The following is a 56053-nucleotide window of genomic DNA, read 5'->3' as shown; positions in this document are numbered from 1 at the left end:
GGATGATGAAGGACGTGAAGGTGGACGCATTGGAGGGCGGCGGCGCGCCGGCGCTGGGTGAACCGCTGCCGATCGAGCTGGCCAACGCGACGTACGCGGTCCGGGGCCGCCTGGTCGACGGCCTGCAGAGCGTCGAGCAGGCCGCCGCATGGTTCCGCGACCACCGGGGCCGCTTCGCCGAGCCGATCGCGGACACGGACCTGCTGGCGGCCGGCCCGAGCGAGCTCGCCGCCGTCCGGGCGCTGCGGGACGCCATCCGGGAGCTCGCGGCCGTGGCGGTGAGGGGCGGACCGCCGCCGCGGGCCGCGGTGGCGGAGGTCAACCGGCAGGTCCGCTCCGCCGCCCGCTGGCGTGAGCTGAGCTGGGAGGCAGGGCCGCAGTCACTGGCCCGCAGTGCGGCCGCACCCGTGACCACCGCACTCGCCGAGATCGCCGAGGCGGCCGTCGACCTCTTCGGCGGGGACGCGGTCGGCCTGCTGCGGGCCTGCCAGGCGCCGGGCTGCGTGCTGTACTTCGTCAAGGACCACCCGCGCCGCGAGTGGTGTTCCGCCGCCTGCGGCACCCGCGCCCGGGCCGCCCGCCACTACGAGCGGACCAAGCAGGCCCGCTGAGCCCCGGGCGGGATCCCGGCCCTCTCCTGTCCGCGCCCCCTCCCGTCCACGCCCCCTCCCGTCCACGCCCCCGCCGGGCGCCGCCCGCGCTACGCCTCGACGTACGCGACCAGGACGACCGTGCCGAGCACCGTCGCCACGTAGAGGATCCGGACGCCGTCCTTCGCGTACTCGCGCACCGGGCTGTCGGGGCGGCGCTGGATGCCGGCGTGCGGTTCGAAGGAGAGCCGGACCAGATGCGGGTCGAGCCGGGCCAGCGTCGCCTGGTCCATCGCGGCCACCTGCTGCTCGGCCGTCCCGTGCAGGATGATCTCGGCGCGCCGCCGGGCGTCCGAGTGCTTGGGCGACACGATGCTCTCCCGCTCTGTGCCCGGCTGGGCTCCGCTTCGGCCCGGGGCCGCCGGTCGGCGGCAGCACATGCCGGCGTCGGTGCTCCGGCCCCGGGGTGGGTCGCCTCCGAGGCTAGCGCAGTCGCCGTCCCGGCCTTGCCCGGACCGCCGGTTGACCCGTCCCCGGTGTCATTGCGCCCGGAGGTCACCCGTCGGCCTTCCTCAGGTCCGCTGCCGCCAGGGCGAGCCGGCGCGCGCCCTCGGCGAGTTCGGGGACGTCGGCGGCGGCCGCGAAGCCCAGCCGCAGGTAGCTGCCCGGCGCCTCGGCCGGGAAGTGGCGCAGCCCGGAGTTCACCGCCACGCCGCGCGCCCGGGCCGCCGCCGCGACGGCGGAGTCCGCCTGCCCGGGCGGGAGTTGGAGCCACAGGTGCAGGCCGCCGCCCGGCACCCCGGTGAGCGTCCAGTCGGGCAGTTCGCGGGCCAGGGCGTCGGCCAGCACCGCGCAGCGCTCCCGCAGCGCCGTGGACAGCGCGCGCAGATGCCGGTCCCAGGCGGGTGTGCTGAGCAGTTCCACGGCCGCCTCCTGAAGGGGCCGGGCGATGAAGAAGTCGTCCACCAGCCGCATCCCGAGCAGCCGGCGCATCACCGGCCCGCGGGCGACCACCGCCGCGATGCGCAGGCTCGGGGAGGCGGGCTTGGTCAGCGACGTCAGGTGGACCACCGTCCCGTCCTGGTCATCGGCGACCAGCGGGCGGGGCAGTGGCCGGCCGTGGCCGAGGTGGCGGGCGAAGTCGTCCTCGATCAGGAAGGCCCCGGCGGCGCGCGCCACGTCCAGCACCTGCCGGCGGCGGGCGGGGGCCAGTACCGTGCCGGTCGGGTTGTGGAAGGTGGGCTGGCAGTACAGCAGCCGGGCGCCGGTCATGGCGAACGCGTCGGCCAGCAGGTCGGGCCGGATGCCCTCGCCGTCCATCGGCACCGGCACCGGGCGCAGGCCCGCCGCGCGGGCGGCGGCCAACGCGCCGGGGTAGGTGGGGGATTCCACCAGGACGGGGCTGCCCGGCGCGGCCAGTCCACGGAACACCATGGAGAGCGCGCCCTGGCCGCCCCCGGCGATCAGCACGTCCTCCGGGCCGACGTCGCCGCCGGCCAGCCGGGCGAAGATGGCGCGCAACGGGGCGAGGCCCGCCGTCGGGGCCCGGTGCCACGCGTCCGGGCGGCGGGCCGCGCGGGCCAGGGCCGCACCCAGCGCCCGGGTCGGCTGGAGGGACTCGTGCAGGTAGCCGCCGGCCATCGCGACCACACCGGCCGGGGCCGGATCCGCGGGACCCTCCACCGGGAGGGTGTCGAAGTCCCGCCCGGCCAGGGCCACCGCCTGCCAGGACAGGTCCGCCGTGCCCGCGCCCGGCCTGGCCCGGCGGGGTGCCACGAACGTGCCGCTGCCGGGGCGGGTCACCACCGCGCCCTCGGCGGCCAGCAGCGCGAACGCCCGCGCCACCGTGACCGGACTGACAGAGTGACGTGCGGTCAGATCCCGGCTGCTGGGCAGCCTTTCGCCGGGCGAGAGCCGGGCGATCTCGGTGCGGAGGATGGCTGCCAGCGCCTCAGTACTGCTACTCTCGGACATGAGGACACAGAGTAGCGCTTCTGACGCAAGCCGGGAACCGCTTCCCGCCGGCATCGATCTCGCGGCACTGCGGGCCGACACACCCGGCTGCGACTCCGTCATCCACTTCAACAACGCCGGCTGCGGTCTGCTCGCCCGCCCCGTACTCCGGACGATGCTGGACCACCTCCAGCTGGAGGCCGCCATCGGCGGTTACGAGGCATCCGCGGCGCGCGAGATTCAGGTCGGCGACTTCTATGCGGCCGTTGCCGAGCTCATCAACACCGCGCCGGGGAACATCGCCTTCGCGGGCAGCGCCACCCACGCCTACACCAAGGCGCTGTCGGCCATCGACTTCCTGCGCGGCGACGTCATCCTGACCACCCGTAACGACTTCATCTCCAACCAGATCGCCTTCCTCGCGCTGCGCAAGCGGCTCGGGGTCGAGATCGTGCACGCCCCCGACCACCCCGACGGCAGCGGCGTCGACGTGGCCGCGATGGCCGCGCTGATGCGATCACGGCGCCCGCGCCTGGTGGCCGCCACGCACATACCCACCAACTCCGGGCTCGTCCAGCCGGTCGCCGAGATCGGACGCCACTGCCGTGAACTCGACCTGCTGTACCTCGTCGACGCCTGCCAGTCGGTGGGCCAGTACGAGCTGGACGTCGAGGAGATCGGCTGCGACCTGCTGACCGCGACCTGCCGCAAGTTCCTGCGCGGGCCCCGTGGTTCGGGCTTCCTCTACGTGTCCGACCGGATCCTGCGGGAGGGCTACGAGCCGCTGTTCATCGACATGTACGGCGCCCGCTGGGTCGAGCCCGACCGCTACCGGCCGGTCGACAGCGCGGCCCGCTTCGAGGAGTGGGAGTTCCCCTACGCGACCGTCCTCGGCTGCGCCGCCGCGGCGCGCTACGCGCTGGCGGTGGGGCAGGCGGCGATCGCCCGCCGCACCCCCGCCCTGGCCGCTCGGCTGCGCGAGGGGCTGGCCGCCGTACCGGGCGTGCGCGTCCTGGACCGCGGCCCGGCACCGGCCGCACTCGTCACCTTCGAGATCGCCGGCTGGCAGGCGCAGCCGTTCAAGCGGGCGGTGGACGCCCGCGGCATCAACTCCGCCCTGAGCCTGCGCGAGTTCGCGCAGTACGACTTCGCGGACAAGGACGTCGACTGGTGCCTGCGCCTGTCGCCGCACTACTACAACACCGAGGAGGAGGTGGACGCGGTCGCCGACACCGTCGCCGAGCTCGCCCGCCGCGCGCCCGGGGGCAACCGGTGACCCAGGCATCACTGCGCAGCACGGCGGCGGCCACCACCACGTCACCCGGAAGCCTCTGGCGCAACCGCGACTTCCTCACCTTCTGGCTCGGCGAGACGGTGTCGCTGCTCGGCACCCAGGTGACCAACCTCGCGCTGCCGCTGACCGCCATCCGCGCCTTCGACGCGAGCGACGAGCAGGTCGGGCTCCTGAGGTTCGTCCAGCTCGCGCCCTATCTCGGGCTCGCCCTGGTCTTCGGGGTCTGGGTCGACCGGGTCCGGCGGCGGCGGGTCATGCTGGCCGCCAACCTGGCCCGGCTGGTCCTGCTGGCGCTGGTGCCCGTCCTGTACTGGTCGCACGCGCTCGGCATGACCACCCTGCTGGTCGTCGCGGGCACCGTCGGGATCGCCTCGGTGCTCTTCGACGTGAGCTGGATGTCCTACGTGCCCACCGTGGTGCGCAACCCCGGGCACTACGTCGAGGCCAGCGCCAAGATGGGCGTCAGCTCCTCCTCGGCGGACGTCGCCGGGCCCGGCCTCGCCGGCATGCTGGTGTCGGCGCTCGGGGCGCCGGTGGCGCTGATCGTCGACGCCTGCTCCTACGCCGTCTCCGTCGCCTCCCTGCTGCTGATCCGCACCCCGGAGCCGCGCCCGCGGCCGGCCGAGCGGCGGCACGTGCTGACGGAACTGCGCGAGGGCCTGCGCTGGGTCCTGGGGGACCGCATCCTGCGGGCGCTGGCCCTGGTCGGGTTCTGCTGCAACTTCTCGCTGGTCACGGTGTGGACGATGTTCCTGCTCCACGGCACGCGCGACCTCGGGCTCGCCCCGGCGACCATCGGCGGCGTCTTCGCGACGGCCTCGGTCGGCGGGCTGGTCGGCGCGCTGATCTCCGGGCGGGTGATCAGACGGTTCCCGCTGGGGCGGGTCTACCTGGTCGCCCAGTCGGCGTTGCTACTCGGTCCGACCCTGATCGCCGCGGCGGCAGGGCCGAGGCCGGTGCTGATCGCCATGTTCGTCCTGTCGTTCTTCGTCAGCTACCTGGGCCTGGGCGTCGCGGGCGTGATCATCGTCAGTCTGCGCCAGACCAGCACCCCGCAGTCGATGATGGGGCGGATGACCGCGGTGTTCCGGACGCTGCTCTTCGGCGGTGGCGCCCTCGGCGGTCTGGCCGCCGGCCTGCTCGCCGGGTGGCTCGGTCCGCGCGGTGCGCTGACCGTGGCCGCGATCGGCTCCGCGATCGCCGTGGCCGGGCTGATCGTCTCACCGGTCAGCCGGCTGCGCGCCCTGCCGGCGGCTGTGAGCGAGCAGGCGCCGGCAGGTTAGCGGCGCCGGCCCGGTTCCCCGGCGCTCGGGTCGGGGGTGCTGGGCGGAGCAGCCCAGGGAGGCGCGAGCGGCCCGCAGCGGGCACCGATTACCGCGGTGGCTCCCATCTCGGACAGGATGGGGCGTATGACCGAGATTCGTACGCCCCGACTCATTCTCCGCCGCTGGCAGGAGGAAGACCTCGCCGCCATGGCGGAGATCAACTCGGACCCGGAGGTCATGCGCTGGATCGACGACGGTTCGGTACTCGACCTGGACGGGACGGCGGAGGCGATCGAGCGCTGGGAGGAGGAGTGGGACGAGGAGGGCTTCGGGCTCTTCGCCGTGGAGATCCAGGCCTCCGGTGAGCTCGCCGGGTTCGCCGGTCTCTCGGTGCCCGAGTTCCTGCCCGAGGTGCTGCCGGACGTGGAGATCGCCTGGCGGCTCGGCCGGCCGTTCTGGGGGCAGGGCTACGCCTCCGAAGCCGCCCACGCCGCACTGGAGTTCGCCCTCGAGGACCGCGGCCTGGACCGGGTGGTCAGCATCGCCCGCCTCGGCAACGAGGCCTCCGAGAACGTGATGCGCAAGCTCGGTATGGAGCTGGAGCGCGAGACGACCCACCCGGAGTACGGCTTCCCGCTGCGGGTGTACGGCATCGATCTCACCCAGTACGCCTGAGCCGAGTACGCGTCAACTCGGCACGTCCGAGGGGGCGTTGTTGCGCACCGAAGCTCCCGGTCGGCCCGGTCAGGGGGCCGGCCGGGAGCTCCGGGGGTCGAGCCTCAGGGCCTTCGGGGCCGCCAGGACCTCAAGGACCCCAAAGGCCCCAAGAGTCTGAGGTGCCGCGAGGTCTCAGAGTCGGAAGAGCTTGGCGAAGGGCCGGGTGATCCGCTCCTGGCGTGCGCCGAAGTCGACCAGCACGGCGATCTCGCCGTCACCCTCGACGCTGATCGCGCGGCCGAGACCGTACTCGTCGTGTGACACGCGGTCTCCGACGGCGAACTGCTTGAGCGGTGCTGGAGCCGCGGTTCGGAACGGGCTGGTGGGCAGGGGGCGCCGTGGTGCAGGTGAGTTCGTCATCGTTGCCAGTATGCGCCCAATCCGGCGCGGCCGGGGCCGCGCGCGGGGCATCGCGCTCCGGGGCGGCGCCCCACCGGGAGTGGCCGGCGTGGGTCCGGCGGGAGTCCCGGCAGCGGCGGGTGCGGGAAGGTCGGCGGACGGAAATCCCCCGTTCCCGCTCCGACCCTGCTACAGTCGACTCAGTTGCAGTTGTGGTTCCCATGAACTTTGTGTGCGCCTGCTGATTGACCGCAGGCGCATTTTCTGTTTCCCGGTAGTTTCCCGGGCGGGTCCTCATCGCGGCGACGCGGAGTCCGTACAGTGCGGATTTCGGACAGCCCCTTGAAGGAGATTTCTTAATGGCTAATGGCACCGTGAAGTGGTTCAACGCGGAAAAGGGCTTCGGCTTCATCGAGCAGGAGGGTGGCGGCCCGGACGTCTTCGCCCACTACTCGAACATCAACGCCAACGGCTTCCGTGAGCTGCTTGAGGGCCAGAAGGTCGAGTTCGACGTCACGCAGGGCCAGAAGGGCCCGCAGGCCGAGAACATTCGCCCGCTGTAGTTCATCTGCCACGGCACCCGCCCAGCAGCAGGGGCCCGCACCGCGTACACGCTCGGTGCGGGCCCCTGGCGTTTGCCGGCACGCACAATTCCGGCCCCTGACGGTCATGGTCCCGCCACCGGTGACCGCCGCCCGCGATCCGCTCGGCGCCGCGTCCGAATCGATGCCCCCCGCCGTGAGCATTCGCGTCCTGGGTATTCACCCCCCCCTGCTCCGGTGAGCGCCGACCACGGGCGGCGTGTCCGTACGGCTGTGCCGTCCACGCCCCCGCACCCCCCATTTCTGGCTCGTTCCTGCGTGCTCTGTGCCGGCCCTCGTGCCGCGGAGTCCTTCTGGCGACGCGCCGTCCGAGGAAGGTTCTTCGCATGACTCGATCCAGTCGTTCTTCGTACCGAGGCACTGCTTCCCGCTCCGGCGGATCCGCCGGAGCGCGTGCGGGTGGCAGCGCCGCCGGGGCTCGCGCAGGTGGCGGCCGGCGCCCCTCCGGTGGGCGGGAGCGTCAGATCGGCGCCGCACGGAGCGAGTTCGCGCTGCCCGTCAGTACCACGCCGGCGCTCGCGGCCGTCGAGTCGTTCGACGAGCTGGACATGCCCAAGGCGCTGCTCTCGATGCTGACCCGGCAGGGCGTCACCTCGCCGTTCCCGATCCAGGCCGCGACCCTGCCCAACTCGCTGGCCGGGCGCGACGTGCTCGGCCGGGGGCGGACCGGCTCCGGCAAGACCATCGCCTTCGGCCTGGCCGTGCTGGCCCGTACCGCCGGTCGCCGCGCCGAGCCGGGACGCCCGCTCGCGCTGGTGCTGGTCCCGACGCGTGAACTCGCCCAGCAGGTCACCGATGCGCTCACGCCGTACGCCCACTCGGTGCGGCTGAAGCTGGCGACCGTGGTCGGCGGCACGTCGATCGGTCGGCAGGCCCAGGCGCTCGGCCGCGGTGCCGAGGTCGTGGTCGCCACCCCGGGGCGGCTCAAGGACCTGATCCAGCGCGGCGACTGCCGGCTCGACGAGGTCGGTATCACCGTCCTGGACGAGGCCGACCAGATGGCCGACATGGGCTTCCTGCCGCAGGTCACCGAACTGCTGGAGCAGGTCGCCCCGGACAGCCAGACGATGCTGTTCTCCGCGACCCTGGACCGCAACGTCGACCGGCTGGTCCGGCGCTTCCTGAACGACCCGGTCACCCACTCGGTGGACCCGTCGGCGGGCGCCGTCAGCACCATGGAGCACCACGTGCTCCATGTCCAGAACTCCGACAAGCGCGCCGCGATCGCGCACATCGCCTCCCGCGACGGCGGCGTGATCATGTTCATCGACACCAAGCACGGCGCCGACCGGGTGGTGGAGGAGCTGCTGGCCAGCGGGGTGAAGGCGGCCGCGCTGCACGGCGGCAAGTCCCAGCCGCAGCGCACCCGCACCCTGGAGCAGTTCCGCACCGGTGAGGTCACCGCGCTCATCGCCACCAACGTCGCCGCCCGCGGTATCCACATCGACGGCCTCGACCTGGTCGTCAACCTCGACCCGCCGAGCGACCACAAGGACTACCTGCACCGCGGCGGGCGCACCGCCCGGGCCGGTGAGTCCGGCACCGTCGTCACCCTCGTCCTGCCCAACCAGCGCCGGGAGATGGCCCGGATGATGGTGACCGCCGGCATCACCCCCAACTCGGCGCGGGTGCACTCCGCCGACGAGGAGCTCGCGCGCATCACCGGCGCCCGGGTGCCCACGGGCGTGCCCGTCGTGGTGCCCAACCCGGTGGTGGAGCGCCCCCGTCGCAGTGCCGGCGCGTCCGGCCGCGGCCGCCGTCCGGCCCACACCGGCCGCAAGCCCCAGGCCGGTGGCGGCTCCCGGAGCGGATCCCCGCGCCGCATCGCGCTCGCCGCGTAGCGCGGGCGGCGGGCCCTGCCCGTCCCGTCCGCGCCGGAATCGCGCGCGCCGAACGCCCGGCCGACCATGTGTCGGCCGGGCGTTCGTCATGTGCACGGCACTCGATCCAAACCTCCGTACGGGAGGGGTTGTTTGGCATTCGCCAAAGTGTGCGACGGCCCACCCGGGCACTTCGTCACCCTCCGTCGTGGTTCGGTTGCTGATGTCACCGCAGCCGAGGGCGTGTCAGGCGGACCGGAGCCGGTGGTGGCCGATGTCGCGGGCCCGTTGTCGTGCCCGCCCAACGCCGAGGAGCGATATGAGCGCCATCCTGTTCGTCCACGCCAGGGGAGGGCCGCCCCTGGACTACGCGCTGCCGCGGATCGCCGCGCACGCCGAGGTCCACGTGCTGGCGCTCGCACCGCTGCCGCTGGTCACCGCGGAGACCTGGCGGCCGTACTGCGCCTCGGTCACCGAGGCGGTGCCGTCGGACGGCGAGGCCCTGGTCGAGCTGATCCGCTCCCACGCCGAACGCCTCGCGGCCCGGGCGGTGCTGACCTTCTCCGAGTACGCGGTGGTCGCCGTCGCCCGCGCCTGTGAGCGGCTGGGGCTGGCCGGCGCGGGCGCCCGGGTGGAGGCGGCCCGCGACAAGCGCCTGATGCGGCGCACCTGGCGCGACGCCGGAGTGCCCGTACCGGGCTTCGCGGAGATCCACCGTGCTGCCGACATCGACAAGGCCTTCGAGCGGCTGACCCCGCCGCTGCTGCTGAAGGCGGCCTGGAGCGCCGGCTCCACCGCCCACCTCACCGTCCACGACCGGGACGAGGCGCTGCGCGCCTGGCAGCTCGGCCGGGATGTCATGGCGGCCTCGGCCGAGGACGGGTACGCCGAACTGCACTCCGCCGACGAGGGGGTGAGTGACTTCCTGCTGGAGGAGATCGTCACCGCGAGCGCCCGGGACTGGTTCCCCGGCCCGGGCTGGGGCGACTACGTCAGCGTGGAGGGCATCGTCGCCGACGGCGTCTACCACCCGATCTGCATCACGGGCCGGCTGCCCACCATTCCCCCCTTCACCGAGCGCGCGAGCATAGCCCCGGCCGAACTGCCCGAGGCCTTGCAGCGCCGGATCGAGGAGGTGTCCCGCGCGGCGGTCGACGCCCTGGGCCTGGGGACCTGCGCCACCCACACCGAGATCAAGCTCGCGCCGGGCGGCCGGGACATGTGGCTGATCGAGACCGCGGCCCGCTTCGGGGGAGTGATGACGACCCGCCAGGTCGAGGCGGTGTTCGGCCTCGACATGATCGGCATGCTCACCCGCCAGCTGCTCGGCCGGCCCGTGGCGTACCCGCACCGGATGCTCACCGCGCCCGGTAGCGACGGCCCCGGCGCCCAGGCACCCGGCACCGACGGCGCCGTCGCCGCCCGGCCGGGCGCGGCCGGATCCCTGGTGATCCTCGCGGCGGACCCGCTCGGCGAGCCGTGGACGCGGCTGCCGGTGTGGGACTTCGACGCCGTCGAGTGGAGTGAGCTGCTCGGCCCCGGCTCCACCATCGAGCTGGTGCACGAGCGCAGCCTGCCGGTCGGCACGCCGATGCCCGCCTACCGCCAGGCCGAGGGCGCCAACACCATGGCGGCCCTGTGCTTCCTCACCGCCGAGTCCGCCCCCGCCCTGCTCGCGGACTGCGCGCGCATCATCGAGGCCCTCCCCAAGGCCCTCACCGCCCACCTCTCGACGGGTCAGGCCCAGTGAACGCCCACGACATCGACGACCAGCAGTCCACGCCGAGTTCGGCCCCGCACGGCGCGGTGGTCGGCGCGCGCCTGACCCTGCCCCTGTTCGAGCAGCTCTGCGGCATGCTCGGCGGCCACCCGTACGTGAAGATCGTGGTGGACCGGCAGCGGGAGGTCTGGCACGTCCTCGACAGCGCCGTCCACTCCTTCCACGTCAACTACATCGCCACCGAGATCAACGGCCTGACCCTGGAGGAGCTCGACGCCGACCTCGACGGCTTCAACCACAGCGTCTACCAGGACCCGGCACGACGCTTCCTGCTCGGCGTCCTCTCGCTGCACTCCGGTCGCCGGGCGCCCGGGCAGGGGTCCGGCCAGGACTCGGGCCGGGGCTCCGGTCAGGGCCAGCCGTTCATGGTGCTGGAGACGACCGAGGCCGACACCATGGGCGCCGACCTGCTGACGGAGTTCCACGCCTTCGTGCGCCGCCACCTGGACGAGGCGCTGGCGCTGCTGGTCAAGCCGGCCAACCACACCCAGGAGAACGCCCTCGCGGCGGTGCCCGACACCGTACTGCCCCGCACCAGGGGGGACGAGCTCTTCGCCGCGAGGCCCTTCGTCCCGCTCACCCTCGGCTCGGCGCTGGGCCGCCTGCGCGCGTTCGCCGGCATCGAGGAGTACCGGGACGCGCGGGCCGGCCTCGCCTGGTACGACATCGTGGCCATGCCGGTCGTCCCCGACGACATCCCCAGGCTGGCCGGCCTGCTCAACGCCGAGCCCACCACCCCGCTGTCGCACACCAACATGCTGGCCGCCGGCTGGGGGATACCCAACGCCATCGTGCGCGGCGTCCTGGAGCGGATCGGCGAGGAGAAGCTCGACGGCTGCTGGATCCGCTACGACGTGACCACCGACGGCGTCACGATCGAGCCGGTCGAGGAGCCCGCGGACCTCACCCAGCCCGTCTGGCACACCCAGCGCATCCGGCTCGACGCGCCCCGGGTGGAGGACGTGCCGATCGTGCCGCTCTCGCAGCTGCGCGCCGGGGACCGCCGCGGTTACGGCACCAAGGCCGCCAACCTCGGCGAGCTCCACCACGTGCTGCGACACGGATCCGCCCGGCTCACCGGCTACTACTCCGTCCCCCGCGCCCCGCGCCCCGACCTGCTGGGCCACCTGGCCGGGCAGCTGGAGGCGCCGGAGCACGGCGACCTCACCCAGGCGGCGGCCGACTTCCTGTCCCGTCACGTCAGCGCGCCCGAGGGCATCGCGGTGCCGTTCGCCGTCCAGCAGCGCTTCCTGGACTCCTCCCGCGCCGTGCAGCAGAGCATCGGCAAGCTCAAGATGGCGCTCGAACTCGGCGCGATGGACGCCGTCGACTCGGTCTGCGTCCAGCTCCAGCACCTCGTGGTCGCCACCCCGGTACCCGAGGACCTGATCCGCGCCCTGGACACCCATGTGGTCAGGCACCTCGCCGGAGCGGACCGCCTCGCCGTCCGCTCGTCCTCCAACGCCGAGGACCTGCCCGGCTTCTCCGCCGCGGGCATCTACGAGTCGCACACCAAGGTCACCGACCTGCCGGGCCTGCTCGACGCGATCCGGCAGGTGTGGGCCTCGCTGCTCTCCCCGCGCAGCGTCCGACTGCGTCACCAGGCCGGGATCTCGCTGGACGACACCTTCATGGGCGTGATCATCCAGCGGTACGAGCCCTCTCCGCTCGGCGGGGTCATGGTCACCTGCAACCCGACCAACCGGGCCGACTTCCGCAACGTGTACCTCAACTGCACCCTGGGCTCGACCTCCGCGGTCGTCGACGGCACCACCCTGCCGATGCAGTACCTCTACAACACCGTGGAGGGCGGCGGGCGCACCATCTCGCTCGGCGCCGCCGAGCAGGACCTGGACCAGGAGACCCGGGCCCAGCTGGGACGCCTCGCGCTGGCCGGGCGCCTGCTGCAGTCGCACTTCGCCACCGACTACACCTTCGCCGCGCCGCTGGACGTCGAGTGGCTGCTCGCCCCGGGCGGCCGGGTGCACCTGCTGCAACTGCGGCCGTACAACGGCTGAGCGCACCACCGGTCGGCGGCGCTACCGGCCCGCCGGCCCGCCGGCCCGGCCGCCCGCGCGCCCGCTGCGCTGCGCCCACAACCACCCTCCCCGAGGAAGGAACCATGTCCCCGTCCCTGCTCGCCCGCGTGCGCCGGACCGCCTCGGCTCCGCCGGCGGTCCGCCGCGTCGTCCGCCTGAACAACGGCTTCCAGCTGCTGTTCAACCTGCTCTGGTGGCTGCCGGTCTTCTACGAGTACCAGAAGCAGGCCGGACTGACGGATGGCCAGATCTTCGGCATCCAGAGCATCTACTACGTCGCGTTCTGCCTGCTGGAGATCCCCACCGGCTTCATCGCCGACCGGATCGGGCAGCGCACCTGCCTGCAACTGGGCGCCGGCGTGATGACGCTCGCCAACCTCCTCCCGGTGGCCTGGCCGTCCGCGACCGGCTTCCTGCTGCACTTCCTGGCCATCGCCACGGCCCGCTCCCTGGTGTCCGGAGCCTCCAGTGCGTACCTCTACGAGTACCTGAACGCCAAGGGCGCCGGCGAGCACTACGTGCAGGCGGAGGGGACGGCCAGGGCGCTCGGCCTCTGGGCGAAGATCGCCTGCTGGCCGCTGGTGGGCGTCCTGATGGGCGTCCAGCACCAGGCGCCCTACCTGCTGACCGCCGCCTGCACCCTCGCCGCCCTCGGCTGCGCCACCGCGCTGCCGGCGCTGCCCGCACCGCCCGCCGCGCCGGCCCGGCCGCCGGCGACCGGCCGCGCCGACCGGCCGGGCGGGCGCGCCGGCTACCTGGACTCCGCGCGGAACGCCCTGTCGGTGCTCCGCACCTCCCGGGCGCTCGGGCCGCTGATGGTCCAGGGCGTCGCGATCTTCACCCTGGCCCGGATCTGCCAGGTCAACCTCTTTCAGCCGCTGCTGCTCGCCAAGGCCGTCCCGCTCGCCGACCACGGCGCCGTCCTGTCCGCGATGACGGTGGCCGAGGCGATCGGCTCGGCCCGGCCGGGGTGGATCCGGGCCCGGATGTCCGACACCGTCGCCGTGACGGTGCTGAGTGTCGTGATGGCGTTCTCGCTGGCGGCCACCAGCATGTCGGGCGCCGTCGTGACGATCGGCTGGCTGTGCGTCTTCGCCGCCGCGACCGGCCTCGCGTACCCCGTGCAGCGGAACCTGATCAACGCGGCCATCCCGCCCACGCCCTACCGGGCGACCCTGCTCTCGCTGGAGTCGATCATCGACCGCGGGGTGTGCGCCCTGGTGGCGCTGGCCGTGGGCGCCTACCTCGCGGCGGACCGGCTCGACGCCCTGCTCGTCCACTCGGCGGTCGGTACGTGCGTGCTGCTGGCCGTGGTCGCGGTCCTGCTGCGGCTGGTCCGTGGCGGTGGCGACGGCGACGGCGGCGGCCGTCCGGTCACCGGGCGGGAGGCCCCCGACGCAAACGCCGACGCAAACGCCGACGCCGACGCAAACGCCGACGCCGACGCAAACGCCGACGCCGACGCCGACGCCGACGCCCGCGACCGGGCGGCGGCCGCCGGTCAGCCGTGAAGGATGCCGGGCGTCGCCCGGGGCGGCCAGGTGGTCGCGTCCAGGATGCCCAGGGCGTAGGCGCGCGCCACCATCTCCGGGCGTGAGGCCGCGTCCAGGAGCTCGCGCAGCCGGCGCAGGTGGTAGTCCAGCGCCTGGCGGGAGAGCCCCAGGCGGGTGGCCATGCCGCTGTTCGGCTGGCCGCCCGCCATCAGGGTCAGGACCCGCAGCTGAAGGGGGCTCACCTGGGTCTTCTCGGCGGTCTCGGCGCCCAGCGGCGTCAGCACCGCGATGATCCGCTCGGTGATCCCCCCGGACCTGACGGCGGCCAGGTCGGCCCGCAGCAGCCGCCCGCCCCCGCCCGCCATCCGTAACCGCAGCACCTCGCTGCACCGCGCGGTCCTCCCGCCGACGAGATCCATCCACGACCGGATCAGGGCGGAGCGGCCGAGGCCCCCGTCCAGGTGGTCGAGCGCCGCGGTGCCCTCCAGGGCGCCGCGGCTGCTGCCCAGCAGCTGCGCGGCGCCGCCGCTGGCCTCCTCCACCCGGCCGTCCGGATCGACGGTGACCACCGCCAGCCCGGTTCGTTCCCGCAGCGCGTGCATCTCCTCGTCGACGGCCGCCTTCTCCTCCAGCGCCCGGGTGCGGCCGGTGACGTCGGCGTAGATGCCGCCGACGCAGGGGCCGCCCCGGCTCTCCAGGGCGAACCGGTGGCCGACGACCTGCCCGGGCGTGCCGTCCGGATGGACGAAGGCCAGCGTGTGGCGGACCGGCCGGCGCGTCCTCAGCACGTCCCTGTCCAGCGCGCGGAACAGGGCGGCGTCCCCCGGCGGATCGATCTCCTCGACGCTTCGCCCGGCGATGGCGTCCGGCTCCGTCCGGTACAGGTGCGCGTAGGCCGCGTTCACCCACAGGTAGCGCCCCTCGCTGTCCCGGACGAAGGCCGGCGCCGGCGCGTACGCGGCGAGCTTCGCGAACCAGTGGGCGACCTCCGGGTCGGTGCCGAGGCCGGACCGGCCGAACGTCACATCGCTGCCGGAGTGCTGTACCTCGAAGTCCTGGAGCCCATGCTGCCGGGCACTGTCCATCCGTGTGCTCCTCCATCTCGCCTGGGGCCGTTCCTCGCCGGAGGCCCTTCAATGATCATGGATGAGGTGTCGGCGACTTCGGTGATCGGGGTGGGGCGTCGTGCTCGACCTGCGGCTTCGGCAGCCTTCGTACACGGTGATCTGACGGACCGTCCGCCATCTCCGGTATACACCTCCGGGCCCGCTCCGGGCATCCGCAATTGAGCGGGGACCGGAGGGATCGAGCCACCGAGGTCGTGGGGCCGCCCGAATCGGGGGCGGGGAGCCGGGCCGGCGGGAATCGCGGCGGCGGCCGCGAGGTTGCTCGGAACGGGCCGCTCTCCTCCCGAGGGCGGTCGTCCAGCGACCCGAGGTGAATGTCTTGACAGCCAGCAGCTTTGCCGCACGCGCCAATGACGTGCTCGTCCGCCCCGTGTCCGTGGGGAGCCTCACCCTCCCGAACCGGATCGCGATGGCCCCGATGACGCGCCAGTTCTCGCCCGGCGGCGTACCCGGCGCCGACGTGGCCGAGTACTACGCCCGGCGGGCGGCGGGCGGAGTGGGCCTGATCATCACCGAGGGGACGTACATCGACCACGCCTCGGCGGGGACGAGCGACCGCGTGCCCCGCTTCCACGGCGAGGACGCCCTCGCGGGCTGGGCCGGGGTCGCCCGGGCGGTGCACCGCGCGGGCGGGAAGATCGTGCCGCAGCTGTGGCACGTGGGGATGGCGCGAACCGCCGGGGCCCCACCCGTCCCCGAGGCCCCCCGGGTCGGCCCCTCGGGCATCCCGCTGGACGAATCGGAGCCGGGGCATGCGATGACGGTCGCGGACGTCGACGCGGTGATCGCCGCCTTCGCCGCCGGCGCCGCCGCGGCCGAGGCCCGGGGCTTCGACGGCATCGAGCTGCACGGCGCCCACGGCTACCTCATCGACCAGTTCCTGTGGGGCCGTACCAACCGGCGTGAGGACGCCTATGGCGGTGATCTCGCCTCCCGCGTCAGGTTCGCCGCGGAGATCGTGGCCGCCTGCCGCGCTGCCGTCGCACCGGACTTCCCGATCCTGTTCCGGACGTCCCAGTGGAAGATGGGCGCGTACGAGGCCAAGCTCGCGCAGTCCCCGCAGGAGCTCGAAGCCCTGCTCACCCCGCTGGCCGAGGCGGGCGTCGACGCCTTCCACTGCTCCACCCGCCGCTACTGGCTGCCGGAGTTCGAGGGCTCGGACCTCAACCTCGCCGGCTGGGCGAAGAAGCTCTCCGGCAAGCCCACCATCAGTGTCGGCTCGGTGGGCCTCGACAACGAGTTCATCGGCGCGTTCCGTGGCGAGCAGGGCGCCGTCGCGGACATCGACGCCCTGCTGGACCGGCTGGAGAGCGGCGAGTTCGACCTCGTGGCGGTCGGCCGCGCGCTGCTGGGCGACCCGGAGTGGGCCGCGAAGATCCTCGGCGGGCGCACCGACGAGCTCAAGCCCTTCGACGCCGGGATGCTCGGCACCCTGTACTGAGCCACCGGCCCACCGGCCAGGTGGGGAGGCAGGTGTGCGCGGGCTGAGCGTGCCGGGAGCGGGGGAGCGGCAGGGCGCGGCCGTCGACGACGGCGGCCGCGCCCCGCGGCCGTCAGATTCCGCCGGCCGCCGCCCCGCTGCCCAGGCCGAGGAGGGGCGAGCTGCTGCCCTCCAGCAGGACCCGGGCGACCAGCTCGGGGTTGTCGCCCATCGGGACGTGGCCGCAGCCCACCAGCGGGACGAAGCGGGCCGCCGGAAGGATCCGGCGGGCGCGGCGGCCCTGGACGTTCGGGAGCAGCCGATCGCGGGTGCCCCAGGCGAGGGTGACCGGGACCTCCGCCGGGAGCCCGGCCGGGAACCGGGGCGCGCGCTCGGCGCGGCCGGCGTGCAGGGTCTGTCGGAAGCCCGGCGCCTGGAGCAGGGCGCGGGTGTCGAGCAGCAGTTCGCGCGGGTCCAGCTGCTCGGGGCGCCCGTAGATCATGCCGAACATGGCCTTGCGGCCGGCCGGGTGCTCCGCCAGCCGGGCCCGGACGGCCTCGGGCGTACGGGCGGCGAACCGGTGCAGGTTGAGCACGCCGGAGGCGTAGAGGAAGCCGGACCTGCGGTAGAAGCCGGCCGGCGACAGCGCGGTGGCCGAGGATGCCAGCCCGTGGTGAGCGGCGTGCAGGGTGAACAGGCCGCCGAGCGAGTTCCCGGCCACGTGCGGGCGCTCGACGCCGATGGACGCCAGGAACTCGCCGAGCACCGTCATCGCGCTGCTGATGGTGTAGGGCATGCCCGTGGGCAGCGGGGGTGAGGCGCCGAAGCCGGGGAGGTCGACGGCGATCACCTCGCGCTCACGGGTGAGCAGGTCCAGCACGGGCTCCCAGCCCTGCCAGCGGTGTCCGATGCCGTGCAGGAGCAGCAGCGGTGGGCCGTCGCCCCGGCGCTCGTGTACAAGGTCCATGGCGATGAGAGTAGAGCTAAGTTACCCGCTGGTCACTCACTTGTGAGAACTTTCGTCAATAGTCCGGATGTCATCCTGCTGCGGACCCTGTTGTGAACCCCGCCGCCGGCCGGGCACGGACCGTGCCGCGTCGCCCGCCAGTACCGGCGATTGCGGCGCGCTGCGCAGTGCCGCGACCAGCTCGGGCACGAAGGGCGCCGTCACCCCGAGGTCGGTGGCCCGCGCGTACGCCGGATGCGCGGCGTACGAGGGCAGTTGGCGCAGCGCCCGAAGCCCGTAGTAGCCGGACGGGCCCGGCTCGCGGGCGGCCGGCGGCTCCGGGGCGCGTCCGGCCGCCACGGTGTCCAGCGACCGCTGGAACAGCCGGTGGCAGGTCTGGATGCCGCGCAGCAGTACCTGGTGGTAGCGCGCGTCGCCGGTGACCGGGAAGCGCAGCTCCGCGAGCACCCGCCCGGTGTCCACGCCCGCATCGACCTCGTGCAGCGTGGCGCCGTACTCCCGGTCGCCCCGCAGCAGGGCGAAGGCCACGGCGGCCGAGGGCAGGCCGCGGTGCTGCGGCAGCAGGCCGTTGTGGATGTTGTAGATCCGCAGCCCGTGGCCCAGCAGTGGCGCGCGGAAGATCATCCGGTTGTTGACCGACCAGACCACTCCGTCCGAGCAGCGGGTGAGCAGCTGGTCGGCCGCCGCGTTGACGTCCGTGGTGAACAGGTGGGGCGCGCTCGCGGTGCCGGCCCGGTCGTCCCCGGGGCGGTCCGCGGGATCGTCCGAGACGACCAGGTCGACCCGGTGGCCCGCGCCCACGGCGTGGGTGACGGCCCGTCGCAGCAGGGCTCCGCTTCCGACGAAGATCATGCCGTTGCCTCCGTGTTCTGCACCGGCCGGCCCGGCCCGGCCTGCTGCTCCTCGGTCTCGCGCCGGACGCGCCGGACGGCGGCAACTACCTGACTTGGCGTCAACTCGGCTAGCGTGCCGCTGAGTTCTGCGGTGAAGGCATCCGCCTGCGGTGGATCGAGCAGCTCGTCCGCGACCGCGGAGAGCATCTCCAGCAGCGCCAGCGAGTCGCCGCCCAGCTGCTGGAAGTCGGAGTCGGCGTCGATCAGCCGGCGGTCGACGCCGAGCGCGCGGCACCAGAGCGCCGCCACCTCCTCGAAGACCACACCGTTCCCGCCCTCACCGTTCCCGCGCTCGCCGCGGCCGGCGTCGTCGGCGTCCGCCGCTGCCCCGGCGCCCGAGGGGGCGGGGTGGGGCGCGAAGGGATCGGGCAGTGCGGCGGTGTCCGTCTTACCGGTGACCGTCCTGGGGAGCTCGGTGATCGGCAGGACGACGGCCGGCACCAGGTGGGCGGGCAGCAGCTCGGCCAGCTGCTCGCGCAGTGCCGCCCCGAGGCCGGGTGCGGCGTCGGGGCCCGCGGCGCCCTCGGCGGTCAGCACGTACGCGCAGAGCGCCGGGCCGCCGCCGGGGCGGGTGCGTACCGTCACGGCCGCCGCCGTGACCGCCGGGTGGCTCTCCAGCGCGGCCTGCACCTCGGCGGGCTCGATCCGGTGTCCGGCGATCTTCAGCTGGTCGTCGGTGCGGCCGACGAACTCCACGGCGCCGCCCGGCAGCCGGCGGCCGAGGTCGCCGGTCCGGTAGCGCCGTACGCCGTCGGCGCCGACGGGGAAGGACGCCGCGTCCAGATCCGGGCGGCCCAGGTAGCCGCGGGCCAGCTGGAGCCCGGAGAGCAGGATCTCGCCCACCGCCCCTACCTGCTCCGGCGGGATCGGCTCGCCGCCGCCGGCGACCAGCTCGACCCGGACCGACGGGGCCGGCTGCCCGATCGGGACGACCGGCCCGTCCTCGGTACCGTCGAGTACGTGCGCCAGGCAGCCGACGGTCGCCTCGGTGGGGCCGTACCCGTTGACGATCCGGCCGTCCGGGCCGAGGCGGCGCCGCGCGCGCCCGGCGGCGGCGCGGGTGAGCTGCTCGCCGCCGGCGAGCAGCGTCCGCACACCCGAGAGGTCGAGGTCGTAGGTCTCGATCAGGTTCAGGTGGGTGGGGGTCACCGCGAGGGTGTCCGCGCGGTGGCGTTCCAGCAGCTCGCGCAGTGCCGGCCGGGTCGGGCCGCCGGGGACGAGCACGGTTGTCCCGCCGTGCAGCAGCGGCAGGAACAGCGGGAAGCAGGAGATGTCGAAGGCGAACGAGGACAGGAAGGCGAACCGGGTGCGCTCGTCCACCCGGCAGAGCCCGGCCGCCCACCGGGCGAAGGCGAGCAGGCCGCGGTGCTCGATCTGGACGCCCTTGGGCCGGCCGGTGGAGCCCGAGGTGTAGATGACGTACGCGAGTTGCTCCGGGGTCGGCTCGGCCTCGGCGAGCACCCGGGGGAGGGTTCCGCGCCCGGTGTCGGGTCCGGTGTCCGGTTCGGCGTCCTGGACGTCCTCGACGGCCAGGGCGGGGCAGGGGCCGATGGCTGCCGTACGGTCCAGCAGGTGACGCTCGGTCACGCACAGGACCGACCCGGACTCCCGGAGGATCTGGGCGATCCTGGTGTCCGGCTGGTGCGGGTCCATCGGCAGGTACGCCGCTCCGGCCTTGAGCACACCCCACAGGCCGGCGACGCCGCTCGGTGAGCGCTCCACCAGCAGCCCGACCACGTCCTCGCGGTGGACACCCCGGCGCAGCAGCTCCGTCGCCACGGCGTCCGAACGGCGGTCCAGCTCGGCGTAGCTGACCGGGCCGGCCGGTCCGTCGAGCGCGGTCGCGTCCGGCGTGCGCCGCGCCTGCTGCCTGAGCAGCCGGACCACGGTCGTCCCGTCGGCCTCGGCCCCGGTGGGCGCAGTTGCACCCGCCGGCGCGGGCCCGGCCCGGCCCGGGCGGGCGGCGCCGGGCGCGGCCACGGCGGCGACCAGCCGGTCCATAAGCTCGTCCGCTCGCGCGGCCAGCCCCGGCCCGCCCTGGAAGCCGACGGTCAGCTCCGTACGGTCGGGCAGTTCGACCGCCACGCACGACACCGGCACCAGCGGCGCGTGCACCGGGAGCGCGTACACCGACCGGGCGGTGAAGCCGCCGCCGGAGCACTCCGCCGGGTTGATCCGACCCAGGTGCGAGACGACGGCCGAGGCCATGTGCCGGTCGCGCCGCGCCGCCACGGCCTGGCCGGCCCGCAGCAGCGCGGCCGTGGCGGCCAGCGGCAGCCGGGCCAGCGTGGACTCGAAGCCGGCGGCGAGCTCGCCGCGCTGCGTCAGCGCCCGCAGCAGCCGTGAGTGGGCGGCCTGCCAGGACTCGCCGGCGGCGAGGTCGAGGAAGACGGGCAGCGTCAGGTTGCCGGTCGCCGGGGGGCCGTCGTGGTGGCGCCGGACGTCGACGGGCACCATGACGCGGGCGCGCGGCGCCCCGGTGGCGCCGGCCACCGCCGAGGCCAGCCGGGCGGTGAGCGAGGGGTACCGGCCCGGCAGCGTACGGCGCCGCCACAGCGCCTGAGCCCCCGCTGCGTCGGCCGCCCGGGTGCCGGGCGCGGCCGCCAGCGGCGAGGGCTGGTCCAGCAGCAGCGCCGGCCGCCGGCCGGTGGCGCCGACCGCGGCCAGCAGCTCGGCGTCGGTGAGCGCGGAGCGGGCGGGCCGGGGCGGGTCACCGCGCAGGGCGCGGAACACCTCGGCCAGCCAGAGCTGCGCGCCGTGCCCGTCCATCACGCCGTGGAAGGCGCGGAACACCACGGTGGTGGGCCGCGACGGTGTGCCGGGGATCAGCAGCACCTCGCAGCCCGGCCCGTGTGCCAGGTCCAGCGGCGTCTCCAACGGTGCCGTGCCGTCGCGGAGTTCGGCGTCCGGACCGCTGCCGTCGCCGGCCACCCGGACCTGCGGCGGGCGCCCCGAGTCGAGCCAGGTCCGGCCCCGGCGGACCAGCCGGGAGCCGGGGCAGGCCTGCGCGGCGGCCGTCACGGCCGCCTGGAGCCCGGCCGGATCCAGCTCGCCCTCGCCCTCGACGACGAGTTGGAGCACCATGGCGCGGCCGAGCCGGTGCGCGCCGAGGTAGAGCCATTCCGTGGCCGATACCGGCCGCCGGAACGGCGCCCCGGACGCCGGGGAGGCGCTGATCCGGGCGGCGGTGCTCCCGGCGGTGCTCCCGATGGTGCTCCCGGTGGTGATATCGGAGGCGACCTCGGCGGCACTCTCGGCGGCCGGGGTCCTGTCGTGCGGTGTCATCACAGTCTTCCTGACGAGTCGTCAGTCACGGGGTGGTGGGTGGTGCGGCTGGTCCGTCAGCGCCCCGGTCGGGCGAACTCCGCCGCCCCGGCGGGCGATCGGGCCCAGTCGAGCAGGCCGCGCAGCCCGGACTCCTGGTCCGTCACGGGCCGGTAACCGAAGTCCCGTTCGGCCGCCGCCGTGCTGTACGTCGTGGAGCGGGTGAGCAGGGCCACCGAGTAGCGGCTGAGCGGCGGCTCCCGGCGGGCGGCCAGGCCCGGCACCCGCCAGAGCAGTTCCACCGCCTCGACCAGCGCGTCCCGTACCGGCGGCGGCACCCGGCGGGTCGGCGGGACGCCCCCGAACAGTCCGGCCAGCCGGGTGAGGAACGCCCACAGGTCGGTCTGCTCCCGGTCGGCGACGAAGTACGGCCTGCCGCCGACCCGCTCCGCCGGCGCCTCGGCGGCCAGCAGCGCGGCGGCGACCGCGTTGTCGCAGTGGCAGAGCGAGACCAGCACCGGCCGCCCGCCGGACAGGTCCGGCAGCCGGCCCGCCCGCATTCTGCCGACCAGCCGGGGCAGGAAGCCCGAGTGGTCGCGCGGGCCCCAGATGCCCCGGGGGCGCAGCGCGACGGTGGTGAACCCGGGCCCGTTCTGCGCGAGCACCAGCTGTTCGGCGGCGGCCTTGGTCTCGGAGTACAGGTTCAGCCAGCGGGCCGGGTACGGGGCGTCCTCGGTGATGTCCAGCCGGTCGCCGTCGTCCGGGCCCATCAGCGCGCTGGGGCTGCTGATGAACACGAACCGCCGGCTGCCGGCGGCACGCGCGGCTGACAGCAGCCGCCGCGTACCGTCGACGTTCTCCGCGGTGAACTCGGCGCGGGTGCCGAAGTCGACCACCCGGGCGGCGCTGTGGTGCACCACGTCCACGCCCTCGACGGCGCGCCGCAGCGACTCGCCGTCCCCGAGGTCGCCGAAGGCCAGCTCCAGGCCGGGGACCGTCCGCAGCCGGCTGAGGTCGCTGGTGGGCCGCACCAGCGCGCGGACCTCGTGCCCGGCGCGGAGCGCGCCGTCGACCAGATGACCGCCGAGGAAGCCCGAGGCTCCCGTCACCAGGACCTTCACCGGCCCGCCTCCTTCGGCTCCGCGGCGGGCAGCAGCCGCCACCAGGTGGCGCCGTACAGCATGGTCAGCGCGGCGGTGGCCGCCGGGCCGTGCCCGGCCGCCCGGCCCCGGGGCAGCGCCTGCGGGAGCTGCGCGGCGTGCACGACGACGCTGAGGAAGGCGTCGATCCACCACAGGGCGACCAGGACGGGCTGGTCGACGGGGTGGATCAGGCCGGCCGCCAGGTAGGCCCAGCCGGCCAGGGGAATGCCGCGCAGCGCCCACACCCGCCCCCGCCGCAGGCCCGCCCGGCTCTCCGCGCCCGTGCGCAACCGCCGCTGCGCCCACACGGCGAGGCGCTCACGGCCGATCTTGGCGTTGTGCCGGATGTCCACCGGGAACGCGGGATGCCGCAGGAAGTCCCGTACGCCGGCGGTCTGCGGCCGGGCGGCGCCCAGGGCGCGCAGCTCGGGCAGGAGCCGCGCCCACTGGGCGTCGGTGACGCCGGGTTCGGTCTCCACGCAGAGCACCGGACGCTGCGCACCGGGCTCGCCGACGCCCACCAGCGCGGTGCGCCGCACCAGCGGATGGGCGTTGAACACGCCCTCGCAGCGGACGGTGTGCAGGTCGCCCTCGGCGGTGCGCACCCGCTGGGTCCTGCGCCCGCAGAACCAGAGCCGGCCCTGGTCGTCGAGCCGCCCGAGATCCCCGGTGCGGTGCCAGCCGAGGCCGGTGGCCTCGTCCCGGATCTTGTGCGCGGCGTCGGCGGCGGGCGCGGCGTGGTAGCGGGGGCTGACGGCCTCCCCGCTGACGACGATCTCGCCGACGTCGCCGGCCGCCACCGGGAGGTCCGCGTGCCAGTGCGGCAGCGGGCCGTCGGAGACCGGCACGATCCGTACCTGGATGCCCGGCACCGGGCGCCCGACACAGGTGCCGGCGCCGAGCGGGGCGAGGGAGGCCGTCTCCTGCAGGATCTCCTCGGACTCGATCGAGGTGATCGGCAGTACCTCGGTGGCGCCGTAGGTCACGTGGATCGCGGCCTTCTCGTCCAGCACCCGGCGCAGCGTGGCGACCACCTCCGGCGGCACGGGTGCGCCGCCGGACACCACGCAGCGCAGGTCGGGCAGCGGCGTCGGGTGCTCGGTCAGGTGCTCGCCGAGCCGGCGCAGCAGGGCGGGGGAGGCGAACATCGTGGAGGTCCGGTAGCTGCGCATCGCCTCCACCAGCGGCGCCGGGTCGGCCTGGCCGACCTTGGCGGGGGCGAGCGGCGCGAGCACCAGGGTGGAGCCGAAGAGCAGGTCGAGCATGCCGTAGAGCGGCAGCGTGACGAGGGAGACCTCGTCGCGGTCGCGGCTGTGGGCGGCCTGCACCGCGCGGGCCATCGCGGCCGCCATCCGGTGGGTGTACTCGACGCCCTTGGCGGGGCCGGTGCTCCCGGTGGTGAACCCGATCATCATCAGGTCGTCGCCGCGGACGGCCGTCGTCGCCACCGCCGTCGGCGCATGTGCCGGCGGCGCGGAAGGGCTGCGGCGTTCCCGGGTGCGCAGGGCGGTGAGGGTGTGCCCGCCCCAGCCCAGGCGCCGTCCGAGGGTGACGTTGATCCGGACCTCGGCGAACGCGCGCCGGCCCAGCACCCGGACGGCGTGGGCGAGCGGCGGTCCGACGAACGCCTCGGCGCCCACCGCCCGGTAGCAGTGCAGCATGCGCCGCACGCCCATGCCCGGGTCGACCACGACCGGTACGGCGCCGATCCGCAGCAGCGCGAAGAGCAGGACGAAGAGGTCCGGCCCGGGCGGTGCCATCAGCACCGTCCTGGTCCCGTGCCCGATCCCGATCGCCGTCAGGGAGTCGGCCAGCGCCGCCACGTCCCGCTGCAACTGACCGTACGTCAGCTCGCGGTAGCGCACGCCGCCGTCCGCGCCGCGGCCGTCCGGGTGGATGATCGCGGTCTTCTCGGGGAAGGCACGGGCGTTGTGCTCCAGGTGCTCGGCGAGGCCGAGTTCGCCGCTGAGCGGCTCCGTCGCGATGGTCATCCGGTCACCGCGCCTGGGGGCGGTAGCTGACGCAGGCGGCGCTCGGCCCGGCGCCCACCGCGACGAACAGCAGCTGGTCGACGCCTTCGGGCAGCCCGACCTCAAGGGCCCGCAGGTACCCCAGGATCAGGGCGGCCGTGTGCGGCAGGCCGCCGCCGGTGCCCGGCGCGTCCGGGGCGAGGACGGCGGCCTCGGGCAGGCCGAGCCGCCCGGCCAGGCGCTGCGCGAAGTCCGCCGTCGGCCGGGAGCTGACCAGCAGTGTCCGGTGCAGGTCGAGCTCCTCGGCGAGGGCGTACTCGGCGGCCGTCGTGGCGGCCAGGGCGAGCAGCTGCTCGGCGAAGCCCTCGTCGCGGCGGACGGTGATCCGTCCGCGCCCGTCCGCCCCCATGCCGGCGGTCGGCAGGTAGCCGGCGATCGCCGAGTCCTCGCCCGATCCGGCCGTGCGCACCGGCCCGAAGCCGCCCTCGGACGTGGTCGCGGCCGAGCGCTCCAGCAGCATGGCGGCGCCGAGGTCGGCGTACGGGTAGTCCGGGTCCAGGGCGGCCCGGCCGCCCGGGTGGACGTCCGCGGCGGTGATCAGGACGCGCTCGGCGCTGCCGGTGGCCAGCATCGCCTGGGCGACCTGGACGGCGTTCAGCACGCCGCACGCGCCGTTCATCAGGTCCAGGGAGAACGCCGCGCCGGGCACGGGGTGGGCCAGGTAGTCGAGGTTGATGCCGGCCTCCTTCTGCACCAGCGCGCCGATGGCGGGCTCGAAGGTGTTGTGCTCGCGGTACACGCCGACGTTGATCAGGACGCCCACCGCGTCCGGCGAGAGCCGGGCCTCGGCCAGGCACTCCCGGGAGGCCTGCCCGGCGAGCAGTACGGCTGCCGCGGCCTCGTCCGCCGGTGCGGCGACGGTGGAAGCGGCCTTGATGACGGTCGTCATCGCTCAGACCCCCAGGTTGGTGATGGTCGCGGACAGGGCGCCGGTGATGACACCGGAGGCGGCGGGCACCAGCAGGTACCGCGCGCCGCGGCGGGCCGTCCCGGCCTTCAGGTGCCGTTGCAGCACCAGGAAGTGGGCGGTCGACGCGGTGTTGCCGAACTCCTCGACCACGGAGAGGGACTGGGGCATCTCGGTGCCGAACTCGGCCGCGCCGGTGCGGTTCACGTAGTCGATGAAGCGGGTGCCGACCTGGTGCTGGACGATGTAGTCGAATTGCTCGTCCGTGAAGTTCCGCCCCAGCTTGGCGAGTTGGTCCCCGTGGAAGGCCGGCCACATGCGCAGCCGGTCCTCCTTGTGCATCTGCCGGTTGTCCGTGTAGAGCGCGATGCCCTCCGTCCGGTCGCTGGGCATGCCCAGGCACAGGTGGGAGTACTCGGCGCAGGTCATCAGGTCCAGGTAGTGGATCCGGTCCGCGTCGTCGACCGCGCGGTCCAGGATCACCGCCACCGCGGAGTCGCCGACGGAGAGCGAGGCGAACTGCGGGTCGTAGGAGTCGGCTATCTCGCGGGCGGCGGTCTCGGCGACCCGGGTCGCCTGCTCGCCGCTGACCACCAGGCCGTTGCGTACGATCCCCGCGCGGATCATCCGGTCCAGCAGGTGGACGCCGGTCATCATCCCGGCGCAGGCGTTGGAGACGTCGAAGTGGATCGCCCGGTGGGCGCCGAGCTCCTTGGCCAGCAATGCGGCGAAGGAGGGCTCGAAGTAGAAGTCGTCGCCGTCCCTGAACCTGGTGATGGAGGCCGAGATGACGACGTCCAGGTCGCCCGCGTCATAGCGGGAGTGGCCGAGCGCGTCCTGGGCGGCCCGCAGAGCCAGGCCGTAGGAGTCCTCGCCGGCCTCGGGTCGCGGGTCGTACACCCGGCGTTGCGTCACACCGGTGATGCGGGTCAGGTCCACGTCCGGCAGCCCTACCACGGAGGCGACCAGGTCGGGTGTGGACCGGACGGTGGATGGCAGGTACGCGCCAAGGGCCTCGAAGCGACTGCCCCGTGCGTCGGTGGTCATCTGTCCTCTTTCATGTGCTTGTCGGCCGGCGGATATCCGCTCGCGCCGGACCTGTCGACGGCCTGGTGCAGGGCGCCCGCGGCGGGAGATCCGGCTCATGGCGGAGCCGTCGGCGGACAGGCCCTACGGCCGGTCATCTGGTCACCACTGCACGTTACCTGACAGTATGTTGCCGATATGTAACCGGTGGTGATTCAGTGATGACTGTCACTCGGTCACGGCCGGTCCGGGCAGCCCGCAGGGCCCACTTCGCGCCGGAGGCCTTCGCGGAGGCCGGCTCGCCGGACCGTGATCCAGTCGGGCCTGCTGCCGATGCAGAGCACGCCGGGCATCGCCACCGTGCCCGCGCCGACCTGGTGAGCCCACCCGGAAGGCTCGGCCCCGCGCGGCCCTCCGCCGGCCCCTCCGACGCGCCCACGCGGCGGTCCGGGCGCGCGAGGCGGCGCGGCGCACCACCCAATTCGCCAGGGTCCGCCACCCTCGTGCCACCCTCGCCGACTGGTTAGCCTCCGTGCATGCCATGGTCCGTCGACTTCGCCAAATCGCCCGTGCTCGAGGCTCCCGTGCCCGTACTGATCGAGCGCATCGTCGCCGAGGTGCGCCGGGGTGATCACGAGTGCGTCGGCGCCCTGGTGGCATCCCTGAGCGCCCGCGCCGAGCCCGATGACCTCTTCCTGCTGCGCGAGCGTCTGGCCGCAGACCTGCTCTGAGCCGGGCCCCCGCGCCTGGCCGCCGGGCGGCCGTCCCCCGGTCCGGCCCGGCTCCGCCCCCGGCGGTCCGCGTTCAGCCTCGCGCGCCCGCGACGGGGGCGTCCGTGGACGGCGGGCCGCCCGGCGAGGTGTCGTGCGCCGCCGTGAGCTCCACCAGCCGGTCGACCACCGCCGGCAGTGATCCGTCGCGGTCCAGCGCGGCCCGCTGCCGGTCCGCTCCCGTGCCGTGCTTGAGCAGCCGCTCCACCAGCGCGTTCGCCATCGGCAGGTCGCCGGCCGCCTCCAGCCCCGGTGCGGCGCGATCCAGCAGCCGGGCGAACAGGTCCGACATCGGACGGTAGTTCCCGCTGACCGGGTCGAGTCCCGCGCCCCGAAGGCCCACCCGTGCGGCCTGCCGGTGCGCCGCGCACAGCGTCTCCCTCGCCACGGCCGGATACGGTGCGCCGGCCCGCGCTTCCGGCAGCAGTACGTGGACGAGTGCCCGGATGAGCGAGGCGAGCAGCACGGGGACGTTCACGTCGGCGTTCACGTCGGCGATCCGCACCTCGATGGTCGGCAGGTGCTCGGAGGGGCGGGAGAACCAGTAGATCATCCGGCGGTCGAGCAGCACTCCGGAGGAGAGCAGTTCCTCGGCGGTCCGCTCGTACTGCTCCTCGTCCAGGACCGGGGCGGGGCCGACGGTCGGCCACCGGCCGTACTGCACGGACCTGCTGCTCGCCAGCGCGCTGTCCTGGCCCTCGCAGAACGGGGAGTTGGTACTGATCGCCTGGAGCACCGGCAGCCACGGGCGCAGGCGGTTGCCGACGGCCAGCGCCTCGCCCCGGGTGAGGTCGCCGATGTGGACGTGGCAGCCGCACATCTCGCCGCCCAGCTGGTCCGCCACCGGCCCGACGTGCCGGGCGATCCGGCGGTAGCGATCGGCGTCGGTGACCGGCAGCGGGTGGGCGCTGGGCAGGACGGCCGACCCTGACGCCAGCAGCGAGCAGCCGGCGCGGGCGGCCGCCGCCACCAGGGCACGGCGCATGGCGATCAGCTCGGCGCGCAGCTGGGACGCGGTCGTGACGGGTGGCGTGCAGCCTTCGACCTGCGAGGCGTAGAACTCGCTCTGGGCGCGCTCGTCGAGCACCTGCTTCGCGTCGGCCACCACCTGGTCGGCGCGGGCGGCGCTCCGGCGGCCGACGGCGTCGATGAGTAGGAACTCCTCCTCGACGCCGAAGCGCAGGGACTGCTCCGTCAGCGGCTGTGCTACGGCCGGGCCCATGGCGCTCACCCGCCGTCGGGCCCGGTGGCGGGCCGGGGGTGGCGGTGGCGGGCCCCGCCCGCCGACGCGGTCGGGTGGCCCGTCGGGGCGGACAGCGGTTGTACGGCCACGGGCTGGTCCTCTCGTCGGGTCCGCTCCCGTACCCGCGCCACCGTGTCCTGCCTGCTCATGGGCCACGCCGGCGCGTCGGGAAAGCGCTCGCCCGGGGCCGCCGCGCTCATGCGCCGCAGCCCCGCCGACCAGGCGTGTGCCCGTACCGCGTCGGCCGAAACAGCGCTCCGCCCGGCGCCGCCCGAGGTTCGCGGTCGATCCGGGCCCGCGCCCTCGCTGTCGGCGCGCCGACCCGCTGCGCCGACTCGGTCCTGACCGGCGGACCTCTCGTATACCGCCCGGCGCCGCCTCCCGGGCCGGTGGTCAGGGCCGATGGTGCCCGTCGACGCGGCGGACGTCCTGCCCCGACCCGCTCGGCTCCGCCGGGTCCGCGATCTCGGCGGCTGCTTCGCGGGCGGTCCCGAGGGAAGCCTCGGGGGCCACGCCGAGGTCGGGTTCGTGCTCCAGCAGTGCCAGGAGCGCGGCGACGGTCTGCCCGGCCTCGGCCGGGTGCCGCAGCAGGGTGTGCGGCGTGATCCGGTACCGGTTGCGCCGCCCCTCGCGGGAGCGGGTGAGGTAGCCGGCGGCCTCCAGGTCGGCCACGATCGCCTGCACGGCGCGCTCGGTGAGGCGGCAGGTGGCCGCGACATCGCGAAGGCGCACCCCGGGATCGCGTGCGATGACTGACAACACCCGCGCGTGGTTGGTGAGGAACGTCCACGCGTCGCGGCCACCGCCGTTCGTCTCCATGACCCCATCGTACGATCGATGGTTCGCGCGATTCAACGTACGCACTTCTTTTCGCGTATCTATTGACATGTTTCGCCGCTGAGGTGGACGATCGGGGTGGAAGCCAGGCTCGCGGGAGGAGCACCGGCCATGTCCCACCAGCGCGTCCGCCACGACAAGCCGTCCCCCGTCGCAGCCGACCGGCCGCCGGACGGACCGATCGGGCCGCGGGCGCCCGTAGCCCCCTTCACCATCCGCACCGGCAGGGCGACGGCCGGGCAGGTACTGGTCGTCGTGGCGGGTCAGATCGACTACGACTGCGCGGCGGAGTTCGAGCGGCGCGTGACGGCGGTCGTGTGCGAACGCCCCGGCCCGATCGAGTTCGACCTCACGGGTGTTTCCTTCTGTGACTGCGCGGGGCTCAACGTACTGCTGCGCACCCGGGCGCACGCCGTTGCCGCGGGGCGCGGCCTGCGGATCCGCACCGCGAGCCGCCAGATCGCGCGGCTGCTCGACCTCACCGACACCGCCGAACTCCTCGGCGCTGCCCCCGACCCCGCTGCCCAGCCCCATCGGGCGCAGCCGGAACCGCCCACCTGAGCAGCCCTCGGGCGACCCTCGGCCTCGCCTTCAGGCCGAGCCCCGGTCTCAGCGAAGCGGGCGCCGGCCCGCGCGCCGCCACCAGCGCACGCCGAAGAAGGCCAGGTCGGCCACGAACAGCACGATGGCGATGAGCAGCAGGTACCAGAGGCCGTCGGCGACCGCGCCGATGAGGCCGAGCACGATCGCGATGATCACCAGGAGCAGGAACAGGACCACGGGGTGACTCCTCTCGTCGGCGGGCCTCAGCGGCGCGCCAACCTGCGCTCACCGCTCGCCCCGCTCTCGTAGGCCAGGTCGTAGTGCCGGAACACCGCCTCCTCGTCCTCGGCGGGCAGTACGCCGTCGGTGCCGATCGACGGGCCGCTCTTCACCAGGGCCCTGTCGAAGACGACCCGCACGTAACCCGGGCCGACGGTGGCGCCCTCCAAGGGTACGAAGACCAGGCGGTGGCGGGTGGGCAGCCCGATCTGGACGGTGGCCATCGCGGGTTCGTCGGTACGGGTGTCCACGTAGACCGACTCCAGCGTGCCGATCTTGCGGCCTCCGGCGTCGACGACGTCGTGGGTTCGCCACTCGCGGATGTCTCCGACCTCGATCACTGGCGCTCCTTCCGGTGGCGGCTCCGCCGGGCGGGCATGGCTGCGCGGCCCGCGGTACCTCTCAGCGTGCCCCCGTCCACGCTTGCCCACCAGCGCAGCGCGCACTCCGTCCCCGTCCCCGGTGCCGGCCGGACGCTGAGGCGGGCACGGAGGCAGGATTGACGCGAGCATGCCGCACTGAGGAGGATGGCCGGGTCGTCGTCCGGTCACAGGAGAGGGACACCTTGGCTACCCACCCGCTGATCCGCCGAGCCGGCCGACTGCTCGGCGCCGCCGCCCTCGCGATGACGGCCGCACTCGCCGGGGCCGCGCCCGCGCACGCCGACTTCGGCACCGACTACCACGACCCGCTCACCGCGGCCAAGCCGCTCACCAGGCCCGACACTCGCTCGTGCACCGTCGAGGTGATGCACGACCAGCCGTTCAGCAACGGCTACGGCAGCCCGCCCGACACCCCGTACGCGGCGACCCTGACCCCGCCCGAGGCCTGCGCCGGCCCCTGGTCGGCGGTGGTGTTCGACCTGCACGGCCAGGTGGCGGGCCGCCAGTTCGACCGCCTGTTCACCGTGCGGCTGGGCGGCGTGGAGATGCTGCTCTCCTCCACCCCCGAGCCCTCCGCGGACGGCATCGAGTGGAACGTCGAGCGCGACGTCACCCGGTACGCGCCGCTGCTCGGCGGCCCACTGCCGTTCGCCCTCGACCTCGCCAACGTCACCGACGCCACCTACACCGGTGTCTTCCGGATCTCGGCGAGCTTCACCTTCTACACCACCTCCGAACGCTGGCCGGCCGCCCGCACCGCTGACCGGCTGCTCACCACCGGCCCGTTCGAGCTCACCCAGGCCGCGCCCGCGGCCGAGCGCCGCCTCTCCTTCCCGCAGAACCTGGAGAGCCTCACCGCCGAGGTGTACGCGCGTGGCGGCGGAGCCTGCGAGGAGTTCGCGTACGCCTCCGCCCCGGACGAGTTCGTCAAGAACAACCCCGGTACCGACGCCTGCGGCAAGGGGCCGTTCCGCGAACTGCGGCTCACCCTGGACGGGCGCGCGGCCGGTGCGGTCTGGCCGTACCCCGTGATCTACACCGGCGGCTGGGACCCGCTGCTCTGGCGGCCCACTCCCGGCATCTTCGCCTTCGACCTGCCCGCCTACCGGATCGACCTGACACCGTACGTCGGCCTGCTGCTCGACGGCCGCCCGCACACCCTGGGCATCGCGCTCAACGCGGCCGAGAACCAGAGCAACGACCTCTGGACGGGCCAGGTCAACCTGTTCGCCGAGGTCGACCACGGCAGCGCCCGCACCACCGGCAGGCTCACCGAGCACCGGGTGGCCCCCGAGGCGGCCGTCACCACCCGGCTGACCGACCACGGCGGCGGCAGTGGTGACTGGCAGACCACCGCGAGCCGCCATGACCTGGCCCGCGGCTGGGTGCAGACCTCGCACGGCCGGATCACCACCGAGGTCCGCGACGACCTCGCCTTCGGCGCCGGCCAGCAACTGCGCGACAGCGGCAACGACCTGACGCTGCACAACCGCACCGACCTCACCCGTACCACCGCGACCTGGGGCGCCGGGCCGTACCGCAGCAGGACCGTCCACGAGGGCGAACCGCTGGACGTCACCTACCGGGTCACCCATGACGCCGCAGGCGCCACCGACCAGCAGACCGCGATGGACCTCGGCTACCACCGCGAGGACATCGCCTGCACCGCCGGGCGCGTCACCACCCGCAGCACCGTCGACCACACGCTGCGCCCGACCGCCCACCGCCGCGACGGCGCCGGTCCGGTCCGCACGGGCGGCTCGTCCGAGGACTACCGCAGCACCGGTCCCGACGGCCCGTACCACCGCAGCATCACCACGCTGGACGGCTGGCCGACCGGCGACGGGCGCTGACGGAGTCGGCCGGGCATCGGCGGGCACCGGCGGGCGGAGCGGCTCCCGCCCGCCGGTACCCGGCCCGTCAGACGCCGCTCGGCGCCGTCAGAACGGCTTGGTCGGCAGGTACTTGCCGTCCAGCGTGATCACGGCCCGGTGCCCGCCGTCGGGGTCCTTGACAGTCCTGACATCGAGCCTGAAGTTGATCGCGCTGATGATGCCGTCGCCGAGCTGCTCGTGCACCAGGGCCTTGAGCGTGGTGCCGTAGACCTGGAGCATCTCGTAGAACCGGTAGATCGTCGGGTCGGTCGGGACGCCACCGGGGATGCTGCCGCGCAGCGGGACGGTCTGCAGCAGCAGTGCGGCGTCCTCGTCCAGACCCAGCAGCTCGGCCACGGCATCGGCCGCGCCCTCGGGCAGCGGGTGCTGGCCGAGCACGGCGGCGGTGACGAACGCCACCGACAGACCGGCGGCGTCGGCCAGCTGCTGCCAGCTGAGGTCACGGCGGGTCTTGGCCTCGAAGGCCCGCAGGGCCAGCTGCTGACGGGCGCTCTGGTCGAACTGTGCGTGGATCACGGGGAGTCCTTTCGGGACGGGTCCCGGCGCTCGCCGGGCTGTGAAGGGTGTGAACGGTGTGAAGGGTGAGAAGGGGCAGGCCGTGGCGGGTCAGGCGGAGGCGTCAGGCGGTCAGTGCGACGAACCGCCCGGCGGCCGCGTCCAGCGCCTGCACCGCGCCGGAGCGGATGTCGTACACCCAGCCGTGCAGCGTGACCCGGTGCAGGGCGAGCGCCCTGGCCACGGACGGATGGGTCCGCAGGTTCGCCAGCTGGCCGAGCACGTTGTCCCGGACGAGCGCGTCGACCCGCTCGTCCGAGCGGTGCTCGCCCGCGTCGGTGCGGGCCTTGGCGGCGTCCGCGTGGTGCAGCCAGTGGGCGACGGCCGGCAGGTGGCCGAGCCCGCCGCCGGAGGCGAGCGCGGTCATCGCACCGCAGCCGGAGTGGCCGCAGACGATGACATCCGCCACGCCCAGGACGCTGACCGCGTACTCGATGCTGGCGGCCACGCCGTCCGCGGCGGCGCTGTACGGCGGGACGAGATTGCCGGCCGTGCGGACGACGAAGAGCTCACCCGGTTCGCGCTGGGTGATCAGCTCCGGGACGACCCTGGCGTCCGAGCAGCTGATGAACAGGGCGCTCGGCCGGTGGGTGCCGGCGAGGCGCTCGAAGAGCTCCGCCCGGGCGGGGAACGCCTCCCGCCTGAACCGCTCGACGCCCTCGGCGATCTCCTTGATGCTGGCCGCTGCCATGGTGGCCGCTCCTTCCCGGTGGCCCCGCTCGGTCGGGGCGATGTCTCCACCCTGCCCGACCTGCATCTATAGCGTCCAAGACCGGTGATCGATGGGAGCCATCGGCTGTAGCTATAGTTGTGGGCATGGTCGTGGAACTGCGTCACCTCCGGTACCTGCTCGCGGTCGCCGAGCACGCCAACTTCACCCGCGCGGCCGAGGCGCTGCACATCGCCCAGCCCACGCTCTCCCAGCAGATCAAGCAGCTGGAGCGGTCGCTGCGCGTCCAGCTGCTCGACCGCTCCGGGCGCGCCGTGCGGCTGACCGACGCGGGCGAGGCCTACACCCGCTACGCGCGGCGCGCGCTAAGGGAGTTGGCCGCGGCCGAACGCGCGGTGCTCGACGTCCGGGACCTCTCCGCCGGCGGGCTGCGGCTGGCCGTCACCCCGACCTTCACCGCCTACCTGACCGGGCCGCTGGCCGCCGAGTTCCACACCCGGCACCCCGGGATCACCCTGGACATCCGCGAGACGACGCAGGACCGCATCGAGTCCGATCTGCTCGACGACCGGCTGGACCTCGGCATCGCCTTCAGCCGAAGCCACCTGCCCGGGATCGCCGGCACCCCGCTGTTCACCGAGACGCTCGGCCTGGTCGTGGGCGCCGCCCACTCCTGCGCGGGCCGCCGCGAACCGCTACCGGTCGGCGATCTCGCCGAACTCCCGCTCGCCCTGCTCAGCGAGGACTTCGCCACCCGGCGGCACATCGACGAACACCTCGCCGCCCACCGGGTCCGCCCGCGCATCCTGGTGGAGGCGAACTCGGTCGGCGCGCTGGTGGAGATCGTCCGGCGGACGGGCCTGGCCACCGTCCTGCCCGACGCCACCACCCGCGAGCAGCGGCATCTGCACCCCGTCCCCGTCGAACCGCCGCTGCCCCGGCGCGCCGTCACCCTGCTGCGCCGGGAGGCCGGCTACGGCAGCGCGGCGGCCCTCGCCTTCACCGCCCTCGCCACGAACGGGCCGAAGCCATGGGCGGGCGGGGAGGACGCCCCGGCAGGCATCTGACGTGACGTCAGTTTGCCTCGGCAGTCGGCCCGGTGGCCACGGGCAGCTCGGACGGCAGCCCCCACTCGCTCCACGAGCCGTCGTAGACGGCGAGGTCACGGTACCCGGCCAGCGTCGCGCCGAGCGCCAGGACACAGGCGGTCACCCCCGAGCCGCAGCTCACGACCAGCCGCTCGCGCCGCCCTACGCGCTCGGCGAAGACGGCGGCGAGCTCACTCGCGGGGCGCATCCGGCCCTGCGTCTGGAGGTCACCGAAGGGCAGGTTCACCGCGCCGGGCATATGCCCCCCGCGCAGCCCCGGCCGCGGCTCCGGGGCCTGCCCCGCGAAGCGCTCCCGGGTGCGCGCGTCCAGTACCGCCGAGGCGGCGTCGGCCAGCGCCTGCGCCACCGTGCCACTGCCGACGACCATGCCCGGACGCGGCCTGGCGGTGAAGTCGCCGGGCGCCGGCGCCTGCGGGTCGGCGGCCGCCAGCGGCAGCCCGGCCTCCGTCCAGGCGGGCCGGCCGCCGTCGAGCACGGCGACCCGGTCGAAGCCCATCGCCCGCAGCATCCACCAGGCCCGGGCGCTGGAGTAGATGCCGACGCGGTCGTACACCACCACCGCACTGCGGTCGTCGACCCCCAGTGCGCGGATCTCGCGCTCGAACTGCTCGGTGCCGGGCATGGTGTGCGGCAGTGCGCTCGTGTGGTCGGAGAGCGCGCCGTCCAGGTCGAACAGCCGCGCACTTGGGATCCGCAGCTCCTCACCCCCGGCCGCGCCCACGCTCGCGTCCAGCACCACCAGGCCGGGGTGCTCCAGCCGCTGCGCCAGCCAGTCGACGGTGACCAGGGGGCCGGGGACCGGCAGCTGACTCCTGGTGCCCCCCTCGGCCTCGACGGGTCGCCTGCTGTTCACGGTGCTGCTCACGTCACCCTCCCGATTCTCCGGCGACACCCTAACCCGGCCTGAGCGGAGCGCATTTGACACCCCCGCGTCCGGGCGGCGCCCCGGCCGTCAGTCCGTCAGGGTGATCCGGATGCCGATGGTGCCGCGCTCGCCGCGCCGCAGCCGGCTGCCGAGCAGGGTCAGCACGCCCAGCAGCCCGTACTTCTGCCGCAGCAGCGTCCGGTACGCCGCCGTCCGCTCCGGCGTGCAGATCTCCGCCACGCCCGGGACCTGCTCGCCGGTCGGGTTGCCGCGCGCGTCGCACGGACCGACCAGGACGTCGGCGCGGTTGCGGATGCGCCGCACCTTCCAGGAGTCCGCGACCGTCCAGATGCCGAGCGCGTCGCCGTCCCGGACCACCCAGACCGGCGTGGCCACCGGGGTGCCGTCCTTGCGGAAGGTGGTGACCAGCAGGTAGCTCCCGGTGGCGAGTCGGATGAGGCGTTCCAGCCGGTCCTGCGGTGCGGCGTCCATGGCGGGAAGTCTAGGTGGTCCCGGCGGGCGGGCCGGGATCAGGTGGCGGTGGCGGACGATGACAGGATGGGCCGATGACCACGAACGCCGAGCCCTGGCCTGCCGCCGGCTCCGTCCACGATGACCTGCTCGCGGCGAAGGCCCGGGTGTACGACCCGAGCGGGCTCACCTGCTCGCGGCCCGTGCCGGAGAAGGAGAGCGCCGCGTACGGGGCGTACGCGTTCACCGTGGCCGGCCTGCGCGTCAGGTTCCGGGTCGCCAGGACGACCCCCACCAAGGTCGGCCAGTTCGTCACCGTCTGGCAGCGGGAGCCGGGCGAGCCGATCCGGCCCTTCGACGTGCGGGACCCGGTCGACCTCATCGTGATCAGCTGCCGTGACGGCGGAGGGTTCGGGCAGTTCGTGTTCCCACGGGCCGTGCTCGGCGAGCGCGGCGTCCTCTCGCGGGAGGGCGCGGGCGGGAAGCGGGCGCTGCGCGTCTACCCGCCGTGGGTCACCACCTCCAACCGCCAGGCCGGCAGCTCGCAGGCCTGGCAGCTGAAGCACTTCCTCCCGCTGCCCGGGCAGGGCCCGGCCGACGCCGAGCGCGTCCGCGCGTACTACCTGCGGGCGGCTCCCGGTACCGCCTGACCGCTCAGTGCCCGTACGGCCGCCGGGAGTTGAGCGGGCCGGGCGAGCCGTACCGCCGCCCGGGTACCGCGGCCGGTCATCGCCGGCCGCCGGCGCCCAGCAGTCGGCGCCGGCCCCAGTACCCGGCGGAGATCCGGGCGACCAGCCGGGCGGCCGGGTCCTGGACGTCGTCCCCGCTGGCCAGCGGACCGGAGTAGCACACGACCAGGGTGTAGGGCGGGGCGTCGGGCGGGTACACGATCCCGGCACTGTGCCGGACGCCGGGGAACCAGCCGTTCTTGAACGCGACCCTGGTGCCCGGCGGCAGTCCGGCGGCGAGGTCCACCCGGTGCGCGTTGGCGGTCAGGACGTCGCGCAGCTCCGTGGGGAGCCAGTGCAGCAGCCGGGCGAGGTCCGCCGCCGTGACCAGGTTCCGGATGCCGGCGGCGTCGGCGCCGAAGTCCTCGACGGCCCGGCCCGTCACGCTGTGCCGTGCCCCCGCCAGCCGCCAGACCTCCGCCACGGCGTCCAGGCCGGTGTGCGCGAGGCACAGGTTGGTGGCGAGGTTGGAGGAGCGGACGATCATGCGGTCCGCGAGCCAGCGCAGGCTCCGGCGGGAGCCCACGGCGTGCCACGGCTCCGGGTCGCTGTCGCGCTCCGCGCTGATGGCGAACTCCGGGCCGGGAGCGGCGGAGACGAAGGAGTTCTGCACGGGGACGGGCTCGTCGAGGTCCAGCCCGCTGCGGTGCAGCGCCGCGAGCACGGCCACCTTCATGGTGCTCGCCGCCAGGTGCGGCGCGTCGGGGTTGAGGCCTCGCACCGGTGCGGCGCCGGGCGGGCCGTCCGGGCGGGCGACGACCACCGACAGCGTGCTCCGCGCCGGGGCGCCGGCGCCGTGCCGCTCCTCGCCCTGCCAGCTGCCACCCTGCCGCTCCACGCCGTCCCGCGCGTGGCCCTGCCGCTCGTCCCGCACGGTGGTCCCCTCTCGCTCGCCGTCCCTGCTGCGATGATCCAGGCCTGGGCAGGCGAGAGCCAGGCGCACGGCCGTACGCCGCGCCCGCGGCGCATGGAACGCGCCCGGAACGGGTGCACCGGAGTTCTCGCGATCCGCCGGGGGCAGGTCGCGCTACGACAACCGGACGGATGGACGCCGAGCCGACGACCGCCGGGAGCGGACCTCGGTGCGGGCCGCGGGCAAGGCAATGGCATAGTCGAGTGAACAGTTCATGTCCTCAACTATTGGAGACTGCCGTGCACCGCCCCCTTGAGCTGCGCCGCGCCCGAGCCCTGCGTGACGCGCTGGAGCCGTACCACGCCGTGATCATCGTGGCGCCGCAGGCCACGGCGGTCTTCCGTGAGCTGGGCCTGAGCAGCCCGTGGGCCCCGTACTACGCCGGCCGCGTCGCACCCCTCGGCGCGGCGGCGCCGGCCGTCGTGGATGCGATCTTCTACCACTTCCACCCGCGGATGGCGGCCAGGGAGATCCCGCCGATCTGGGCGGCGACCACGCCGGAGGCGGTGCTGGCCGCGCGGCTGGAGGCGGCCGACGTCGCGCTGCGGGCGCTGCTCGGCGAGCAGGTGCTCGCCTCGCCGGAGCTGGCGGAGGCGGCCGGGCTGGCCGTCGAGGCCGCCGCGGCGTGCCCCGGCCACGGGCGGCCGCTCGGGGCGGCGAACGCCGCGCTGCCGCTGCCCGCCGAGCCTCACCTCGCGCTCTGGCAGGCCGCCACCACGCTGCGCGAGTACCGGGGCGACGGCCACCACGCGGCACTGCTCGCCGCCGGGCTCGACCCGGTCGAGGCGCTGGTGACCATCACCGCCGCCGGCGGGGAGCGGCGGGCCAGCATCCAGGCGCGCCGCGAGTGGAGCGACGCCGACTGGGAGGCCGCCGAGCGCCGCCTGGCCGGGCGCGGCCTGCTGGCCGCCGACGGAACGCTGACCGAGCAGGGCCGCAGCGTCCGGGACGGCGTCGAGGACGCCACCGACCGCCTCGCCGCCGCGCCCTGGCAGGCGCTCGGCCCGGAGCGCACCCGCCGGCTGCACGAGCTCGCCGCGCCGATCGGCCGGCGGATCGTCGAGGTGCTGGGCGTGCCGCTGCCGGTCGGCGAGTACCCGCAGGACTGACACCGACAGGTCGGAGGCGATCCGGCCCGCCCGGCGGCGGAACCCACGGCCGGCGAGGCCGAGACGAGCCGGTGGGCGCACGGCGGTGGTCGTGGGTGACCGCCCGTACCGGGTGGCGGCACGGCAGTACACGGCACGGCCGTGCCCGGTGGGCACAGCGTGGCGCTTGCGAGTCAGGAGCCGAGGATCCGGGCCTTCTGGGCCTCGAACTCCGCCTCGCTGAGCACGCCCTGCGCCTTCAGCTCGCCGAGATCCTTGAGCTGGGCGAGCTTGCTGCTCATGTCGTCGGCCGGAGCCGCGGCGGGCGCGGGTTCGGTGTACTGCGTGGGCGCGGGCTGGGCCGCGGCCGCCTGCTGGGCGTCCTGCTGGGCCCAGCGGCCGGCCTGGCGGCGCGAGACCCGGTTGGACACCGTGGTCGCGGTACCGGCGATCACCGCCGTCCGGGCGACACCGCGAAGAAGGCCTGGCATGGTGTTCCTCCTTGGTCTGTGCTGAACTCACTCCGCTGTGCTCCGTTTCGCCGGAGCCCGGACGCGGAGCGTCAGGAAGCGGCCTCGGCGGCCTCCAGCGAGGCCAGGAGCGCTTGGACCGGGATCCGCCCGCCGGCGACGAGCTGGCCGCCGCTGCGCCGCAGCGCGGTCGCGAACGGCGCCGCCCAGGTGTTCTCGTACACCAGGATGCCGGCCGAACTGCCGGGTTCGAGGACCGCGCTGACCTCGTCGATGTCGTCCTGGCCGAGCAGGCCCGAGGAGGCGCCCTCGAAGACGGCGAGGTCGAGCTGGCCGTCCCCGGTGAGGTCGGCGATCTGCAGGCCGGTGACCGAGCCGTCCTCCTCCTTCCTGACGAAGATCAGGTCGAGGATCCGCACGATGCCCCGGTCGACCAGGTCGACCAGCAGGGGCATCGCTTCGCCGGTCATCCGGTTCCCCGGGAACTCGACCACGATGTAGTCGATCGGTCCCATCTCGTTGACATCCTCGCTCACGACGGCTCCTCGGCTGGTCGGGCTACTGCGGAGGCGGACCGTCCAGGGCGAGGCGTGCGACGGCCCCCTCAGCCAATTGCAGCAGTGGCCGGATCGCGCCGCATCTCGGCTGCCGGGGCCGGCGGGCGCCCGGCGCCCGCGGCCTGCCGGGATCAGCCCCGCGGGCCCTGCCGGCACCGGGCGACGGCGGCCCGCGCCAGCTCCAGGACCCGGCCGGGGCCGGCGCTCGCGTCGATGGTCACCCCGGGCTCCTCCGCCCGCAGCGGCTCCAGGGTGTCGTACTGGGAGTCCAGCAGCCGGGCCGGCATGAAGTGCCCCGGGCGGTGCGAGATCCGCTCCCGGGCGGTCTCCCGGTCCAGTGCCAGGTAAAGGAAGCAGACCCCCGGTCCGGCCGCCCGGAGCAGGTCGCGGTACTCGTGCTTGAGCGCGGAGCAGCTGAGGACCGCGCCCTGGCCGGCCCGGGTCGAGTGCCGGATCCAGTCGGCCAGGCCGCGCAGCCAGGGCTCCCGGGCCGCGTCGTCGAGCGGGTGCCCGGCCTTCATCCGGGCGATGTTCGAGGCCGGGTGGAAGTCGTCCCCTTCCACGAAGGGCACGCCCAGCCGCTCGGCGAGCTGCCGCCCGATGGTGGACTTGCCCGAGGCGGATACGCCCATGACCACCACGATCACGGGTGCCTGGCCGGTACTCGCCACCGCACCTCCGCTCCCGCCGGGCCGGGCGTCCGCCCCGCCGCGGCCTCCGAGTCCTGCGCCGTCCTCCGGGACGGGCCGCGGGTCCGCGCAGCCGCCCTGGTCCTCCCGCGCATCCTGCGCCGCCCGCCGCCGGGGCGGCGGCCGCGACACCGGCGGCCGCCAGGTCCCACCCGAATGGCGCCGGGCGCGGCATCCCGGCCCGCCGGGATGCCGCAGCCGCGGATCACTGCTGAGATCCCCCCATGAGCACCGAGGACGCTCCCGCCGGCGACCGCCCGGCCACGATCCTGCTTCCCATCGCGCCCGCGCAGATCGGTGGCCTGCCCGAGCTGCCCGCGGTGGTCTGGCGCGGCGACGGCCCGCCGCCGCCCCAGCGGGTGCTGGACGAGGTCGAGCTGTTCGTCCTGCCGTACGCGAACGCCGCCGTCGGCTTCCCGCTGCTCGCCCGGATGCCCCGGCTGCGGTACCTGCAGAGCCTGTCGGCGGGTGTCGAGGACGTGCTGCCCGTCCTGCCGCCCGGGGTGGTGCTGTGCAACGCCCGGGGCGTGCACGACACCGGTACGGCCGAGCTCGCCCTCACGCTGATCCTCTCCTCCCTGCGCGGCGTCCCCGGGTTCGTCCGGGCGCAGGACGCCGGGGCATGGGGCGCCGGGAGCCGCCCCTCGCTCGCCGACCGCACCGTGCTGATCCTCGGGTACGGCTCGATCGGCTCGGCCGTCGAGGACCGGCTGCTGCCCTTCGAGTGCGAGGTCCTGCGGGTGGCCCGGCGGGCCCGGACGGCGCCGCGCGGGCCGGTGCACGACTTCGCGCGGCTGGCGGACCTGCTGCCCGGCGCCGACGTCGTGGTGCTCACCCTTCCGCTCACCGAGCAGACCCGGGGCCTGGTCGACGCGCGCTTCCTCGCCGCGATCAGGGACGGCGGGCTGCTGGTCAACGTGGCGCGGGGCCCGATCGTCGACACCGGCGCGCTGCTGGCGGAGCTGGAGCGCGGGCGGCTGGCCGCCGCCCTGGACGTCACCGACCCGGAGCCGCTGCCCGCCGGACACCCCCTGTGGCGCGCCCCCAACACCCTGATCACGCCTCATGTGGGCGGCGCCAGCTCCGCATACCTGCCGCGGGTCCACCGCCTCCTGCGCGGCCAACTGCTGCGCTTCCTCGCGGGCGAACCACCGGCGAACATCGTGGCCGGGCCCGGCGGCTGAGGCTCCCCGCCCGGCTTGCGCCGTCGGGCGCAATTGCCTCACCCCGATGGGGGAGGCCGGCGAGCCCCGGGCCCCGGCCGCCGCGCAGGGTGGTTGTGTCACGGGGACGTGTGGCGTGCCAACGATGGGAGACGGCAGATGACCTCAGGCGTGGACAGCGGCGGACAGACGGACTCGCTCCGGATTCTCCGGGGCCAGAAGGCCCTGGTGACCGGGGCGAACTCCGGCATCGGCAAGGCCACCGCGATCAGGCTGGGGCAGGCGGGGGCGGACGTCGTCGTCAACTACGTCTTCGGCCGCGAGGACGCGGAGGCGGTCGTCAAGGAGATCGAGGGCTTCGGCGTCCGGGCCTACGCGCACGAGGCCGACGTGTCCCAGGAGGACCAGGTCGTCGGGATGTTCGCCCACATGGTCGAGCAGTTCGGGACGATCGACATCCTGGTGGCCAACGCGGGCCTCCAGCGGGACGCGGCGAGCGTGGAGATGACGCTCGACCAGTGGCGCAAGGTGCTGGACGTCAACCTCACCGGCCAGTTCCTCTGTGCCCGGGAGGCGGCGAAGGAGTTCCTGCGCCGGGGCGTCGTCCCCGAGGTGTCCCGGGCGGCGGGGAAGATCGTGTGCATGAGTTCGGTCCACCAGATCATCCCGTGGGCGGGTCATGTGAACTACGCGGCCTCCAAGGGCGGGGTCCTGATGATGATGCAGACCCTGGCCCAGGAGCTCGGCCCGCAGGGGATCCGGGTGAACGCCGTCGCGCCGGGGGCCATCCGCACCCCCATCAACCGCAGCGCCTGGGAGACCGCCGAGGCCGAGGCCGAGCTGCTCAAACTGATCCCCTACCGCAGGGTGGGCGACCCGAAGGACATCGCCGACGCGGTCACCGTCCTCGCGTCCGACCTGATGGACTACGTCGTGGGCACCACGCTGTACGTCGACGGCGGCATGACGCTCTTCCCCGGCTTCGCGACCGGCGGCTGACGGAGAACCGCGGCCGTGAACACCGCTGCGACCACCGTTGCGACCACCGCCGTGCACCGCGCGGCCGACCTGCTGGCGAGCACCCCCGCCCAGCTGCTGCCGGCGCGTGAACTCATGGCGTTCACCCTCGCCTCGCACATCACCCTGGTCCCGCTGGGCGTCGCCCTGCCCTTCATCACGCTCCTGATGCACTACCGCGGGCTGCGCCGGGGCGATCCCGTCGCCCTGCTGCTGGCCCGGCGCTGGTCGGCGGTGATGGCCGTCCAGTTCGCGATCGGGATCGTCACCGGCACGGTGCTGTCCTTCGAGTTCGGGCTGCTCTGGCCCGCCATGATGGGCCGCTGGGGGGACGTCTTCGGGCTCGGCTTCGGGGTGGAGGCCTGGGCGTTCTTCCTGGAGGCGATCCTCATCGCGCTCTACCTCTACGGCTGGCGCAGGCTGAAGCCGTGGACCCACTTCTGGCTGGGTGTGCCGCTGCCGCTGGCGGCGCTGCTGGGCGCCTTCGGCATCATCGCCGCGAACTCGTGGATGAACACCCCGCGCGGATTCACCCTCGACGCGAGCGGGAACCCGGTGAACGTCACCGTCCAGCAGGCGATCTTCACCCCGATGTTCGGCCCGGAGTACTGGCACTTCGCCGTCGCGATGTTCCTGACGGCGGGCTACGTGGTGGCCGGGGTCTACGCCGTCGGCTGGCTGCGCGGCAGGCAGGACCGCTACCACCGGCTCGGCTTCACCGTGCCGTTCACCGTCGCGGCGATCCTCACCCCCGTGCAGTTCTTCCTCGGCGACAACATCGCGCGGCAGATCTTCCACAAGCAGCCGATCAAGTTCGCCGCCGCCGAGCTGGTCTGGAACACCGGCACCCATGTGCCCGAGTACCTGTTCGGCCGGCTTCAGGAGGACGGCACCGTCAAGGGCGGCATCAAGATCCCCCAACTCGACTCCATCCTGGCCGGATTCAGCCCCGACACCCAGGTGACGGGTCTGGCCTCGGTGGCCGCCGACGACCGCCCCACCGCCACCCAGGCGACCATCGTGCACTGGGCCTTCGACATCATGGCGACCGTCGGCAGCGTCCTGATCCTGCTCGCGCTCTGGTACGCCTGGTGCTGGTGGCGGCGACGGGACCTGCCGAAGTCCCGCTGGTTCTTCCGGTGCGCCGCCGTCGCCGGTGTCGCCAGCGTCGTCACCGTGGAGTGCGGCTGGATCACCACCGAGGTCGGCCGCCAGCCCTGGATCGTCTACCAGAACATGCGGGTGTCCGAGGCGGTGACGCCCACCGGCGCCGCCTCGCTGTGGACGATGTTCGCCGTCGTGGTGGTGGTCTACGTGCTGCTGTTCGGCGCGTTCCTGGCCGTCCTGCTGAAGATGCGCAGCCGCTGGCGCCTCGCCGGCGCCCACCCCGGCCGCCCGCACGACGACCCGGAGACGGACACGCCCTACGGGCCGCGCCGCGAGCACGCCACCGCCGACCTCGGCCACGGTCCGCCCCCGGCGGCGCCGGGCGAGCGGCCGGCACCCGGGAGCGGGCAGTGACCGCGGAGATCGTCGCCTGGATCCTGCTGACCGCCATCGCCGCGTACGCCTGCGGCGGGGGCGTCGACTACGGCGCCGGCTTCTGGGACCTGCTGGCCGGCGGCGCGGAGCGCGGCCGGCGCCCGCGCTGGCTGATCGACCACGCGATGGCGCCCGTCTGGGAGGTCAACAACGTCTGGCTGATCTTCGTCCTGATCCTCATGTGGACGGGGTTCCCCGTCTTCTTCCAGACGGTCTTCAGCGCGATGTGGCTGCCGCTGGCGCTCGCCGCCGTGGGCATGCTGCTGCGCGGAGCCGGCTTCGCGCTGCGCAAGCCCACCCGGAGGCTGGCCGAACGCCGGGTCTACGGCGCCGTGTTCGCCGTCTCCTCGCTGCTCACACCGTTCTTCCTGGGGGCGGCCGTGGGCGGCGTGGCCTCCGGCCGGGTCGCCCCCGGCACCACCGCCTCCGCGGACGCCTGGGCCAACACCACCTCGGTCATGGCCGGCCTGCTCACCGTCGCCGCCACGGCCTTCCTCGGCGCGGTCTTCCTCACCGCGGACGCCCACCGCTTCGAGGCCCACGACCTGGTCGGCTACTTCCTGTTGCGGACCTGGGCCAGCATCGTGGCCCTGGTGGCCCTCGCGCTGACCGGCCTCGCCCTGACCCACCGGCACACCTCCTACGTCTACCACGGCCTCACCCACGGCATCGGGCTCCTGCTGGTGCTGATCGCCACGGCCGCCATGCTGGCCACCGCCTGGCTGGTCACCAGGCCGACGCCCGGGTGGGCGCGCTACACCTCGGTCGCCTGCGTGGCGCTGGTGATCGCCGCCTGGGGGCTCGCCCAGCGGCCGTACCTGGTACCGACCTCCCTCACCGTCCAGGAGGCGGCCGGCGCGACGGCCCCGCTGCAGTGGCTGATGTTCGTCAGCCTCATCGCCCTGGTAGTGATCGCGCCCGCCCTGGTGGTGCTCTACCGCCTCGACACGCACGGCGTGCTGGAGCCGCTGACGGACGAGGACGTCTCCCCCGACGCGCGCGGCGAGGGCCGGTGACCTCCTCCCCGGCGGCCCAGGCCGAGGGCACGGGGGTGGAGCGGTGACGTCCACCCAGGTGCTGGTGGGCATCGCACTGATCGTCGTGCTCGCCGTCGCGTCGCAACTGGCCGCGAGCCTGCTGAAGATCCCGTCGCTGCTCCTGCTGCTGCCCGCGGGCTTCATCGCGGGCGCGCTCACGGACGACGTCAACCCCGAACAGCTGCTCGGTCCCGCCTTCTCCCCGCTGGTGTCACTCGCGGTCGCGGTGATCCTCTACGACGCCGGTCTCGGCCTGGACCTGGGGCGGCTGAGGGGCCACAACCGCCGGGTCGTGATCAACCTGATCTGGATCGGCGTGCTGGTCACCTGGGCGGCCGGCGCGCTCCTCGCCGGCCCGCTGCTCGGACTCTCCTGGGGTGCGGCGGTGATGCTCGGGGTGATCCTGGTCGTCAGCGGGCCGACCGTGGTCGCCCCGCTGCTCAACTTCGTCCGCCCGACCGAGCGGCTCCAGCGCATCCTGGTCTGGGAGGGCTCGCTGATCGACCCGGTCGGCGGCATCCTGGGAGCGCTCGTCTTCCACGCCGTCGTCGCCGGGGACGGCAACGGGATCGCCACCCGGATCGCGGAGTTCGCCGTCAGTACGGCGGTGGGCCTGGCCGGCGGAGCGGTGGGCGCGTTCCTGCTCTGGCTACTGCTGCGCTACCTCGAACTCGGCGAAGTGCTCGGCACCACCGTTCAGTTCGCCGCCGTCATCGGGGTCTCGGCCGGCTGCGACGCGGCCCGCGACGACACCGGGCTGATCGCCGCCATCGTGATGGGCATGGCCCTGGCCAACCTGCCGGGCCTGGACATCCCCGCCCGTCGGCCCTTCTTCGACACCCTGGTCTCACTGATCATCGGCGTGCTGTTCGTCTCCATCTCCGCCACCGTCACCCCGCAGTCCCTGAAACACGTCGTCCTGCCCACGCTGGGCCTCGCCGCCGTCCTCGTCCTGGTGGTCCGGCCGCTGGTCGCCGTGCTCGCCACCGCCGGCACGGACGTACGAGGAGGCCAGCGCTGGTTCATCGGCTGGATGGCACCGCGCGGCATCGTCGCCGCCTCCACCGCCTCCACCTTCTCGGCCGGACTGGTCAGCGAGGGCGTCGGCGGCGCCCAGAAGATCCTCCCGGCCACCTTCACGGTGATCGTCACCACCGTCATGCTCTACGGCCTGACCGCCTTCCCGATGGCCAGGCGGCTCGGCGTGCTGCGCCCGGCCCGCTCGCGGCCGCTGCTGGTCGGCGGCGACCCCTGGGCGGTCGACCTCGGGCAGGCACTGTTCGCGGCCGGCCTGGACGTCCTGATGTGGGCGGGCGCCGAGCGCCAGCGCACCCGGATCGCCGACGCCGGCCTGCCACTGGCCCCCGGCGAACTGCTCGCCTCGGCCACCGGCGCCGGCGCCGAGCTGGAGGGCATCACCGGTGTGCTGCTGCTCACCGAGGAGGACGACTTCAACGCGCTCGCCGCGATGACCCTGCGGGAGCGCGTGGAGGGCCCCGTCCACCGGCTCGCGCCGGCCGCCGGCGGACGGGGCGTGGTGGCGCCGTACACCGGGGGAGCGCCCCTCTTCGGCTCCGGCCTGACCAGGCCCGAGCTGGCCCGCCGGTACGAGAGCGGCTCCCGGATCGTGACGCAGCACATCGCCGGCGGCGTCCCCGTCGGGTACGACCTGCTCTTCCTGGTCCGCGCGGACGGTCAGCTGCTGCCCGTCACCGAGACGCACGGGCCCGCCGTACGGGCCGGGGACGTCGCCGTCCTGCTCAGCCCGTAGGGCCCGCCCGCAGCGGCCGTCAGCCGGGCGCCAGCCGCGCCGCGATGTGGTCACCGACCCGCAGCGCGTTGGCGATGGCGGTCAGCGACGGGTTCACCGCGCCGATGCTCGGGAAGAAGCTGGTGTCCACGACATACAGGTTGTCCAGGTCGTGCGCCTTGCAGTTGACGTCCAGGGCCGAGCTGCGCGGGTCGGTGCCGAAGCGGACGGTGCCGGCCTGGTGCGCGGTCGCGCCGATCGGCATCCCCTTGTGCAGGTAGATGCTGTGCGGCAGCAGATGGTGCGGATGCATGCCCAACCGGCCCAGCATGCCCTGCAGTTTGCGGCGCAGCCGGTTCAGCGGCTCGATGTTGTTGCGCTCGTCCAGTGCGAGGTGGATGGCACCCTCGCCGTCCAGGGTGACGCGGTTCTCCGGCTGCGGCAGATCCTCCCCGCACAGCCAGAAGTCCACCGCGTGATGGGCCAGCACCTCGAACGGCAGGTCCGGGGAGGCCAGTCCGGCCCAGCGCGGCGCCTCACCGCGGATCTGGTCGGAGTCCGACTTGCCGAGCATCTGGATCCCGCCGAGCGGATGATCCCAGTCGTCCGCGCCCAGGTACCAGTCGTTGAGCGCCAGGGTCTTCTGGAACCGGGTGTCGTTCGGCTCCTTCGACACCGCCATCAGCGCCAGGTTGTTGTGCCGCATATAATACCGGCCCACCACGTCGGAGCTGTTGGCGAGCCCGCCCGGGTGCCGGTCGTTCGCCGATCTCAGCAGCAGTGCGGCCGAGTTGACCGCCCCGCAGGCCACCACCACGATGTCCGCGCTGAAGCTCGCGGTGCTCCCGTCCGCCAGCTCGGCGACGACCTCGGTGACGCTGCGCCCGCCGGGATCGGTCTCCAGCCGCCGGACGTTGGCGCCGGTGACCATCGTCACGTTGTCGTGCTCCAGCGCGGGATCCACGCAGATCACCTGCGCGTCGGCCTTGCCGCGTACCAGGCACGGGAAGCCGTCCACCCGGTCGCAGCGGATGCAGACGCTCTCGGGGGTCGCGCGGCCGTGCTCGTCCTGGCTGAGGTTGACGCCGATGGGCAGGTGGAACGGGTGCAGCCCCTGCTTCTCCAGGTCGTCGCTGAGCTGCTGGATGCGCGGCTCGTGCTGCACCGGGGGGTACGCGTACTGCGCGCTGACCGGCCCCTCGCCCGGGTCCTCGCCGTGCCGCCCGTGCACCAGGTAGAGGTGCTCGGCCTGGGTGTAGTACGGCTCCAGGTCCTCGTAGCGGATCGGCCAGGCGGGGGAGAGCCCGCCGTGGTGGCGCAGCTCGCCGAAGTCCTCGGGGCGCAGCCGGAACAGCGCCGCGCCGTAGAACTTGGTGTTGCCGCCGACGTAGTAGTTGACCTCCGGCGGGAACTGCTCGCCGTGCCGGTCGTACCAGAACTCGGGGGCCCGGTACTTGCCCTTGACGAAGACGGCGGTGGACTCCCAGTTGTCCCGCTCACGGGGCAGGTAGCCGCCCCGCTCCAGGATGAGGATCCGCCGGCCGGTGGGGGCCAGGCGGTGGGCCAGGGTACCACCGCCCGCACCGGTACCGATGATGATGACGTCGTAGTGCGGGCCGTCGGTCATGTGAGCCTCACAGGATCGCGATCGGGTTGACGGGGGAGCCGGTGGCCGCGGGGAGCCGCAGCGGTGCGATGACGCACAGGAACGACCAGCGGCCATGCTGCGCGCAGATCGGCGCCAGGTCCTCGAACTGCAGGTAGTCGAGCAGGTACAGGCCCAGGGCGTGCACCCCGAGCACGTGGACGGGGAAGGCGACGCCCTCGGTCGGACTGGGCGCCGTGTCGTTGTTGCCGTCGCCGCCCAGCACCGCGACCCGCCGCTCGGCCAGCAGGCGCACGGCGTCCGGGTGCAGCCCGGCCCGGGCGCCGGCGGCCTCCCAGGGCCCGCGCTCGGCGCGTCGGCGCTTGTGGCCGACCCGGACGAACAGCAGGTCTCCCTGGCCGGCCCGCACCTGCTGGGCCCGCTCGGCGGCGAGCAGGTCATCGGTGGTGACGCTGTCGCCCGGTTCCAGCCACGGCACGCCGCGCAGGCGGGGGACGTCCAGCAGGACGCCGCGCCCGACGATCCCGTCGCGGGCCAGCTCCACCGAGAGCGCGGTGGCGCCCTGCGGGGTCAGCGAGCCGCGGGCGGGCACGCCCCCGTACAGGGTGCCCTCGTAGACGACGTGGCAGAGCGCGTCGAGATGGCTGTCGGCGTCGCCGTGTACGTTCATGCCGAAATGGTCGGTGGCGAAGTGCAGTCCGTGTTCGTCGGCCTCGCTCTCGGGCGGACTGGTGAGCCGGTGGGCGGCGGGCTGCGGGTTGTCGGGCCCGGCCGTGGTCTCCACCGGCGCGGCGAGGGTCACGGTGCGGCCCAGGCGCACCTCCCGCACGGCCGCGCGGACGGTCTGTGCGGTGATCGTCTCCAGGGCGCCGCGCGGGCCGCGGGCGCCGCCGGCCGCGGACAGCTCCCGCAGGCTGCGGTACAACGTGCGGAACTCCTGCGGGCTCTGCCGGGGCGCGGCGGCGCCGGCGCTCTGCGGGTCCATGGGGAGGTGGCCCTCGGCCTCAGAGGGCCAGCCGCTGCTGTTCCAGCGCCTCGTCCAGCGTGCTGGCGGCCATGATCAGCGACATATGGGTGAACGCCTGCGGGAAGTTGCCCAGTTGCTCACCACTGGGGCCGATCTCCTCGGCGAACAGGCCCACGTGGTTGGCGTAGGTGTGCATCTTCTCGAAGGTGTAGCGGGCGGGGCGGATGCGCCCGGCGCGGGCCAGCGCGTCCACGTACAGGTAGGTGCAGAGGCTGAAGGTGCCCTCCGAGCCGCGCAGGCCGTCCGGCGAGGCCGCCGGGTCGTAGCGGTAGACCAGGCTGTCGGAGACCAGCTTGCGCTCCATCGCGTCCAGCGTGTCGAGCCAGCCGGGGCTCTTCGGGGAGAGGAAGCGGACCCGGGGGATGAGCAGCAGCGAGGCGTCCAGGACGTCGCCGCCGTAGTGCTGGACCAGTGCCTGCTCCGACTGGCTCCAGCCCTTGTCCATCACCTGGTCGAGGATGGCGTCGCGGGCCGCCGTCCAGCGCGCGGTGTCGGCGGGGCGGCTGAGTTCGGCCGCCAGGCGTATGCCGCGGTCGAAGGCGACCCAGCACATCACCCGGCTGAAGGTGAAGTCCTGGCGCCCGCCGCGGGTCTCCCAGACACCCTCGTCGGGGCGGTCCCAGCGGTCGGCCAGCCAGTCCAGGACACGGGACAGGCCCTTCCAGCCGTGGTAGCCCATCTGGACGCCCACGTCCATGCTCTCGGCCAGCGCGTACAGCGCCTCGCCGTAGATGTCGAGCTGGAGCTGGTCGGCCGCGGCGTTGCCGGCCCGGACCGGGCGCGAGCCCCGGTAGCCCTCGAAGTGCTCCAGGATCTCCTCGGTGAGTTGCGGGTCGCCGTCGACCCGGTACATGATCTGCAGGCGCTCGCCCGGGATCTCGGCCCGGTCGCGCATCCGGTTGCCGAGCCAGTGGGTGAACTTCGTCGCCTCCTCGACGAACCCCAGGTCGAGCAGCGCCCGGACGGACAGCGAGCCGTCCCGGACCCAGGTGTAGCGGTAGTCCCAGTTCCGCTCGCCGCCGACCTGCTCGGGCAGGCCCATGGTGGCCGCGGCGACCGGGGCCCCCGAGGGGGCGTAGGTGAGCAGCTTGAGGGTGATGGCCGAGCGGTTGACCATCTCGGCCCAGCGGCCGCGGTAGCGGCTGGTGTGCAGCCACTTCTGCCAGAAGCCGACCGCCTCCCAGAGCCTCCTGGTGACGTCCTCGACCTCGGGCGGCGGCGGTGGCGGCCCGTCGACGTCACAGGCGGTGAACACCGCGGCCGCCGACTCGCCGTTGTGCAGCGTGACGGAGCCCCGGACGTCCCGGCCGTCCCGCTCGATGGGGAAGGTGCACTGCAGGTGGCCGGCGATCCCCGGCGCCCGGAACACCGCGCCCTCGGACCTCAGGTCGAGCTGGTGCTCGGCCCGCCCGTAGTCGAACCGCGGCCGGCACTCCAGCGAGAAGCGCACCGTCCCGCGGACGGCACGCACCACCCGTAACAGGGTGTGACGGTCGGTCGGTGTGTCACCGGTGTTCGCCGTCATCCAGTCGATCACTTCGCCGACGCCGTTCACCGACATGAAGCGCGTCACCAGGACCCCGGTGTCGGGGTAGTACAGCTGTTTGCAGGTCGCCTCCGGGTCGTCGTCCGCGAGCAGGAAGTACCCGCCGCGATCGTGGTCCAGGAGCGCGGCGAAGATGCTGGGCGAATCGAAGCGGGGCGAGCAGAACCAGTCGACGACGCCCTGGGAGGACACCAGCGCGGCGGTCTGCAGATCGCCCACCAGCCCGTGATCGGCGATGGGAGGGTAGCGGTCCATGAGCGTCCAATCTCAGATCTCAGGGGGATCCTCTACACAGCCCACTATCCGACAGCCACGCCACGCCCGCCCGCGCTGGATTGCCGACCGCGGGGCTCGCGGCGTTACTGGAGGGGACCCGTCCCGGAGGACCAGGCCCGGAGGTTTCAGGAATTTGGACATGATCCATGTCCGCGCGGTGAGCCCGCCGGAGCTGACCACCGAGGCCGTCCGCCTGCTCTCCCGGAACCCCTGTGTCATCGACCTGATCGTGCAGCACGGCGTTGCGCGCAACCCGGACGGCGACGCCGTCGCCTGTGACGTGCTGACCAGTGGCGCCAACGAAGTCCTGCGCAGCCTACGCGAGTTGGGGATCGACCGGCGTGGATCCATCGTCATCGAACCGGTGGACATGGCCTTCTCGGGCCGGGCCGCCGCCCACGCGCGGCAGCTCGGGCCGCTCTCCCAGGCGCCCGTCTGGGAGCAGGTCGAGGCGCGCATCCGCGCCCAGGGCAGGTACGCGCCGAGCTTCTACCTGTACATGGTCGTCGCAGGCCTGATCGGATCGGTCGGGATCGTCACCAACTCCCAGATCCTGATCGTCGCGGCGATGGTCGTCGGCCCCGAGTACGGCGCCATCGTCAGTGTCGCGCTGGGCCTGGACCAGCGGGACCGCGCACGCGTCCGGCACGGGCTGCGCGTCCTGTTCGCCGGCTTCCTGGCGGCCATCGTCGCCACCTTCCTCTTCAGCCTGCTGATCCGAGGCTGCGGATTCGAGTCCCGGGCCTTCCGCGCCGGGGTGCGGCCCGTCTCCAACCTCATCAACACACCCAACTTCTTCTCCTTCGCCGTCGCGGCCCTGGCCGGAGTCGTCGGGATCGTCTCGCTGTCCGAGGCCAGGACCAGTGCCCTGCTCGGCGTGTTCATCTCGGTCACCACCATCCCGGCGGCGGCCGACATCGGGGTCTCCACCGCGTTCGCCAGCTGGACCGAGGCCCGCGGCTCACTCGTCCAACTGCTCGTCAACATCGTCGTGCTGATCGTTGTCGGCACCGGCACCCTCAGCTGCCAGCGCGCGGTGTGGCGAGCCGTCGCGCGGCGACGCGTGGCGGCGGACCCCGGGTAGCGGGAGCCGGCGCCCGGCCGCTCGCGGGCGTTGGGCCGGCAGGATGACAGTCGCGCCGACACCGCCCGGCTACCCCGGGCGCACCCGGGGCGGGCGAGCGGTGCGTGATATCACAGCACGGACGGCGTGGGCCGGTGCGCTCCGAGAACGACCGGCGCCCAGGAGGGGAGAGCATGTCGGCCGACCAGCCAGCCGAGGCATCCGCGACACCGCCGCCGGACCCTTTCGCGCTGCTGCGCAGCCGGGGATACCTCGCACTGCTCCTGATGGCGGCGATCCTCGGGGTGCCGATCTCGGCGGCGGCGTACGGCTTCCTCGCCCTGGTCTCCGAACTCGAGTCGCTGACCTACACCGACCTGCCCAAGGCGCTGGGCTTCGAGGGCACGCCGCCCTGGTGGCCGGTGCCGCTGGTCGCCGTGGGCGGACTGCTGGTCGGGCTCACCATCCGCTACCTGCCCGGCACCGCGGGGCACAAGCCGGCCGAGGGCCTCTCGACGGCGGGCGCGCCACGGGCGGTGGATCTGCCCGGCATCGTGATCGCGGCGGTGCTCTCACTCGGCGCCGGAGCCGTCCTCGGCCCGGAGGCACCGCTCATCGCGATCGGCAGCGGGTTCGCCGTGGCCGCCGTGCGACTGGCCAAGCGGGACCTCGCACCGAACACGATCTCCGTGGTGGGCGCCGCGGGGAGCTTCGCCGCCGTCAGCGCACTGCTCGGGTCACCGATCCTCGGGGCGTTCCTGCTGATGGAGGTCTCGGGCCTGGGCGGGCCGATGCTCGGCATGGTGCTCGTGCCCGGTCTGCTCGCCGCGGGCATCGGCTCGCTGATCTTCGTCGGCCTGGGCACCTGGACCGGCCTGGGCACCTACTCGCTGGCGCTGCAGGACGTCCCGCACGCCGACCAGCCCGACCTCGCCGAGTTCGGCTGGGCCATCGTCCTGGGGCTGGCGGCGGCCTTGGTCGGTGTCGGGATCCGACGGCTCGGACTGCTGCTCCAGGGCCGGGTGGAGCGGCGGCTCGTGCTGGCCACGACGGTGGCGGGCGCGGTCGTCGGGGCCCTCGCGCTGGCGTACGCCGAAGGCTCGGGCCAGTCCGCCTCCGAGGTGCTGTACTCCGGCCAGAGCGCGCTGAACCCGCTGCTGGCCGCGGCGCCGGGCTACTCGGCGGGCACCCTCACCCTGCTCATCGTCTGCAAGAGCCTGGCGTACGGCATCTCGATGAGCGGCTTCCGCGGCGGCCCGGTGTTTCCGTCGATGTTCGTGGGAGCCGCCGGCGGGATCCTGTTCTCGCACCTGCCGGGGCTGTCACTGGCGTCCGGCTTCGCGATGGGCATCGGCGCGATGTGCGTGGCGATGCTCAGACTGCCGATGACCTCGGTGCTGCTCGCCACCCTGCTGATGGGCACGGAGGGCTTGACCGTGATGCCGCTGGTGATCGTCTCGGTGGTGGTCGCCTACGTCGCGTCGACGCGGCTGACTCCGGTACCCGCCGGACCCCCGGAACCTGCCGGGGAGCGGGCGGCGCACGCCTGACCGCGCGGGGCCCGTTCAGCGGTTGCGCGTCGCGTCGCGTCGCGAACGGCGCCGGGCGAGGAAGAAGCCGATCACCATCCCGACCAGCAGGGTCACCGTCAGCACCGCCCACAGTGGCAGCGTGACGGTCGGGACCCAGAGCTTGACGGAGACCGAGCCGGTGTTGGCCGCGATGAACCAGATCGCGAGCACCGCCAGCACGCCGACCCCGATGGTCCGGATCCGTACGGCCCGGCCCTTGACGGTGAGCGTCGAGTGCTGCGGACGAGTGTTCTGCGCCATGGTCCCAGTATGGTGCGGTTTGCCCAGATGTGTCGGTCGGCCAGTCGGGCCGCTCGGCCGTCGGCGCTCGCGCGGGCACCGCGGGCGGCGGTGGTGCCGGTACTCCGGAGCGCCGTCCCCTGTGCGCCGGATCCGCCGCCGCTCAGTAGCGCTGCGCCTGGGCGACGGTGGGCACCAGAGCCTGGTCCGGGGACTTCACGGTGAAGGCGGTCGGAGTCGCCTTCGCCCCCGGCGCGAGGTTCTCCACGCCCAGCACGGTGCTGTCCACCACGGCGCCGGAGGCGTCCGAGAAGTTGACCTTCACCGCGTAGGACGCCGGGCTCGACGTGCTGTTCACGATGGTCACCATCGCCGCGTTCAGGCCGGCGGAGCTGGTCTTGGGAAGGCCGGTGATGGTGACGTCGGAGAGTGCGTTCCCGCCTCCGGAGACCGAGGTGAGGGCGGACTGCGCCGCGGCCCTGTTGCGGCCCACCTCCGCGGAGACCGAGGCCTCGAAGGCCGAGGCGGCGGCCGACAGTGAGGAGGCCGCCGCGGACAGGGAGGCCTGGGCGGAGGCGGCCAGTGAGGCCAGCGCGGAGGGCGGCGAGCCGGAGAAGGCCGACGGGTTCGGGGAGAAGGGCGTTCCGCTGGCCGACGGGCTGGTCGAGGAGCCGCCCGAGGAGCCGCACGCGGCGAGCGCGCCGATGGCGCCCACCACCAGCGCGAGCGCACTCAGCGTGCGCCACCAGCCCCCGACGTGCGCCGCCGTTGTCACGCGCCTTCTGTCCACGATCCACCCGCCGCTCCTCGGCAGAGTCCTTCCCTGCCTCGTCCCCCACCGTCACATCCCGTCGGCGCGCGCCGCGACCGGACTGACCCGACCGGGGGGCCGCCATCGCGACGAGCGGTGTCCCGCGCCGCCCGGGCTCGCCGGGGCAGGCCCGGACGGCAGGTCGGCGGCAGCCCGCCCCGCTCGCCAACCCGGCGTGAGCGCTTCTTCTCTGACGCCTGGTCGGCTTGTGAAGAGTTCGTGCTACAACTGCGGTGGGTCATCCGGGCACCCAAGCATCCACCGGATGACTTGTCATGTCCCTTGTCGAATCCCCTTTGGGGGATCCAATGCCCCCGCCTTCGTCTACGACTCCGTCTCCTCCAGCCTCGCCTGCAGCTACCCCCGGGGCGGGCCGTCCTCCAGTTTCCACCTGCGCGCCCGTCGACGGCCTGACGGCCTGCATGGCGAAGAGCGGCTGGACGTACGACCTGATCACCTGCACCTACGCGTGCAGCCGGCTCTCCGGTGTCCCCGCGACGACGTACCGCATCCGGCAGCCCGCGAACGGGCATGCCGATGCCCCGCCCGGCCCGGGTGGGCGCGGCGGGGCTTCGGGGTGGTGCTGTGGTGCTGCTCGGGTGTTACTTGGTGAGGCCGGCCTTGGCGGAGCAGACGGGCCAGGCGCCGGGGCCCTGGGCGGCGAGGACCTT

Annotated in this window: 51 protein-coding genes; 23 read left to right on the top strand and 28 right to left on the bottom strand. The window is 73.9% G+C overall.

The genetic code is table 11. The annotated features are described in order from the left end of the window. Positions 1–5: 5 nt before the first annotated feature. Entirely contained in the window at positions 6–611 is a 606-nt protein-coding gene (locus ACIBH3_RS28925; protein ID WP_396315042.1) for a CGNR zinc finger domain-containing protein, read from the top strand. An 89-nt stretch (positions 612–700) separates the two neighbouring features. Here ACIBH3_RS28925 and ACIBH3_RS28920 read toward each other — a convergent pair whose 3' ends face one another. Together ACIBH3_RS28920 and ACIBH3_RS28915 are read right to left on the bottom strand one after the other, a co-directional pair. Next, on the bottom strand, positions 701–961 hold the full coding sequence (locus ACIBH3_RS28920) for a hypothetical protein (RefSeq protein WP_396315041.1): 261 nt from the start codon (positions 959–961) through the stop codon (positions 701–703). Between the two features lie 184 nt (positions 962–1145). Next, a complete protein-coding gene (locus ACIBH3_RS28915) occupies positions 1146–2564 on the bottom strand; it encodes a PLP-dependent aminotransferase family protein (RefSeq protein ID WP_396315040.1) in 1419 nt (472 codons plus the stop codon). Between ACIBH3_RS28915 and ACIBH3_RS28910 the strand changes: the two genes are divergently transcribed. The 3 genes from ACIBH3_RS28910 (at position 2563) to ACIBH3_RS28900 (ending at position 5777) form a co-directional block, all read left to right on the top strand. Further along, positions 2563–3819 (top strand): aminotransferase class V-fold PLP-dependent enzyme, encoded by a 1257-nt coding sequence (locus ACIBH3_RS28910; protein ID WP_396315039.1) that lies wholly within the window; start codon positions 2563–2565, stop codon positions 3817–3819. The genes ACIBH3_RS28915 and ACIBH3_RS28910 overlap by 2 nt on opposite strands. Next, entirely contained in the window at positions 3816–5120 is a 1305-nt protein-coding gene (locus ACIBH3_RS28905; RefSeq protein ID WP_396315038.1) for an MFS transporter, read from the top strand. The genes ACIBH3_RS28910 and ACIBH3_RS28905 overlap by 4 nt, the downstream gene beginning before the upstream one ends. A gap of 126 nt (positions 5121–5246) precedes the next feature. Further along, positions 5247–5777 (top strand): GNAT family N-acetyltransferase, encoded by a 531-nt coding sequence (locus tag ACIBH3_RS28900; protein WP_396315037.1) that lies wholly within the window; start codon positions 5247–5249, stop codon positions 5775–5777. Positions 5778–5951: 174 nt separating this feature from the next. On the opposite strand, the gene ACIBH3_RS28895 is transcribed toward ACIBH3_RS28900, so the two are convergent. Further along, positions 5952–6179 carry a hypothetical protein gene (locus ACIBH3_RS28895; RefSeq protein ID WP_396315036.1) on the bottom strand — a complete coding sequence of 76 codons (228 nt, stop codon included), beginning with the start codon at positions 6177–6179 and terminating at the stop codon, positions 5952–5954. A 338-nt stretch (positions 6180–6517) separates the two neighbouring features. Here ACIBH3_RS28895 and ACIBH3_RS28890 point away from each other — a divergent pair, with 338 nt between their 5' ends. The 5 genes from ACIBH3_RS28890 to ACIBH3_RS28870 all read left to right on the top strand — a co-directional run bounded on the left by ACIBH3_RS28890 (position 6518) and on the right by ACIBH3_RS28870 (position 13910). Continuing rightward, positions 6518–6721, top strand: coding sequence for a cold-shock protein (locus ACIBH3_RS28890; RefSeq protein WP_030918248.1), 204 nt, complete (start codon positions 6518–6520; stop codon positions 6719–6721). A gap of 365 nt (positions 6722–7086) precedes the next feature. Continuing rightward, positions 7087–8601, top strand: a complete 1515-nt coding sequence (locus ACIBH3_RS28885) for a DEAD/DEAH box helicase (RefSeq protein WP_396315035.1) — start codon at positions 7087–7089, stop codon at positions 8599–8601. Positions 8602–8899: 298 nt separating this feature from the next. Then, positions 8900–10330: an acetyl-CoA carboxylase biotin carboxylase subunit family protein gene (locus tag ACIBH3_RS28880; protein ID WP_396315034.1), complete on the top strand. Its 1431-nt coding sequence runs from the start codon at positions 8900–8902 to the stop codon at positions 10328–10330. Further along, positions 10327–12378: a PEP/pyruvate-binding domain-containing protein gene (locus ACIBH3_RS28875; protein WP_396315033.1), complete on the top strand. Its 2052-nt coding sequence runs from the start codon at positions 10327–10329 to the stop codon at positions 12376–12378. The genes ACIBH3_RS28880 and ACIBH3_RS28875 overlap by 4 nt, the downstream gene beginning before the upstream one ends. Positions 12379–12482: 104 nt before the next feature. After that, positions 12483–13910, top strand: coding sequence for an MFS transporter (locus ACIBH3_RS28870; protein ID WP_396315032.1), 1428 nt, complete (start codon positions 12483–12485; stop codon positions 13908–13910). Here the strand turns inward: ACIBH3_RS28870 and ACIBH3_RS28865 are convergent. Beyond that, entirely contained in the window at positions 13901–14977 is a 1077-nt protein-coding gene (locus tag ACIBH3_RS28865) for a PAS domain-containing protein (protein WP_396315031.1), read from the bottom strand. The two genes, ACIBH3_RS28870 and ACIBH3_RS28865, sit on opposite strands and share 10 nt — an antisense overlap. 361 nt (positions 14978–15338) lie before the next feature. Here ACIBH3_RS28865 and ACIBH3_RS28860 point away from each other — a divergent pair, with 361 nt between their 5' ends. After that, the gene (locus ACIBH3_RS28860) at positions 15339–16460 is read left to right on the top strand and encodes an NADH:flavin oxidoreductase (protein ID WP_396315030.1); all 1122 of its coding nucleotides are present in this window, start codon (positions 15339–15341) and stop codon (positions 16458–16460) included. A gap of 112 nt (positions 16461–16572) precedes the next feature. Here ACIBH3_RS28860 and ACIBH3_RS28855 read toward each other — a convergent pair whose 3' ends face one another. The 7 genes from ACIBH3_RS28855 to ACIBH3_RS28825 are packed head-to-tail and all read right to left on the bottom strand — an operon-like array spanning position 16573 to position 26689. After that, positions 16573–17406, bottom strand: a complete 834-nt coding sequence (locus ACIBH3_RS28855) for an alpha/beta fold hydrolase (RefSeq protein WP_396315029.1) — start codon at positions 17404–17406, stop codon at positions 16573–16575. A 36-nt stretch (positions 17407–17442) separates the two neighbouring features. Beyond that, the gene (locus tag ACIBH3_RS28850) at positions 17443–18258 is read right to left on the bottom strand and encodes a formyltransferase family protein (protein WP_396315028.1); all 816 of its coding nucleotides are present in this window, start codon (positions 18256–18258) and stop codon (positions 17443–17445) included. After that, positions 18255–21584, bottom strand: coding sequence for a non-ribosomal peptide synthetase (locus ACIBH3_RS28845; protein ID WP_396315027.1), 3330 nt, complete (start codon positions 21582–21584; stop codon positions 18255–18257). The genes ACIBH3_RS28850 and ACIBH3_RS28845 overlap by 4 nt, the downstream gene beginning before the upstream one ends. Positions 21585–21640: 56 nt before the next feature. After that, positions 21641–22684, bottom strand: a complete 1044-nt coding sequence (locus tag ACIBH3_RS28840; protein ID WP_396315026.1) for an NAD-dependent epimerase/dehydratase family protein — start codon at positions 22682–22684, stop codon at positions 21641–21643. Continuing rightward, a complete protein-coding gene (locus tag ACIBH3_RS28835; protein ID WP_396315025.1) occupies positions 22681–24696 on the bottom strand; it encodes a fatty acid CoA ligase family protein in 2016 nt (671 codons plus the stop codon). Before ACIBH3_RS28835 ends, ACIBH3_RS28840 begins: the two co-directional genes overlap by 4 nt. A gap of 4 nt (positions 24697–24700) precedes the next feature. Then, positions 24701–25624, bottom strand: a complete 924-nt coding sequence (locus ACIBH3_RS28830) for a hypothetical protein (protein ID WP_396315024.1) — start codon at positions 25622–25624, stop codon at positions 24701–24703. A gap of 3 nt (positions 25625–25627) precedes the next feature. Then, on the bottom strand, positions 25628–26689 hold the full coding sequence (locus ACIBH3_RS28825; protein ID WP_396315023.1) for a 3-oxoacyl-ACP synthase III family protein: 1062 nt from the start codon (positions 26687–26689) through the stop codon (positions 25628–25630). Positions 26690–27204: 515 nt separating this feature from the next. Here ACIBH3_RS28825 and ACIBH3_RS28820 point away from each other — a divergent pair. Continuing rightward, on the top strand, positions 27205–27399 hold the full coding sequence (locus tag ACIBH3_RS28820; RefSeq protein ID WP_396315022.1) for a hypothetical protein: 195 nt from the start codon (positions 27205–27207) through the stop codon (positions 27397–27399). Between the two features lie 73 nt (positions 27400–27472). Here ACIBH3_RS28820 and ACIBH3_RS28815 read toward each other — a convergent pair whose 3' ends face one another. Both ACIBH3_RS28815 and ACIBH3_RS28810 read right to left on the bottom strand, forming a co-directional pair. Next, on the bottom strand, positions 27473–28660 hold the full coding sequence (locus ACIBH3_RS28815; RefSeq protein ID WP_396315021.1) for a glutamate--cysteine ligase: 1188 nt from the start codon (positions 28658–28660) through the stop codon (positions 27473–27475). 414 nt (positions 28661–29074) lie between these two features. Beyond that, positions 29075–29500, bottom strand: coding sequence for a helix-turn-helix transcriptional regulator (locus ACIBH3_RS28810; protein ID WP_396315020.1), 426 nt, complete (start codon positions 29498–29500; stop codon positions 29075–29077). 129 nt (positions 29501–29629) lie between these two features. On the opposite strand from ACIBH3_RS28810, the gene ACIBH3_RS28805 reads away from it, so the two are divergent. Further along, the gene (locus ACIBH3_RS28805) at positions 29630–30079 is read left to right on the top strand and encodes an STAS domain-containing protein (protein ID WP_396315019.1); all 450 of its coding nucleotides are present in this window, start codon (positions 29630–29632) and stop codon (positions 30077–30079) included. A 48-nt stretch (positions 30080–30127) separates the two neighbouring features. Here the strand turns inward: ACIBH3_RS28805 and ACIBH3_RS28800 are convergent, their stop codons facing one another. Together ACIBH3_RS28800 and ACIBH3_RS28795 are read right to left on the bottom strand one after the other, a co-directional pair. Further along, positions 30128–30298, bottom strand: a complete 171-nt coding sequence (locus tag ACIBH3_RS28800) for a hypothetical protein (RefSeq protein ID WP_396315018.1) — start codon at positions 30296–30298, stop codon at positions 30128–30130. 26 nt (positions 30299–30324) lie between these two features. After that, positions 30325–30681 (bottom strand): PRC-barrel domain-containing protein, encoded by a 357-nt coding sequence (locus ACIBH3_RS28795; RefSeq protein ID WP_396315017.1) that lies wholly within the window; start codon positions 30679–30681, stop codon positions 30325–30327. Positions 30682–30905: 224 nt separating this feature from the next. Here ACIBH3_RS28795 and ACIBH3_RS28790 point away from each other — a divergent pair, with 224 nt between their 5' ends. After that, positions 30906–32576 carry a peptide-N4-asparagine amidase gene (locus ACIBH3_RS28790; protein ID WP_396315016.1) on the top strand — a complete coding sequence of 557 codons (1671 nt, stop codon included), beginning with the start codon at positions 30906–30908 and terminating at the stop codon, positions 32574–32576. A gap of 87 nt (positions 32577–32663) precedes the next feature. Here the strand turns inward: ACIBH3_RS28790 and cynS are convergent, their stop codons facing one another. Both cynS and ACIBH3_RS28780 read right to left on the bottom strand, forming a co-directional pair. Next, complete coding sequence (gene cynS / locus ACIBH3_RS28785; protein ID WP_396315015.1) at positions 32664–33134, bottom strand: cyanase; 471 nt, start codon at positions 33132–33134, stop codon at positions 32664–32666. A gap of 103 nt (positions 33135–33237) precedes the next feature. Next, complete coding sequence (locus ACIBH3_RS28780; RefSeq protein ID WP_396315057.1) at positions 33238–33849, bottom strand: carbonic anhydrase; 612 nt, start codon at positions 33847–33849, stop codon at positions 33238–33240. A 140-nt stretch (positions 33850–33989) separates the two neighbouring features. On the opposite strand from ACIBH3_RS28780, the gene cynR reads away from it, so the two are divergent. Further along, complete coding sequence (gene cynR, locus ACIBH3_RS28775) at positions 33990–34910, top strand: transcriptional regulator CynR (protein ID WP_396315014.1); 921 nt, start codon at positions 33990–33992, stop codon at positions 34908–34910. 7 nt (positions 34911–34917) lie between these two features. Here cynR and ACIBH3_RS28770 read toward each other — a convergent pair whose 3' ends face one another. Next, entirely contained in the window at positions 34918–35757 is an 840-nt protein-coding gene (locus ACIBH3_RS28770; RefSeq protein WP_396315056.1) for a sulfurtransferase, read from the bottom strand. A 147-nt stretch (positions 35758–35904) separates the two neighbouring features. Then, on the bottom strand, positions 35905–36309 hold the full coding sequence (locus ACIBH3_RS28765) for a PPOX class F420-dependent oxidoreductase (protein ID WP_396315013.1): 405 nt from the start codon (positions 36307–36309) through the stop codon (positions 35905–35907). A gap of 74 nt (positions 36310–36383) precedes the next feature. Here ACIBH3_RS28765 and ACIBH3_RS28760 point away from each other — a divergent pair, with 74 nt between their 5' ends. Continuing rightward, positions 36384–36938, top strand: coding sequence for a MepB family protein (locus ACIBH3_RS28760; RefSeq protein ID WP_396315012.1), 555 nt, complete (start codon positions 36384–36386; stop codon positions 36936–36938). A 76-nt stretch (positions 36939–37014) separates the two neighbouring features. Here ACIBH3_RS28760 and ACIBH3_RS28755 read toward each other — a convergent pair whose 3' ends face one another. Beyond that, complete coding sequence (locus ACIBH3_RS28755; RefSeq protein ID WP_396315011.1) at positions 37015–37890, bottom strand: serine hydrolase; 876 nt, start codon at positions 37888–37890, stop codon at positions 37015–37017. A 278-nt stretch (positions 37891–38168) separates the two neighbouring features. On the opposite strand from ACIBH3_RS28755, the gene ACIBH3_RS28750 reads away from it, so the two are divergent. Beyond that, positions 38169–39038: a hypothetical protein gene (locus tag ACIBH3_RS28750; protein WP_396315010.1), complete on the top strand. Its 870-nt coding sequence runs from the start codon at positions 38169–38171 to the stop codon at positions 39036–39038. A gap of 173 nt (positions 39039–39211) precedes the next feature. On the opposite strand, the gene ACIBH3_RS28745 is transcribed toward ACIBH3_RS28750, so the two are convergent. The 3 genes from ACIBH3_RS28745 to ACIBH3_RS28735 all read right to left on the bottom strand — a co-directional run bounded on the left by ACIBH3_RS28745 (position 39212) and on the right by ACIBH3_RS28735 (position 40676). Continuing rightward, complete coding sequence (locus tag ACIBH3_RS28745; protein ID WP_396315009.1) at positions 39212–39508, bottom strand: SHOCT domain-containing protein; 297 nt, start codon at positions 39506–39508, stop codon at positions 39212–39214. A gap of 71 nt (positions 39509–39579) precedes the next feature. After that, positions 39580–40002 carry a DUF6325 family protein gene (locus tag ACIBH3_RS28740; RefSeq protein WP_396315055.1) on the bottom strand — a complete coding sequence of 141 codons (423 nt, stop codon included), beginning with the start codon at positions 40000–40002 and terminating at the stop codon, positions 39580–39582. Between the two features lie 173 nt (positions 40003–40175). After that, on the bottom strand, positions 40176–40676 hold the full coding sequence (locus tag ACIBH3_RS28735; protein WP_396315054.1) for a gluconokinase: 501 nt from the start codon (positions 40674–40676) through the stop codon (positions 40176–40178). 281 nt (positions 40677–40957) lie between these two features. Here ACIBH3_RS28735 and ACIBH3_RS28730 point away from each other — a divergent pair, with 281 nt between their 5' ends. From ACIBH3_RS28730 to ACIBH3_RS28710, 5 genes are all read left to right on the top strand, one after another. Beyond that, on the top strand, positions 40958–41917 hold the full coding sequence (locus ACIBH3_RS28730) for a 2-hydroxyacid dehydrogenase (protein ID WP_396315008.1): 960 nt from the start codon (positions 40958–40960) through the stop codon (positions 41915–41917). Between the two features lie 138 nt (positions 41918–42055). Beyond that, entirely contained in the window at positions 42056–42895 is an 840-nt protein-coding gene (locus tag ACIBH3_RS28725; RefSeq protein ID WP_396315007.1) for an SDR family oxidoreductase, read from the top strand. A gap of 114 nt (positions 42896–43009) precedes the next feature. Continuing rightward, the gene (locus tag ACIBH3_RS28720; protein WP_396315053.1) at positions 43010–44434 is read left to right on the top strand and encodes a cytochrome ubiquinol oxidase subunit I; all 1425 of its coding nucleotides are present in this window, start codon (positions 43010–43012) and stop codon (positions 44432–44434) included. Next, positions 44431–45471, top strand: a complete 1041-nt coding sequence (locus ACIBH3_RS28715) for a cytochrome d ubiquinol oxidase subunit II (RefSeq protein ID WP_396315006.1) — start codon at positions 44431–44433, stop codon at positions 45469–45471. The genes ACIBH3_RS28720 and ACIBH3_RS28715 overlap by 4 nt, the downstream gene beginning before the upstream one ends. 43 nt (positions 45472–45514) lie before the next feature. Beyond that, positions 45515–47263: a cation:proton antiporter gene (locus ACIBH3_RS28710; RefSeq protein ID WP_396315005.1), complete on the top strand. Its 1749-nt coding sequence runs from the start codon at positions 45515–45517 to the stop codon at positions 47261–47263. A 19-nt stretch (positions 47264–47282) separates the two neighbouring features. Here ACIBH3_RS28710 and ACIBH3_RS28705 read toward each other — a convergent pair whose 3' ends face one another. From ACIBH3_RS28705 to ACIBH3_RS28695, 3 genes are read right to left on the bottom strand one after another with little or no spacing between them, the layout of a single operon-like run. After that, positions 47283–48869 carry a GMC oxidoreductase gene (locus tag ACIBH3_RS28705; RefSeq protein ID WP_396315004.1) on the bottom strand — a complete coding sequence of 529 codons (1587 nt, stop codon included), beginning with the start codon at positions 48867–48869 and terminating at the stop codon, positions 47283–47285. Between the two features lie 7 nt (positions 48870–48876). Continuing rightward, positions 48877–49833 carry a cyclase family protein gene (locus ACIBH3_RS28700; protein WP_396315003.1) on the bottom strand — a complete coding sequence of 319 codons (957 nt, stop codon included), beginning with the start codon at positions 49831–49833 and terminating at the stop codon, positions 48877–48879. 19 nt (positions 49834–49852) lie between these two features. Further along, a complete protein-coding gene (locus ACIBH3_RS28695) occupies positions 49853–51676 on the bottom strand; it encodes a glycoside hydrolase family 15 protein (protein WP_396315002.1) in 1824 nt (607 codons plus the stop codon). A 154-nt stretch (positions 51677–51830) separates the two neighbouring features. Here ACIBH3_RS28695 and ACIBH3_RS28690 point away from each other — a divergent pair, with 154 nt between their 5' ends. Together ACIBH3_RS28690 and ACIBH3_RS28685 are read left to right on the top strand one after the other, a co-directional pair. Continuing rightward, a complete protein-coding gene (locus tag ACIBH3_RS28690; protein ID WP_396315001.1) occupies positions 51831–52781 on the top strand; it encodes a DUF389 domain-containing protein in 951 nt (316 codons plus the stop codon). A 173-nt stretch (positions 52782–52954) separates the two neighbouring features. Further along, positions 52955–54310, top strand: coding sequence for a chloride channel protein (locus ACIBH3_RS28685; protein ID WP_396315000.1), 1356 nt, complete (start codon positions 52955–52957; stop codon positions 54308–54310). Positions 54311–54325: 15 nt separating this feature from the next. On the opposite strand, the gene ACIBH3_RS28680 is transcribed toward ACIBH3_RS28685, so the two are convergent. Beyond that, positions 54326–54592: a LapA family protein gene (locus ACIBH3_RS28680; protein ID WP_396314999.1), complete on the bottom strand. Its 267-nt coding sequence runs from the start codon at positions 54590–54592 to the stop codon at positions 54326–54328. A gap of 142 nt (positions 54593–54734) precedes the next feature. Continuing rightward, entirely contained in the window at positions 54735–55346 is a 612-nt protein-coding gene (locus ACIBH3_RS28675; RefSeq protein ID WP_396314998.1) for a hypothetical protein, read from the bottom strand. Positions 55347–56053 lie beyond the last annotated feature (707 nt).

Source organism: Kitasatospora sp. NPDC050543, assembly GCF_044457565.1.
GTDB lineage: Bacteria > Actinomycetota > Actinomycetes > Streptomycetales > Streptomycetaceae > Kitasatospora.
The sequence above is the reverse complement of the archived record's forward strand: the minus strand, read 5'-3'. Positions and strand labels throughout refer to the sequence as shown.

What these genes read in the sequence shown, in the direction of transcription:
- ACIBH3_RS28810 (WP_396315020.1), bottom strand. Translation starts at nt 29,500, where the DNA reads ATGGAGACGAACGGCGGTGGCCGCGACGCGTGGACGTTCCTCACCAAC.
- ACIBH3_RS28820 (WP_396315022.1), top strand. Translation starts at nt 27,205, where the DNA reads ATGCCATGGTCCGTCGACTTCGCCAAATCGCCCGTGCTCGAGGCTCCC.
- ACIBH3_RS28735 (WP_396315054.1), bottom strand. Translation starts at nt 40,676, where the DNA reads ATGGGCGTATCCGCCTCGGGCAAGTCCACCATCGGGCGGCAGCTCGCC.
- ACIBH3_RS28885 (WP_396315035.1), top strand. Translation starts at nt 7,087, where the DNA reads ATGACTCGATCCAGTCGTTCTTCGTACCGAGGCACTGCTTCCCGCTCC.
- ACIBH3_RS28700 (WP_396315003.1), bottom strand. Translation starts at nt 49,833, where the DNA reads ATGGACCCGCAGAGCGCCGGCGCCGCCGCGCCCCGGCAGAGCCCGCAG.
- ACIBH3_RS28730 (WP_396315008.1), top strand. Translation starts at nt 40,958, where the DNA reads ATGAGCACCGAGGACGCTCCCGCCGGCGACCGCCCGGCCACGATCCTG.
- ACIBH3_RS28915 (WP_396315040.1), bottom strand. Translation starts at nt 2,564, where the DNA reads ATGTCCGAGAGTAGCAGTACTGAGGCGCTGGCAGCCATCCTCCGCACC.
- ACIBH3_RS28725 (WP_396315007.1), top strand. Translation starts at nt 42,056, where the DNA reads ATGACCTCAGGCGTGGACAGCGGCGGACAGACGGACTCGCTCCGGATT.
- ACIBH3_RS28680 (WP_396314999.1), bottom strand. Translation starts at nt 54,592, where the DNA reads ATGGCGCAGAACACTCGTCCGCAGCACTCGACGCTCACCGTCAAGGGC.
- cynR (WP_396315014.1), top strand. Translation starts at nt 33,990, where the DNA reads ATGGTCGTGGAACTGCGTCACCTCCGGTACCTGCTCGCGGTCGCCGAG.
- ACIBH3_RS28805 (WP_396315019.1), top strand. Translation starts at nt 29,630, where the DNA reads ATGTCCCACCAGCGCGTCCGCCACGACAAGCCGTCCCCCGTCGCAGCC.
- ACIBH3_RS28925 (WP_396315042.1), top strand. Translation starts at nt 6, where the DNA reads ATGAAGGACGTGAAGGTGGACGCATTGGAGGGCGGCGGCGCGCCGGCG.
- ACIBH3_RS28830 (WP_396315024.1), bottom strand. Translation starts at nt 25,624, where the DNA reads ATGACGACCGTCATCAAGGCCGCTTCCACCGTCGCCGCACCGGCGGAC.
- ACIBH3_RS28910 (WP_396315039.1), top strand. Translation starts at nt 2,563, where the DNA reads ATGAGGACACAGAGTAGCGCTTCTGACGCAAGCCGGGAACCGCTTCCC.
- ACIBH3_RS28835 (WP_396315025.1), bottom strand. Translation starts at nt 24,696, where the DNA reads ATGACCATCGCGACGGAGCCGCTCAGCGGCGAACTCGGCCTCGCCGAG.
- ACIBH3_RS28890 (WP_030918248.1), top strand. Translation starts at nt 6,518, where the DNA reads ATGGCTAATGGCACCGTGAAGTGGTTCAACGCGGAAAAGGGCTTCGGC.
- ACIBH3_RS28695 (WP_396315002.1), bottom strand. Translation starts at nt 51,676, where the DNA reads ATGGACCGCTACCCTCCCATCGCCGATCACGGGCTGGTGGGCGATCTG.
- ACIBH3_RS28760 (WP_396315012.1), top strand. Translation starts at nt 36,384, where the DNA reads ATGACCACGAACGCCGAGCCCTGGCCTGCCGCCGGCTCCGTCCACGAT.
- ACIBH3_RS28815 (WP_396315021.1), bottom strand. Translation starts at nt 28,660, where the DNA reads ATGGGCCCGGCCGTAGCACAGCCGCTGACGGAGCAGTCCCTGCGCTTC.
- ACIBH3_RS28745 (WP_396315009.1), bottom strand. Translation starts at nt 39,508, where the DNA reads ATGCCAGGCCTTCTTCGCGGTGTCGCCCGGACGGCGGTGATCGCCGGT.
- ACIBH3_RS28900 (WP_396315037.1), top strand. Translation starts at nt 5,247, where the DNA reads ATGACCGAGATTCGTACGCCCCGACTCATTCTCCGCCGCTGGCAGGAG.
- ACIBH3_RS28850 (WP_396315028.1), bottom strand. Translation starts at nt 18,258, where the DNA reads ATGATCTTCGTCGGAAGCGGAGCCCTGCTGCGACGGGCCGTCACCCAC.
- ACIBH3_RS28880 (WP_396315034.1), top strand. Translation starts at nt 8,900, where the DNA reads ATGAGCGCCATCCTGTTCGTCCACGCCAGGGGAGGGCCGCCCCTGGAC.
- ACIBH3_RS28845 (WP_396315027.1), bottom strand. Translation starts at nt 21,584, where the DNA reads ATGACACCGCACGACAGGACCCCGGCCGCCGAGAGTGCCGCCGAGGTC.
- ACIBH3_RS28865 (WP_396315031.1), bottom strand. Translation starts at nt 14,977, where the DNA reads ATGGACAGTGCCCGGCAGCATGGGCTCCAGGACTTCGAGGTACAGCAC.
- ACIBH3_RS28895 (WP_396315036.1), bottom strand. Translation starts at nt 6,179, where the DNA reads ATGACGAACTCACCTGCACCACGGCGCCCCCTGCCCACCAGCCCGTTC.
- ACIBH3_RS28720 (WP_396315053.1), top strand. Translation starts at nt 43,010, where the DNA reads ATGGCGTTCACCCTCGCCTCGCACATCACCCTGGTCCCGCTGGGCGTC.
- ACIBH3_RS28870 (WP_396315032.1), top strand. Translation starts at nt 12,483, where the DNA reads ATGTCCCCGTCCCTGCTCGCCCGCGTGCGCCGGACCGCCTCGGCTCCG.
- ACIBH3_RS28825 (WP_396315023.1), bottom strand. Translation starts at nt 26,689, where the DNA reads ATGACCACCGACGCACGGGGCAGTCGCTTCGAGGCCCTTGGCGCGTAC.
- ACIBH3_RS28765 (WP_396315013.1), bottom strand. Translation starts at nt 36,309, where the DNA reads ATGGACGCCGCACCGCAGGACCGGCTGGAACGCCTCATCCGACTCGCC.
- ACIBH3_RS28740 (WP_396315055.1), bottom strand. Translation starts at nt 40,002, where the DNA reads ATGGGACCGATCGACTACATCGTGGTCGAGTTCCCGGGGAACCGGATG.
- ACIBH3_RS28685 (WP_396315000.1), top strand. Translation starts at nt 52,955, where the DNA reads ATGTCGGCCGACCAGCCAGCCGAGGCATCCGCGACACCGCCGCCGGAC.
- ACIBH3_RS28855 (WP_396315029.1), bottom strand. Translation starts at nt 17,406, where the DNA reads ATGGACCTTGTACACGAGCGCCGGGGCGACGGCCCACCGCTGCTGCTC.
- ACIBH3_RS28705 (WP_396315004.1), bottom strand. Translation starts at nt 48,869, where the DNA reads ATGACCGACGGCCCGCACTACGACGTCATCATCATCGGTACCGGTGCG.